The sequence below is a fragment of the Neobacillus jeddahensis genome, assembly GCF_000612625.1.
GTDB classification, from domain to species: domain Bacteria; phylum Bacillota; class Bacilli; order Bacillales; family Cytobacillaceae; genus Neobacillus; species Neobacillus jeddahensis.
This window is the reverse complement of the sequence record NZ_CCAS010000037.1, coordinates 1-40,927: the sequence shown is the minus strand read 5'-3', so window position 1 is coordinate 40,927 and position 40,927 is coordinate 1. Positions and strand designations below refer to the sequence as shown.

The window sequence follows — 40,927 nt, the reverse complement described above, 5'->3', positions numbered from 1 at the left end:
CCACCGCCATATCCGCAGCCACCATATCCATATCCGCCAAATCCGCCAAATCCATACATACTATTTCCTCCTCGTTTATATTAATAGAAACCGTAACCCCAAGAAGCTCCGATGATGATTAATAAAATGAATAAAACGACTAGTAGGGCAAATCCGCCGCCATAGCCACCTGCTGCACCAGACATTTACATTACCTCCTTTTTCGATTTCCATATATCCTATTCACCTAGATAAAAATGTGCGATAGACACTTATCCATAAAAATGGGGTTTAAAAAAAAAGACTAAGCCCATTCTTTTGGACTTAGACCCTTATCCTCTACAGATGTTTGTCCTAGTACATTTTCACTACCCTTTTTGCCATTCAGTTGACAAGTTTGATTGTTTTTCTTAACATGTTGTCAATAATAGTGGATTGGAGCCATCACATTGAGAACTATAGCAACCATATTGTTTTTTATATTTCTGTTGTCTTTTCGAATGATAAAAGTACTAACTCGGAATACCGATTGCCATTCAGCCATTAAAGTGGGGCACAGGGGTGCTGCAGGTTACTGCCCTGAAAATACATTTGCCTCATTTAACAAGGCACTATCCTTAGGGGTGGATTACCTTGAAACCGATATTCAAATGACGAAGGACGGTAAATTAGTGGTGATCCACGATACCACTGTAAACCGGACAACGAATGGAAAAGGGAAAGTAAGGGACTTCACCTTAAATGAACTCCAAAACCTTGATGCTGGCAGCTGGTTTCATCCCCAATTTGCTAATGAAAAAATCCTATCTTTTTATGAGTTTTTAGATGAATTTGCCGGAAAAATTGGTTTACTTATAGAGCTAAAAAAACCTTCGTTATATCCCGGTATAGAAGAAAAAGTTGCAAATGAACTATTAAAAAGGGGACTTACTTCCGGTAGTGCGGAAATCATTGTTCAATCATTTGATCAAAATTCATTGAGACAATTCCATACAATCCTACCAGCTATTCCATTAGGGGTTCTAGTTAAAAAGACAACGATGAAAGGACTTTCGCATAGTGAATTGCTTACTTTTTCAAGCTATGCCACCTATGTAAATCCAAAAATGACTATGGTAACCAAACCACTAATTCGACGAATACACCAACATGGCTTTAAGACACTTATTTGGACGGTTAAGAAAAAACAGGACGTCCATCTCTTAAAGCATTATCGGGTTGAAGGAATGATCAGTGACTTTCCAGACATATTATGAGGAACTTATATTGGTGCATACATTTGAATTACCATCAAAAATGAGGCAGCTCACTCACATGTGAACTGCCCCCTTTAAATTATAAAAAAACAAAATAAATCACGATTGCTAATACTATTCGATAGATTGCAAATGGTAAAAGCTTGATTTTATTAATCAATTTTAAGAAAAAGCGAATCGATAACAAGGCAAAAACAAAGGCACTAATAAACCCTGCAATGAAGATTGGCAATGCATCCATCGTCATATATTCCCAGTTTTTCAGCAATGAAAGTAAACTAGCTCCTGCCATAATTGGTACAGCCATGATAAAAGTAAAGTCAGCTGCTGCACGATGACTCATACCCATTAGTACCCCTCCTGAAATAGTTGAACCAGAGCGGGAGAAACCTGGCCAAAGGGAGAAACATTGAATCAGACCAATTGTTAATGCTTGTCCATATGAGATTTGATCAACGGTTTGAGTTTTTGGATTCTTCGATCCAAAAAGATCTGCAAGAATCATGAATACAGCACCAATCACTAATCCAATCAAAACGGTTGATGTGGAAAATAAATGATCATCAATATAATCATTAAACAGTACACCTAGGACACCTGCTGGAATTAATCCAACCAAAACTTGAGTTAATTTTAGACGTGTCTCTTTTTGTACTGCATGCATGTTTAATCTTCCTAACCCTAACAATTCGATGAATCGATCTTTAAACGTGACGACAACTGCTAGGATTGAACCAAGCTGTATAACCACTTTAAAGGTGTTGGCACCATGAGCTGTTAAAAACTTCTCGGATTTCAACCACATATCATCGACGATAATCATATGGCCAGTTGAAGAAACGGGGGCAAACTCTGTTAGACCTTCGACTAATCCTAAAATAATTGCTTTTATGATCATAAGTAAATCCATGTTGTACGTTCTCCTAACTTTACTGCAGCAGAATCCTTAGTTATGGTAAATAACGTTCTTATTTTACTCATTACTAGTCCGACTGGCAATACTAAATTTTTTATTTAATCGATTTTGCAGACACCTCTATCAACGCTAAATGTTCACAGAAGGTTTCATATGCAAAATAAAAATTACTAACCCTTTAATAATGCCACAGTCACGATTAAAAATAAATCATTTCTCTATTTAATCAATCGATTATTCCCATTCTAATTGCCTTAACAGCAACCTCTGTCCTGTTTTGTGCATTTAACCTTTTCATGATATGTGATATGTAATCTCTTACCGTAAATTCACTTAAATAAAGCTTTAATGCTGCCTCTGATGTCGAAGCCCCATCCGCCAATAATTTGATGATTTCCGTTTCTCTGGGTGATAAGGAAATATGCTTGCCTACTGGTAAATCTTGTTTTTTAATATCCGCTTCAATAAACTTAGATATCAATTCTCCTGAGCTTTGCCCAAATTTCATCAATGCAGGAAACAGACTGGTATCTACAGTAAATTGCCTGCCCGGTCCTTGATCTAATACAACTCCACCAATTATTTTCCCTTCTTCAGGAACATATATGGGAACAATAATCAAAGAGGAAAGTTCAAATTTTTCGACATACTTTTTAGGTAATTCATCCTTTGCCGTGGGAATGAAAATGGGCTGGAAATTTTTCATTTCATGCCCCTGGGATTTTAATTTTACAAGGCTATCATTTAGTACAGGGATATTGGTAATTTTTTCAGCAATAGCTTGAATATCTTCAGTATTCAAATGATGGCCGAACAGACCAACCCCTATGCTCTCTTTATTCGTAAACTTAAATAGTGCACACCGTTCAAAGGGAAGGAAATAACCAAAGCCAAAACAAATATTTTCAATGGACTCTTGCAAATTTTGCGAGCGAATAATCCATTCATTAAATAAGATAACAGCATCCTTCCAAATACTATAATTCTCATTTTCAACTTGGAATAGCATCACTTCGCTTATTTTTGAAAATAAATAATGAACAGAGGGATGTAATTTTGAAGAGTATACAATCCTCGATTTAAGCACTTTATGGGAAGCGTTTTCAAGGAGGTTCAAGTGAAAAATAAGTGCTTCTGGTTCTGGACGGCGATGAAACTGGGCAAACCATTCTTCCTGTAATTCAGTTAACATCCGATAAATATCAACCTTCTCATCTTCAACAGAACGAAGAAACCTTACTAGGAAGTCGCTGATAAATTCAAACACAGCAATTGATTTTTTATTTGTATTTTTAAGTGATTGAAGCATTAAACTCCACTCATGTAAAAGATCGTCCTGATAATTACATAACATGTTTACAGCATCATGTAAAAGATTATCTAAATGTTGGTTCAAGGACCTCGACATTGATTGTTCACACCCTCTCCATAAAAACAAACACTATAATCATTGTGTTATAACAGGTTGTTATCTATAACATAATTCAGCTAAACTATCCAAAATTCCTGCTGAATTTTAGGTGTTCGGAATTTTTTGTCACCTCTTGTCCTCCTTTTTAAGAGTAGTGTCAACTACCTACAAATGTAGGGATTTTTTAAATTGCCCATTTATCATAAAATTGTGACAAATAGTGTAAGCATTTACATTTATGAAATGCTTTCGCTTTTATTAATATCAAAGGGAGGAAAGAGAATGAATTTAGCTGCAGAAACGGCCATTATTGGAGGTCAAACAGTTAAGAAAAAACTCATCATTGCGTTAGTAGGTGGATTTTTATTTTTAGGAGCACTTTTAGGTACTTTTGGATTAACAGGCATGGCTGCCGCAGTACCGCTAGTAGGTGGATTTACCGTCAGCTTTGACGAAATGACAGGCACAGGATTTAAGCTTTATGGCAGTCTTGCTGATAGTGCCATGAAAAAAAATAACCCTGTTGCTGTTAACGAAATTGACAATGCCACGATTACAAATTTGACCATTAAAAAAGCTATCCCTTTTCTAGGGATTTATGCTGTCATCTCTGCTGAAAAACCAGTTACAATTACTGGACTTCAACAAAAAGCAACGATGATAAAGGGAGATGCTTCATTTAATGAACTGACCATGGCCGAAAAATATGTTGGGGATCAAGATCTTAGTGACCCTAAAGTACTTGCGGGGGCAGCTGCAGAACATTTTACACAAACCGCCAATTCTATTACCATCAAAAATGGAGTACTCGATACAGTGTATCTTTTTCAAAAAACAGTAACTCTTAATGGGATGAAGGTTTCATTTGAACCAATGCAACCAACTAAATAATCATTACTTCAGGGAATTAACAGGTAAGGGATGATATGTATGAACTCTAGGTATTCAAACCTTAAAAAGTTTAAGAATTGGAGAGCAAGGCGCCCTTTTTGGGGGGCGACCTTGTCTATATTATCAGGAATAATTATTTTAATTGTGCCTGCTCAGCTATACGAAATTGCCGCTGCACCAGGGAGTATGATTGTTGTTGGCCTTTTATTAGGAGGTCTAACCTTTCTAATGGGAGTCCTGGCCTATTTCATACCTAGACTGTCTACCCTGCTTGGCATAGTAGGAATTTTCACTTCTGTATTATCCATTATGGGGGCATTAGGTGGATTTTTAATCGGGACAATTTTAGGTATTGTTGGCGGGGCAATGATGATTGCTTGGAAGCCAACAATGGCAGCAACAGTTACCCAAGAAGAGCTAAATAAAAATTTTATAGTAGAAAAAGAGGTTGCATCAAGCACAGAAACATTACCCGAATAATAGTGCGAAGCAGTTTATATGTTGCGGAAAAACGGTGATAGATTTGAAGCAGAGAAGAAAACTTTTCAGAATTATACTCATATTTATTATTGTAATGAGTGGATTATTAATCCCTACGAATCATAGTTCTGCAGTTGAATCTACAATAATCGGATTTATTATTGAAGCTGATCAATTAGAGGGTACCTTTAAAGGTGCTAATCTAATAAATGGAGAAACTGGTGATCAACCAAGTCGGCCCATGCTAGAACTTAAATTTGAACAAACAACTGTAAAAGGATTTAAGATTAAAAAGTTAATAAAGACTCCAAATGGTATTGTCACAAGCATTTTTAGTTCTGGTGATACTGTTCTACTTAATAACTTGTCCTTATCTGTTACAAATCCGGGAGAAATCATGACTTACACACCTGTTAACGGTAATATTGGTCTAAAAAATGTTAAACTCCTTGCACACCTTGTTACAAGCGACTATTCGATTCTTCCAAAATTAAATGTAAGTTTTGTAGAAGGCGGAGAGGTTGAGCTAGATTCAATGAATGTAACAGAGCTAATAGAAGAAAAAGCCAAACTTGAAGATATACTTAAATCACAAACTACTCAAACTGAATAAATAGCATCACTTCAGCCTGTAGACAAACTCGAAGAATTTCGAGTTTGTCTACAGGCTTTTTATTTTTAAATATAATATAAAATAACAGTCCGTTTAGATTTGCGTTGCTTGAAAACGCTTTACGTTGGTGTGGAGGGCACTGAAAAAGTTCTTAAATTTAGGCAGTGCTAAATTTGAGTGTTAATTTCCGCTCCAGGCACTTCGCGTCCGCGAGCGGAACGGGCGGAACGGGAAGCCTCCTCGGCGCAAGCGCCTGTGGGGTCTCCCCAGCCCCGTCCTCCCGCAGGAGTCTTCGTGCCTTCCGCTCCAATCAATCAAGTTTTGCTACACAGCCTAAATTTGAATAAGTATCATTCCTTATTAAAGGATTAATAAGATTCTCGGAAAAAATAAGATAATTTTACTTACTCGTGTCTGTGTTTCAGTTCGATATTTTTCGTTTTGAGGATTTAAAAAGAAGCCATTTATTCGTTTGGAGAGGCGTCCGCTCGACTCCTACGGGATTAGCGAGACAGGCGAGACCCTGCAGGAGCGTAGCGACGAAGCGGCTCGGCGCTCGCCCCGTGGAAAGCGAGCGGTAAGCCTCGGAAAACATATTCACTCTATATTTTATTACCTGCCTTTTCTATAATAAAAATGCAAAATAAAAAAACCACAATCTCTTCTTTTATAAAAAGGTTGTGGTTTTAGCTTTTGTTAAGGATTCTATTGTTAATCAATGCTGTTAATTCTCCTTATTCACTACAATGGTTACGGGGTTTTGACCAGTTCTTTTAAACTGTTCTTGCCTCTTTCTAATAGATTCAAATGAGTGTTTCTTGCTTTTTTAACATATTCCTTTCGAACTTGAAGCCACGCATTCCGACGGTCGCGAGCATAGGCCACACTTGATTCTGCATTTTTCTCGAAATTATCCTCTAATTGATCAACGATATGGATAATTGATCGAATGGGTGTAAGTGCTAATTTTTCAAATTGGCCTGTTACATCTTTCAATTGATTCTTCAGTTCTTCACGGTCACTCGTTGGTCCTTCTTTTTCTTCTTTTCCCGTATTTAGCTGATGGATCAGTTCATTTACCATTTCTTTATTCGTCTTTTTGCTTTGATCATATAATTTAGCAATGGTATTTCGATATTGCTTATTGAACTTGATAACCTCTCTTAACGAATTAATATAGGCATCTTCACGACTTTCCCGTAGTTGCTCTGCCCGCTCACGTGATTGTTCATATTGATCCCAAAATGTGGTGACAAACGAACCTACGGCAATTGATTCATCTGCTGTTGGTATTATTTTTTCATCAGCAGCTAGAACCGTTTCATTCTTCTTCTGTGCCATCATTCTTCCTCCTCCTACTATTATTTACTTTCTCTATTGGATCCTTCTTCTGAAATGAAGGAATATAGAGCTCAAGGAAACTGGAATACATCTTGAAAAATTGATCCAAGATTGATTGATAGGATTCTAATTGATGGGCATAGCCTTTTAAGTATGTAACCCCCGCTTTTGTAATGGAGTATCTTCGTTTTGCCGGCCCGCTTCCTGTTGTGTCCCATTCTGATGAAACAAGTTCATCCTTTTCCAATTGTCTTAGCATCCGGTATAAATTCCCTTGGTCAAGGGTCTTAAATCCAAATGCTTCTAGCTTATGGCTTAGTTCATAACCATGAAGAGAAACTTTACTAAGAAGCAATAAAATAAATGGCAGCACAAAATTTTTCGAAGGGTTGACTGATTGGTTATCTTGGTTTACCATATCTTTATCACCTCACCTATATGTATTTTACATCTATTAGTAATAAATAGTCAATATGTAAAATAAATATATAGAAAATTTGCATTTAATAGTTTACAACTTACAGAACTTGGTTATAAACTTAATAAAAATGAAGAGGTGGTGTAAAATGGAAATAGCTAAAATCAGCAAATCAGGCGTGCCCTATTTACATTTTGGCAATGGGGAACCACTGATGCTAATCCATGGCTTAGGGGAAGGTAAAGAAGGTTGGAAAAACCAATTTGAATTAGCCGATCAATATGAATTGATTATACCTGATTTACGGGGACATGGAGAATGTTCTAAACTGGATGGAATTTCAATCCCAAACTTTGCATCTGACCTAATTGAATTATTAAAAGAGTTACAAATTGAAAACGCTCACATTCTTGGTTTGTCAATGGGTGGAGCAGTTGCCCAAGAAATCTTCCGTCAGGCTCCCTACCTCTGTCGCTCACTGTTGTTGGTTAGTACCTTTCACTTTTTTCCAAAAAAGCTTAAGACCCTTTTATTTAATAATCGTAAAGCTAAGTTTGAAGAAGTTGCGGCAACTGGCAATCAATCTGAATACCTCGCACATATGGCACTTTACTCCTGGCGAAAAGACATGATGGAAACATTCTGTCACTTTTTTCATCCAAAACACCAAATTTTCCTTGAATCCTTAAAAATGTGTCTTGAAGTGAATAACCGCTCCTTGTTGCCAAAGATCAATGTGCCCACCCTGATAATAGGTGGTCAGTATGATTCAGTTTTGCCTGTCTGGATTCAGGCCTGTATGCATAAGTTAATTCCAAATTCTGAATTTATTATAATGAGGAATACCGGTCATCTTGCCAAATTAGAGGTAAAAGACCGGTTTAACCGTTTAGTAAGAAGGTTCCTCAATCAGCATAAAACAGCTGTGTAACCATCTAAAACGGGGAGAAAAAGGCGGCCACCTTTCTTCCCGTTTCTATATTATTCATGATTCTTTTAATTATACAAGTTCTTTTTGAAGTTTACTTGAACGATTAGACAGCCAATTGTCAGCGAATTCAGCAAACTTTCCTGTCAAAGCTAATGAAACATGACCACCCTCAAATACTTGATAGGTTTTATCTTCGCTTCCGATCATGTCCATAACAGGAAGACTTTGTTGTTCTAATACAAGAGTGTCTCTTGAGGTGGAGAAAACAAACACTGAGCATTTAATATTATTTAAATCTACTTTCCTCCCACCAATGGTTAATTCACCTTTTAAAAGCTTGTTATCCTTATAAAAATCATTAAACAACTGCTTAAAGGATGCTCCTGCAAATGAAGCACTATCTTTAGTCCATTTGTCCATTCTTCTCCATTTTTCAACATATTCTATATCATGGGCACGGGTAATCAAGTTTATCCATGGGCTAATATAGACTGGTGAAAGCCCTCTAAACATAAGATACATAATTTCAGAAGGTATGACACCATAGACATCAGCAAAGCGATCAAAGTTAATACTCCCTTTTTGGAGTCCTTTTAACCACTTATTAGGCACAATACCAACACTAAAATCAATTGGCACAGTAGCTAGGACCAAGTTTTTAATTGGTAATGTAGTAATTGACGTAAAGATTGCAGAAATTGTACCTCCCAAACAATACCCGATCATCGAGATTTCCGGTGCACTGGAATGTCGTAATGCCCGTTTCACCGCATTTTCCAAATAATCGATAATATAATTTTCCAAGCTAATTTCCCTATCTTCATATCCAGGGGAGCCCCAATCTAGAAAATAAACGTCATAGCCACGATCGGTAAGGCCTCCTACGACACTATTTCCTTCACCAATATCTAGAATATATGGTTTATTCAGGAGTGAGTAGACTAAGAATATTGGAATTTTATATTTTTTCTCTTTTGCAGGGTGATAATATAAGGTTGATTTATTTTTCCTCCAAATTACCTCTCCTGGTGTTGACACGATCTCTGGTTTTTGTTCGGTTAAGACTCTATTAATGTTCTTCCATCTTGCTGTTTCCATTTCAAGATCTAGCAATGGAATAAAATTAGCTAGCGATGTCCTTGAACTCATCTTTCATGCTCCTTCCATTTATGATTTTGAAGTATCCACCCCAACAAGCACTAACTCTTTGTCCTTCGCCTTATCATTTTCTTTAGCCTTCCCTTTTTGCATCAGCTTTTTCATAGTAGCAAGTTCCGCTTTTATGTCTGTTAATTGAGTGATTTCTTGCTTTAATTCTTGAAGGTCTGTTTGCATTTTTTTCGTTTCATCAAGATCTTGAGACACTTTTTGTAATTCATCTTTCATTTGCCCAACTACATTCACCAATTCTTGGAACATTTCTAAATTTTGTTTATTTACAAGTTTAATACTATCTTGTAAAGCCCATATTTGTTCTTCTACTATATCGATTTTCCCCTCTGCCTGGACTGAAAGTTTTGCTACATTCGCTACATCTTTCTTCGTTGGGATATTCATAATCCCTGCCATTAGCTCTTGATTTTTTCTTAAGAATTCCATGTACCGGGAATGACTTTCTGTACCTCTATTTAACAGCCGAACAAACTCATTGTTGTCCGTCATCATGTATAATAGACCATTCATTTGTTTCTCCCACATTTCACTAATTGCTTTAAGTCCCTCAAATGGTTCATATGTTTTATCTTTAGCCATTTTGGATCGCCCCTCTGTTTACGATTTTGTAAATTCTCCCCTTGTTTCTAGGTATTTATTTAATGGAAAAAATAATGTTTTAATTTGTCGGGCAACTACATTAACAAACCCCTTTTGATTTTCATAAAGTAAGTTCCCTGCTTGTTTAATTGTTTTTACGTACTGCACTCTAGCTTTTTTTCGTAAGACAATATATTGATCAATCATGTCTACATATTTATCGACTGACAAACTACTGGCAATCTTTTGACATGGGGTTGCCAGAACCGTTAACGTTTTTTCTTGAATTTGATCTATCTGTGCATTTATTTCTTCATAAGATCGGAGTGGAAAGAAATGCTGCAGACTGGTGGTTGACATAAGAAATTCATCTCGCGCCATTTTTTCCCATGCTGAAAATTCTTGGTAAAATTGCGCTGCTACCTCGATCATATTACCCTGATTACGTTGTACACTTTCAGCAAACAATTTCGCCTCTTTTAAGAACATTTCATCCCGAAAATCAGCACGTTTTACCCATTCATCTAACTCATCAAAAAAGTTGCGCCAAAGTACATCTAAACCTGATAACTGTTGATGATCTTCTTGTTCTATCTCTGCTTCTATAGTTCCTTTATCCTCAATCCCTGTCCCTTCATCCTTTTTTACAGTGGCTTTAGCCTCTAGTTCGGCATTAGTCTCTGTATGTTCTACCACTTCCAGTTCTGTTTCATTCAAAACTTCGTTTTCAGTTTCATTATGATCAGCCATTTTCGTCACATCCTTTTAAAATGTATGATTGTGTTCTATACCCCTGAATAAGCACTGCGATAAATTTCAACTAGTTCACTAATAAATGGTTGTTTTGGATTAGCAATTGTATCCTGATCGTCAAAGGCACGCTCTGCAAGTTCTGCTATTTTGCTCGCAAATTCTTGTTCATTAACACCATTCGCTTCGATACTCATTGGTATTTCTAATTCATCGGCAAGAGCGATAATGGCCTCAATTAAGCTCTCAACTCCTTCCTCGACTGTACTTGCAGGAAGACCAAGCATTTTAGCAATTTCGGCGTATCGCTGATCCGCAATAAAATGCTCATATTTAGGATACGTCATGAATTTATTTGGTTTTTCTGCATTATAACGAATGACATGCGGTAATAGAATGGCATTAGCACGACCGTGGGAGATATTGAACTCTGCTCCCAATACATGGGCAAGACTATGGTTAATTCCTAAAAATGAATTGGCGAAGGCCATGCCCGCAATCGTCGCGGCATTATGCATTTTTTCCCGTGCAAGTTCATCGCTGCCATTCCGATATGCCTTAGGCAAATAAGTAAAGACAAGCTGGATTGCTTTTAGCGCTAAACCATCGGTATAATCATTGGCCAAGACTGAAACATAGGATTCAATTGCATGTGTCAGTACATCCATACCTGTATCGGCTGTAACATGCTTCGGAACTGTCATGACAAACTGCGGATCAATAATGGCAATATCAGGTGTCAGTTGAAAATCCGCAAGTGGGTACTTCCGATTGGCCTTTTTATCAGTTATAACCGAGAAGGCTGTCACCTCTGAGCCTGTACCAGAAGTTGTCGGGATCGCAACAAATTTCGCTTTACTTCTTAGGATTGGAAATTTAACAACTCTCTTTGTTGGATCAAAGAATTTTTGCGTTAAGGTGTGGAAATCGGTATCGGGATGTTCGTAGAATAACCACATAGCTTTTGCAGCATCCATTACTGACCCTCCACCAAGTGCAATAATGCAATCCGGCTGAAACTTTCTCATTCTATCTGCACCATTCATAATGGTTTCTATGCCAGGCTCCGGCTCAATATCTGAACATATTTCAAAATGAATGACCCCTGGATTTTTTTGTAGATAATATAGAACCTTATCCACAAAGCCATTTTTTAATGGACTTCCACTAGTAACAATAAAGGCTTTTGTAACACTTGGTATTGAGGCAAGCATTTGGATTGAATTTTTCTCAAAGAATACTTGTGATGGAACCTTAAACCACTGGGTAAACGTTCTTCTTTTTGCTACCTTTTTAATATTCATGAGATTTTGTGCTCCAACATTTTGTGACACAGAATTCCCTCCATATGTTCCACATCCAATCGTTAACGACGGTAGTGATGTGTTATAAATATCCCCAATTGCACCATGGGTCGATGGGGTATTAACCATAATTCGCCCCGCTTTCATTCGAAGAGCGAATATATCCACTAGATTTTGGTCTTCTGTATGAATCGCTGCTGAGTGGCCAAGACCACCGTATTCAAGTGTTTCCTCGGCAATTATCAAACCTTCTGCAAAACTATTAACCTTGTAGCATGCTAGTATTGGACTTAACTTTTCACAAGAAAGTGGAAAACTTGGACCTACCCCTTCAAGTTCAGCGATTAAGATTTTGGTATGAATCGGTACATTTATCCCAGCCATTTTTGCAATCATATAGGCAGGCAAGCCTACAATTAAATGATTAATCGTTTTTGTTTTTTCAAATACGGCAACCTTTTCAACCATCTTCTGTTCTTCTGCATTTAGAAAATAGCAATGATTCGCGATCATCTCATCTTTTACTTCTTCATATATCTCTTGATCAATAATAAGAGCTTGTTCAGATGCACAAATCATTCCATTATCAAATGTCTTGGAAAGAATAATATCATTTACAGCACGTTTGATGTTTGCTGTTTTCTCCACATAACATGGTACATTCCCTGCACCAACCCCAAGTGCTGGTTTGCCTGAGCTATAGGCCGCCTTTACCAAATTTGGTCCACCTGTAGCAAGGATGAGGGAAATGTTTGGATGTTTCATTAAGGTCTGAAACGCTTCATGGGAAGGGCTTTCGATCCACTGGATGCTATTTTCTGGTGCCCCTGCTTTAATCGCAGCTTCCTTGAGTAATTTTGCAGTTTCTGTACAGCATGTTTGACCAAACTGTGGGAATGCAAAAATAATTGGATTTCGGGTCTTAAGTGCAATAAGTGATTTAAAGATAACAGTTGATGTTGGATTTGTTATGGGAATGATTCCCGCAATTACTCCGACTGGTTCAGCAATCTCGACCATTCCTTCATTTTCATTTTCACTAATAACCCCAACGGTTTTCATTTCTCTAATGTTGTTGTATATGAATTCTGTGGCGAACATATTTTTAAATACTTTATCTTCATATACCCCACGTCTTGTTTCAGTTACAGCTAACTTTGCAAGATGTTTATGATTTTCGAGCGCAGCTAACGCCATTTGTTGAACAATTGAATCAACCATTTCCTGATTAAAAAAACGGAATTCACCGAGAGCCTTTACAGCATTAGTGGCTAATGAATCAATCATCGCTACAACGGCCTGATTTTCTTGTACGTCTTTTTCTTTTACAGCCATTTTATTTCCTCCCAGATTCTTAATTTCGATGTCCTCTCAAAATCGATTCAGTCACTCTTTTACGTAAAAACAGTTTATTTCCTTTTATTCAAAATAACTTCTGGCTAAAATATATCATGATAAATAAATAGAATATTGTCGAAATTTGCTCAATAATGAATGAATAACCATTCATTCCTAAAAGTTTCATAAAATGTTCAAATTTGTCCTTCACCATCATTTTTGTGATAGCCTATTTGTTCTTTCATCCAAGGATTCTTTTCAAGACTAGTGTAGATTTTTCAAACAAAAAAGCCATAAACTCTTAGCGTAAAGAGTTTATGGCTTTTGCTACGCAATCAACCAGTATTCCGTAATCCTGCAGATATTCCACTAATAGTGAGGAGAACCTCTGTTAAAAGGTCGTCATTAGGCTCATCCTGCTCCCGTAATTTTTTGATGAGCTCTACCTGTAAAAAGTTTAATGGATCGACATATGGATTTCGTCGATAGACAGATTCCTTAATGTTTGGAGTATGATCGAGCAATTCATTATCCCCAGTTATTCTAAGCAATATAGCCTTTGTCTTGTCATATTCTTCAAGGATATTGTTAAAAATTCTATCAGCAATTGTCTGATCTTCAACAAGCGTTAAATATTCTTTTGCTGTCGTGATGTCCGCCTTCATCAATGCCATGTTTAGATTATCAATCGTCGATTGAAAAAATGGCCATTTGAGATACATTTGCTGTAAAAGCTGAAGATTATGCTCACTTTTACTCACAAAGCTATCTAATCCAGTCCCGGCAGCATACCAAGCAGGAAGCAGTTGACGGCTTTGTGTCCAAGCAAATACCCATGGAATAGCACGTAAGTCTTCAAATCGTCCCTTATTTTTACGACTCATTGGTCGAGAGCCAATATTTAAATCCCCAAGTTCTCTTAATGGAGTTGCCTCATTAAAATAGGAGAGGAAATCAGGATCACCAAATACAAGCGATTGATATTTGGTTAAAGCAAAACTAGAAATTTCCTCGATGGCCTCCTCCCACGCGTGCTCTCGTAAATTTCCATGCTCAGCCCCGTTCGAAGCATGTGTCGCAGCTAGAAGCAACGTGGATGTCGCCTGTTCTAAGCTCCGGTAAGCTATATCCTCGAGCAAGTAACGTGACGATAAAACCTCACCTTGTTCAGTAATTTTGACTCCATCACCAATCGTTTCTGCCGGTTGTGACAGGATGCTTTTATTTAACGGGCCGCCCCCTCGTCCTAACGATCCCCCACGGCCATGGAAAAATTTAAGTCCAATCGCATACCTTTTTGCCATTTCATGAATTTCAATCTGGGCTTTATACAATTTCCAATTGGCCGTTAATGTCCCACCATCCTTGCTTCCATCGGAATAGCCCAGCATAATTTCCTGCTGATTCCCCAATATTTGCAAATGCTGCCGATAAACAGGCATTTGAAATAACGTTTCCATGATGGTTGGACCAGCTGTTAAGTCTTCAATAGTTTCTAGTAATGGTGCAACGTGTAAATGGCTTTCCAATGTCCCATCCGCATGAAGGCGGTAAATGCCAGCTTCCTTAGCTAACACGAGCACCTCTAACAAATCACTTGGTGACTTTGTCATACTAACAAGATAAACAGAGATTGACCGTTTACCAAATTCTTCATGTGCCGCTTTAATCATTTGGAACACTTTAATCATTTCCTGTGTCTCTGCTGAATAATCCTCATTTAATAAAAGAAGTGGACGTGGATCCAAAAGGATATTCTGCAGAAGTTCTATTTTTTCTGCTTCAGACAGACCCGCATAATTGTCTGAAATTTGGACTTTCCGCAGTATTTCCGTCATGGCCGCCTCATGTTCCCCACTATGATTGCGAATATCCAGTGTCGCGAGATGAAAGCCAAACAATTGCACTTGACGGATTAACTTTTGAATAATCTTTAATTCATGTGCCGTAGGATGATGTTGTTTTAGACTATTGTTAATCATGTTTAAATCATTTAATAGTTCTGCTGCGCTTCGATAGCCTAAATCTGCCTTCCCAACTTGTCTTACCCTTTCAATAATAACGGCAAAGACACGACGATATACTTCTGTTTTAATTGGCCACTTCTTTTCGTCCGGTAAATATTGATCCTCGTTTTCTTCTAGGAATGTAAGAAGCTCCTCACTAACATCCACTCGAGTAGTCGAATGACTATAGCGTTTCATCAATTCAATTAAGACCGATTTATATTTTTTAATAACCAGTCTTCTTTGTCTCTCTAATGTCTCCCACGTCACATCACTCGTTACATGGGGATTTCCATCACGATCTCCGCCAATCCAAGAACCAAAGCTTAAAAAATTGGGAACGTCCCATGAACTATTAGGATAATTTCTTTCCAGACATTCTGCTACTTCTTGGTGAATTTCCGGAAGGACCTCAAAAAGTGTTTGATCAAAATAATAAAGACCGTTCCGCACCTCGTCCAGCACTGTTGGCTTATGTTCGCGAAGTTCATCGGTTTGCCATAAGATCGCCACTTCATTAAACAAGCTTTCTTCTAGCTTTTTTTGCTCCCGCTCCGTTAATAACGGATGATCAAGATTTTTCAGTATTACTGCAATTCGTTGTTGGATTTCAAGAATTGACCTTTTGGTCGCCTCGGTAGGGTGTGCCGTAATGACTAATTCTAGCGATAAAGTATGTAGTACATTTTGGATAATATCTTCATGAATATTGTTTTCCTTCAGCTTAAGAATCGCACTCTCTATTGAAGCAGGTTGAACAACCGTTTCGTCCTGAAGCTGATATTGTCTCCGCCTCCTGATCCGGTGGTTTTGCTCTGCCGCATTTATCAAATGGAAATACATCGAAAAGGCCCGGATTACTTGTTTTCGCATTGGCAGGTCTAGGCCAACTATTTCCTCTTTTAAAGCAGAATAAATTTCTTGATCAAAGTGATTTCGAAGTGTTATACACATAATCCTAATTTTTTCTACTTTATCATATAATTCTGTACCAGCATGATTGACTAGGATCTCACCTAGCATTTTCCCTAGTAACTTTACATCTCGTCGCAATGGAAGACTGCTGTCATTCAATTTAATTTCTGTTGTCATACTTTCACCTTCCCTTATTCAAAAGATTCACTAAATTTTTATATAAATATACCATATCTTTTGAAAGCATGTTCAATATAAACACTCTTTTTATAAAAAAAATAAAACCTGTAAAGTAAAATACAGGTTTACACTGCTCATTATCTTTTTTTTTAAGGGAATGAAGTGAAAATCATCCCCTTCATTCCTTCAAAAATGCCTTATTTATCTGCTTGATCAAAGACAAGAACATATGTTTTTCTATCATCATCACCATTTTTTACAACAATAGAAATAATCGTTTTATGGTCTTCTTCTAACTGAATCGTGTTACTGCTGCTTCCTTTAATCGAAATTGTAGAATCACTGTAACTTGCAGTAGGCTGAATTGTAATCGACTTACTTTCACTAGAAACGGCTATATGATAGGTAAACTCATTCTTCACAAAAGAACTATCCCATGTCCCTTCAGAAACAGTTAAGGCAGAAAGGGTTGCTTTGCTTTCCTTTTGTACGTCCTGATTCTCTTGTTGAAAGGATGTAGCTTGGAGAGAATTATTCCGGTTATTCTGAAATGAAGTGCCCAGATTGTTTTCTGATGGATTAGCTGGATTATTCTTTGATGAATTAGCTAGATTATTTTTTGATGGATTGCTCGCTTGTGTTCCCGTCTCTTCAGCCTTCGTAACATGCAAGGTATACGTCTTTTTCTCACCATTTTCTGCTGTTACGACGATTGTGATATCAGACTTACCAGTTGGAATATTGACGGAAACACCCTCAGTCTTAACAGATAAACCATTGACCTCTACCGTCGCCATTTTTTCAGCAGCTATAGGAGTAACTGTCAATGCTTTGGTTTCGCTTGTTAATTGAACTGTATAGTTTGTTACCGCAGCTGAAAAAGCGGGAGACAAGACTCCGGCAGATAGTTTAAGGGATTGAAGAAAATTATTTGCACTCTCTTTCCTTATCACCGTAAGTGTATACGTATTTTCTGAATGGCTTCCATCTTTAACGGTAATTAGAAAGATATTCTCTCCTGTTTGGAGTGGAAGGGTACCCGCTGTTTCACTTGTCACGGACTCTCCATTTATAGTAATAACGGCATCCTGGTTACTGCTCTCAACAAGGAGATTAATAGATTCCATGTTATTTTCCACCGTAGCAGAATATTCCTTTACATCGGCTGAAAAATCCTTATCGAGCTTAATCCCTTCCATTTCTAATTTTGAAAGTGTGTTTATAGATTGATCCTCTTGAATAGGAACAGAACTTTCTGCAAACGCAGGTGGTACATAAGTTATGGTCCCCATTCCTACCATTGCGGTAATTAGAATGACATTTATTCTCTTTTTAGTACCCTTTGTTAACATTTTTAATCCTCCCATCTCTAACTTTTTCGCTAGTAGATTTTGGACCAACTATACCAGTCAATACTTAAGATAAACTTAATTTTTTATTAAAAAAGCCACAAACCCATTATTGGGGTTTGCAGCAAGGAGGGGTTACCTTTTTTTAAATTCTTCTAGCTTAGAAGAGATGGCAACGGCCACTTCCTCATCTGTAAGTTGAACTGCCTTTTTAAAAAGTGAATTGGCCAATGTACCAATTGGCCCTGTGGCGTTGATCTCGATATAAGCTGTTAGTCGTGTTTTATTTCGATTAACCGCATTTGCTTCAAAATACCCTTCACCAAGGTACTTTTCATTCGATCGTCTTAATTCAAAACTTACCCTCTCTGGTTCATTCCATTCTTTAATGTCAATCAATAAACTTACCTTTTTTTTCATTATGCCTAGGTCACTTTTAAATTCCCATGTAATTTGCCGTTCATTTACTTTCTCATGTTGTATGTATCCTGGTACGAGCGGGGCCCAATTATTTTCATCCCTAATAAAATCCCAAATCACCTCAATCGGGATATCTAATTCTAAATGTTGTATTTCACTTGGCATTCGTATCCCTCTTTCATTCTCAATGTAAAAGACCTTCATGTCATCTGAAGGCCTTTTTAAAATATATGTTACATAATGGGTTTATAGAAGAAACATATTTAATTTCATTATAAATGTCAGGAACAATAAGTGGTCTAATCGTTCATGACTCCACTAGATTACTCCCACACTACTAGTTTGATATAGTGGATATTCTTTTTGAAAATAAGAAGAGAGTTTACCTTCAAACACCAATTCTAAAGAGGCTGATTCTTTAATATCATGGGGTGTTACAAGTGATAGAGGTTTTTGTTTTTTTATTGGAACTCCCGAATCTTCTAGGAGAGCCGCAACAAAGTGGGAGCAAAAAAAGGCATTCTTTCGGTCAATTTCCATATTCAACATTACAGCAATTAGCCCAATCAGATTGTACCGATATTCATCCTTGTTCTCTTCGATTTCCCTTATTTTTGCGGTGATTGTTTGGAATTGGTTTTCAGTGATGGTTACACAATAAATGGCACAATCAGCATTTCTAAAGAGGCCCTCCCGAATATCTTCCTTCACAAATCCCCCAATAAAGGGATTCCTTGGGTTTCTTCTCCCAAAACTATAAACCTTGTTAAAGTGTTCATCTACGACAATAGAAGCGTGATTTAGCGGTTTCTTCGTATATAGCTTAATCATCTTTGTAAAGATGGTTCCAGTGTCTGTTAGAAGGACATATATTTTCCTATTCATTTTAAAACCTCCTGTGGAGCTATTTTCAATGGGGAGGAGAATGTAATTGTATTTGTATCTCTTTATATCCCTTACTATTCATTTTACTGATTTCGCTAATAATGAGAACAATCTCAAGTTTGATTTTCCGCTAAGACCTAAGCCCTATTAACTTATTCAATATTATTACTAAATTTCCCAAATCTACATTTCCCTAATTTTCCATATACTGTTTATCCCATTATAGTAGAAATCCTTTCTGTTTACGAGCTTTAACATAGCAAAAAGAAAAAGGGGGAGAAGCACATGGCTTTCTCCCTTTCAAGTACGCTATTCATTATTTTTTTCGGATGGCGAGGCAAGGGCTGCAAGCGAAAACAGCACTGTTGCTCAACTTATATTGTTTCTTGACCAAAGGTGGTGACAATAGTATCGATAGTCCTGATGAAGAAGATAGACGAGCCGGCCCTTCCTCCCAGGAAATTCTCGTTCACCAAAAGATTTAATGGGTACGATTTCTTGAATGGAATTGGTAATAAAAATTTCATCAGCCTCCATCAGTTGTTCTGGAGTATACAAACCTTCATCAATCTGAAGATTATTTTTTCTACCCAATTGGATCACAAATTGCCGAGTGATGCCATTTAAAATGCCAGTTTGCAGGGATGGGGTGTATAACACATCCCCTTTTACCCAAAAAACATTGGAGACAATCCCTTCTGCCACATAACCATCCACTGTAAGGAAGATTCCTTCCACATCATCAGCATGACCAATTTCTCTCTTGGCCAACATATTATTCATAAAGTGATGGGATTTAAGTCGTTCATCCCCCTCAGGGCTGTTACGTTTTAGATTCAAGAGTACGGCCCTTTTTTCTAGCAATTCTCCACCAGGTGGTAAGGGTTTTGAAAAAATCATGACCCCTGGTTGATCGTAAGGGGCTACTGACAAGCCCACTTCACCGACTCCTGCTGATACATTTAAACGGATATAAGCATTTTTCAACTGATTGATTTGTAGTAAATCCTGCAAAATTAAATTTATTTCGTTCCGATCGAAGGTGTGCATAATCATAAGGGTATCTAAACTATGGTTGATCCGCTCTAAATGATCATCTAATAAAAATGGATGCCCCTCATAGACGCGAAATGTTTCAAACACGCCCATGCCATATAAAAACCCATGGTCAAATGGTGAAATCCGGGCAGCATCCTTGTTGATAAATTCACCGTTTTGGTAAACAAACATAATTAATGCTCCTTCCAAACAAGGGCATTTTTATAATAGTCCACGAAGTTACGTAACAATTCTTTTCCTGAAGTAGTCAAAATGGACTCAGGATGGAATTGGACCCCCTCAATGGGAAAATGCTTATGTCGAAGCGCCATAATTTCCCCTTCCTCGGTCCAAGCAGAAATTTCAAAGCACTCAGGCAGTGTCTCTCTTTTTACAATTAGCGAATGATATCTTGTTGCTGGAAAAGAATTAGGCAAGCCTTGAAAAATGGTTTTACCGTCATGAAAAATATTTGAAGTTTTCCCATGCATGAGTCTTCCTGCTCGGACGACCTCCCCGTGAAAGGCTTGGGCGATTGCTTGTTGTCCTAGACAGACGCCAAAAATGGGAATTTCCCCTGCAAATGCTTTAATTGCAGCAAGACTGATCCCTGCCTCATTCGGACTGCATGGTCCAGGAGACACCATTAAATAGTTAGGGTGTAAACCGGCAATTTCTTCAATGGTTGTTTGATCATTTCGCTTAACTACCAATTCCTCCCCAAATTCACCTAAGTACTGCACTAGGTTAAAGGTAAAGGAATCATAATTATCAATCATAAATATCATTGCTGTTTACTCCTCTGCCAGTTCTTTTGCTTTCCATAATGCCGCTGCTTTTTTCATGGATTCATTATATTCGTGCTTTGGATTGGAGTCGATCACGATCCCCGCACCTGCTTGAACATGAGCCAGCCCATCTTTTATCAACATTGTCCGTATGATAATGTTTAATTCTAAATCACCATTAAAGCCGATCCAGCCAAGGGAACCTGTGTAAATATTTCGTTGGACAGGCTCTAGCTCCTCAATTATTTCCATTGTCCGAACCTTAGGTGCTCCAGTGATGGTACCTCCCGGGAAGATCGCGTTGATCATATCTATACTAGTCTTTTCCTGCGCAAGTACTCCTTTAACATTAGAAACAATATGCATCACATGAGAATATTTTTCAATCACCATAAATTCATTCACTTCAACCGACCCATACTGACAGACACGTCCCAGGTCATTCCGCTCTAAATCAACGAGCATCACATGTTCAGCGCGTTCCTTTTCATTTGAAATTAGTTCATTTGCCAGGATAAGATCCTCCTCGTGATCCCTTCCTCTAGAACGGGTCCCAGCAATTGGCCGGGTACTCACTTCCAATTCTTTCCTCTTTACGAGGAGTTCAGGCGACCCACTAACGAGTTGAAAATCAGGTGTATGAAAGTATGCCATATACGGAGACGGGTTTAGCTCTCTTAATTGCTTGTATACATCAAGTGCATCTACAGCAATTGGCTTTGACTGTCGCACTGCCAAATTCACTTGAAATACGTCCCCCTGGGCAATATATTGTTGTGCTTTCCTCACCGCTAATTTAAACTCATTCTCTGTCATCGAGACTTGAAGATGATCGGCATCAAGGGCACTGGGCTTTTGAGGTTTCGGTTCAGGATAATCCTGAAGCCACCGTAATTCCCAATCGGATAATCGTTCCTTGCCAGCCTGAGCTTGTTCGTGTTCTGTTAAGGCCATTAGCCATAATACTTCTTGCTCATGATCAAAAATAAACCATTCCTTCACGATAAAAAAATAGATATCTGGCATTTCTAGGTCGTCTGTTGCAAGTTCCGGAAGCTTTTCGATGTTTCGGGCATAATCATAACTTATATATCCAATCGCTCCACCTAGAAAATCAGGATAACCTTCTCTCTTCTCAACATGAAAATGACTCATCCACTCTTCCAATATATGAAGGGGATTTCCTTCATGCCTTTCGGTACCGTTTTCAGTTTGGATTTCAATAACATGTTTCTTCCCTTTGATAATCGTCTCCGGTTGAAACGCAGCAATACTGTAGCGTCCTCCCCGCCCACTTTCCAATAGTACATGGTGCGTACTAGTTGCTGCAATCGCCCTAAATCGACGAAAAAAAACAGAATTTGAAAAAGGAATCTTTTTACTAATTAATTGCAGTTGCTTCAAAAAATTCACTCCTATGTATTTCTTGTTTTTATCATACTTGAAAAGGTCGAAAGTCACCATAGAATGATTCTCTTTTGGTAGTAAAACAGAAAGAAGCCCTATCCAATAAATGAATAGGGCCTATTTTTATGATTTTTTGGCTTTGGATTTAGGAAATCTTCTTAAGCTCCTCCGTTAACTGAAGGAATAACTCCTTGTTACCGTCTTGTAATGTTTGGTCGATTTCCTTACGGACTTTCTCTCGCTTACAATCAAGCAGGACCTTATTTAGAAACATCTCTGCAACAACAGAATCCTCGTTCTCATCCGAATGGTGTGGTGAATTAAGTAACTTCTTTTCCATGGAAATCAACTCCTTGAGCTTTTTTTCATTATACTTGTAGTTTTCTAAAAATTCAAACATTTTATTTTAAAAAATAAAAATTTTCATCCGTTCAGGGTAAGCCTAGAAAATTGGGGAACATTAATGTTGACCATTTCCATTGCTGAACAGGAGGAATCTGCGTATGGAACAGACTGTCTTAACCGGATATCAGTCCGTCAACAATATTAATGTATATTATGAATTCTATCCCCATTCTACATCTGAAAAAACATTTGTTTTATTACACGGGTTTCTTTCTTCCACTTTTACATTTCGCCATTTAATATCACTTTTAAAAAAGGAATATCAAGTATTATCTCTTGACCTTCCCCCATTTGGAAAAAGTTCCAAGTCCCATCAATATGTATATTCCTATAAAAATCTTGCTGAAACGGTGATCCGTCTTATTGAATCTTTAAAATTAAACAATCTAACCTTTATAGGACATTCAATGGGTGGTCAAATTGTTCTTAATATTCTCCATATGATGCCTAAGCTCGCCGACAAGGCTGTCCTGCTTTGTAGCTCCGCCTATCTTAAACGTTCCAAAAAAGCTTTAATCCTTACCAGCTATTTACCGTACTTTCATCTGTTTGTGAAATATTGGTTCGCTCGAACTGGCGTAAAGAAAAATCTTCAGGCAGCCCTCTACAACCATTCTATTATTAATGAAGAAATGATAGATGGCTACCTACAGCCCTTTTTACAAGATGAAATCTTCGGTGCCCTTACACGAATGATTCGCGACCGCGAGGGTGATCTCCCTGGTGAGATTCTTAAGCAAATTAAGACTCCTTGCCTATTAATTTGGGGTGAGGAGGATAAATCCATTCCTTTAAAAGTTGGAGAACAGCTTCAAAAGGACCTAACCCATTCTGAACTGATTGTTTTAAAAGAAACAGGACATGCCTTACCAGAAGAACGGCCCTTCGAAGTGTTCCAATTCATCAAACAATTTTTAGAAAATTCTCATGCGGCAGCTGACCAGTAATGGTCGGCTGCCTTTTTTCATTTTCATATGTGGGCCAAGAGCGAAAAGGAACAGGCAACACTAATAAAGCCCATTATTTAAGAAAAATTTAATAATTTATTTAGAAACCATTTATATCTTCTATTTAGACTGTGAATGTAAATACAAAGAATGGAGGATGTAGACATGAATAAAAAGCTTTTAGCAGGGATTGGGGTCAGTGGTGCCATCATGTTAGGTAGTGTATATTCCATCTCAGCCAACACTTCTGGTTATGACCTTTATAAGTCTGCACTGAAAGAAACGCATACGGCTGATAGTGCAACCATGCAAGTGAACGTAAATCTAAAAGATAATAACAAAATGATTTACTCTGTCGCTTCGACCTATAAGGCAGATGTGAAGAATCAGGTAAGTATGATGTCAACTCAAGTAGCAAACGAATCTGAAAAAGGAAAGATGAACCTGTATAAACAGGGAGGCAGTTGGTATGTGACAAAGGATGGGGACGACAAAGTTTATAAAATGAACATGGCCAGTAACCCTCATCAAAATACGGCAGCCCTTCAGGATGACGTGGAGAATCTTATTGATGTAATGACTAAAAATCTTCAACAGCAGATTACTGTTTCTGAACAAAAAAGTGGTCGTCACACGATTGAGCTTGGCCTAAAGGGGAAGGAAATTCCAGTTACTGTTAATGCCTTCAGTACATTAATGATAAAACATGCTGTCGTACTTCAGGATCGGACGGAACCAAAGCAAGCTAAATTTCACATTAATCCTACTATCCCAGAATTAGATCATGAGATTACCTTCAAACAAATCAAGCTAGTAGCATCAGTGAATAAAGATAACCATTTAGATCAACAAACCATTCAAGTAGTTGTCACTGGAAAAGACAAACAAGATACTGCGCATGAACTTGTTTTAAATTTGAAAATGGACGTGACTGATTACAATCAAACCAATGTTGTTCCTGTGGAAATTCCAACGGATAAAGTAACGGAAATTGACATGAACCATGGGCATCTAGGGAATTAAGGCAGCTAGAAATGAAAATCAAGTTTAAAGGGTGATGACATTGGAAAAAGCATTGGTTATGACAGGAGTCACAAAATTATTTTCAACTGGCCGAGGTATTAAGGACATAAACCTTTCAGTTAACCAGGGTGATATTATTGGGATTCTTGGACCGAATGGTGCTGGTAAGACGACATTGCTAAAGTGCATGACAGGTCTGACAAAACCAACCAAGGGCAAAATCGAGTTATTTGGTATTAATTTGGATGGTAACTTTAAGATGGCCATTCGACCAATTGGTGCCTTAATTGGTGCGATGGCAGTCGCCGAAAATATGACACCCTATCAAAATCTTAAAATGAGTGCTCGGTTTTATCCTGAAATCCCAAAAACTGCGATTGATGCGGTATTGCAGCTTACTGGATTATTCCAACATCGGAATGAAAAAATATCAACTTTTTCAATGGGGATGAAGCAACGGTTTGGAATTGCGTCGGCCTTATTAGCAAAACCACGACTCGTCATTTTAGATGAACCAACCAATGGACTCGATATCGAAGGTTTACTGCTCTTACGTCAAGCCATCCAAGAGGTGGCCAGGCAATCTGGTGTAACCTTTGTGATTTCCAGTCATCACCTCTCTGAGCTTGAACAATTGTGTAATCGCTATTGTTTTATAATAAATGGTAAAGCCCAATTGTATGAGGCGAACATCAATGGGCAATCGTTAGAAGAAGTTTATGTCAAAGCAGTGGAGGCAGCCAATTAATGAATACAATCGTAGCGAATTCCTATAATGAACTCCAAAAACTAGTGACAAGACGAGTAACTAAGTTGTTTTTTGGGGTTGCTCTTAGCATACCATTTATCGTTAAATTGGTTGTCAATAAACTTTTTATTACAGATTGGATGGCTCTTCCATCAGAAAATATTAATTTTTCGATCCTGGACCTATTTATTACTATCATTCTTCCATTATTTATTTTCATTGCTGCAACCTATCTATTTACGGGCGAAAGTGAGCGAGGAACATTATTAATAGTACGCCCCATCAGTCGGATCGAGCTTTATCTAACGAAGACGGCTGCCATCAGTATCATAATTATGTTCCAACTACTCATGACCTGGCTGTCCATTATCATTAGCAGCGTTCTTTTTGATCAATCGTTTCATTTTTCTAGTTTACTCACCAGTTTAGCTGCATCACTTTTATCATGGGTACCACTCATCGTGTTAACATCCTTGGCAATTGTCCTTGCCTTACTCGTAAATTCTAGCGTATTGGCTATCTCGAGTATGATTTTTCTTTATTTGCTAATGTTCGTACTTCCTTATCTATTTCCAAATGTCATGTACTTGCTCCCTTCGTCTTATCTAGATTGGTACATGCAATGGTTTAGAAATATGTCCATTCAATGGCTGATTCAAACCTTCACATATTTGTGCTCATCATTTGCCTTGTATTTTTGTACGGGCTACTTTATTTTTAGTAAAAAAGAAGTTTAAGTGAGTGTGATTCCATGTCTATCAAACTCAGGCTCCTCCTTTCAAATATTGCCATGATTGTTGTCCCGATTGTCTTATTTTGTATTGCATCTGGAATCTTAATGGTTGTGTTTCTTGGGGATATTCGAGAGTTAGCTTATTTACTGCCCGAAAGTCATAGCTACCACAAAACGGTCCAGAAGGATTCAATCTTATTTTTTAAGCTTAAAGAAAAAACAGTCATGAACCCTACTGAGTTGATGAGCAAGGAATACTTACATTCAATTGAAAAAGACTTACGAGAAATTAAGAGTGGATTGATCGTACGTGATAATAAGGAGATTTTTTATTCATCCCCTATTTTAAGGAAAGTGAAAGCCGTTGATTTACCTCCATTTGGTGAAACATCAAGTATGCGGAATTTAGAACAGATTGGTACACAAACGTTCGCGATTAAACAGTATGATTTTTATTTAAAAGACGGAAGTAAACTATCTCTCTTTTTGATGCGTGATGCCAGCCCCTGGAATAAGTTTGTTAAAACCTTCTTTCCAATCTTATTCGGTCTCTGCCTGCTTATTTTGATTGTTACAAACGGACTTCTCACCTATTTTATGTCAAAAAGTATGATCAAACCGATTAACCGTTTAAAGATTGCTGCACGTTCGATTAAAAATGGAAATTTAGAGCATTCCATTCAAGCCATTCGTCGAGATGAAATTGGGCAACTAACAGAAGACTTTGAAGCGATGAGACTCCAATTAAAGGAATCGTTTGAGATACAAAAGCAATATGAAGAAAATCGCAAAGAATTGATTGCTCACATTTCACATGATTTAAAAACACCGATTACATCGATTAAAGGCTATATTGAGGGTATTCGTGATGGGGTAGCAGATACTCCTGATAAACGGGCTAAATACATTCAAACAATCTATACAAAAGCAGTCGATCTCGATCATTTAATTGATGAATTATTTTTATTTTCAAAGCTAGATTTACGGAAGGCTCCCTTTCACTTTGAAGTAGTAGATTTGAAAAATTACTTAGAAGATTATATTGAAGAACTTAGCTTTGATCTTAAGAAAATGAATGTTAACATCCATTTTCAAATTCAACCTGAAGGTGATTATCTAGTCCAAACCGACCGGGAAAAAATAAAGCGAGTCCTTAGTAATATTGTCGATAATAGTTTGAAGTATATGGATAAAGATGTAAAAAAGTTAGAAATAAGCCTAACGTCTACCATTGAAAAGGTTGAGCTTATCATCTCTGATAATGGTCCCGGTATCCCTGAGGATTCCCTTCCTTTTATATTTAATCAGTTCTATCGAGCGGAACAATCGAGGAATAAACTAACTGGCGGCAGTGGACTGGGATTATCGATAGCAAGGATGATTGTCGAAGAACATCAAGGAACCATTCAAGTTGAGAATAAATTATCTGCAGGTACAAAAATAACCATTACGTTGCCACACACTATTTGTCCAGAGGTGACTTCATCATGAAGAAAGTGTTAATCATTGAAGATGAAAAGAGCATCGCAGAGCTTGAACGCGATTACTTAGAAATAAATGGCTTTGAGACAGATATTGTGCTAACTGGTGACCAAGGACTGCAGGTGGCCATAACCCAAGATTACGATTTAATACTACTCGATGTAATGCTTCCGAATATTGATGGATTCGAGATTTGCAGGAAAGTAAGAAATATTAAGGAGATCCCCATCATCATGGTTACCGCAAAAAAAGAAGAGATTGATAAAATTAGAGGCCTCGGACTTGGCGCTGATGATTATTTGGTAAAGCCATTTAGTCCAAATGAAATGGTTGCACGGGTAAAAGCCCACTTGGCAAGATTTGAGAGACTATCGACGAAGCAAAAGCCCGAAACCTTACCAATCGATATTCGCGGTTTATCCATTGATCGTACAGACAGACGTGTCTTGGTTAATAACCAAGAGGTTATCGTGACGAACAAGGAGTTTGATGTCCTTACCTTCTTAGCCATGAATCCAAACCAAGTTTTTAGTAAGGAACATTTATTCGAGAGAATTTGGGGCTACGATAGTTCCGGTGATATCTCTACAGTAACCGTACATATTCGTAAAATAAGAGAAAAAATTGAACATGACCCTTCAAATCCTGAATATATCGAAACGGTTTGGGGGGCAGGTTATCGGTTTAAATCAACTTAACAAGGAGTTTATTTCACATGACACATGCACATTTAACATCGTTAGTTTTATCTTTACTATTATTAATCTTCATCGTAATTCGCCAAAAACAAGGGAAAACTATTAAAGTGTGGCATATGGTATTACGTTCCTCCTATCTGCTCATCATTGCAACTGGATTTATGCTCTTCATGTCCGCCTATTCGATCCCGATGTCCTATTATTTAAAAGCCATTATGGGCATTGTGATGATTGGTCTATTTGAAATGGTCATCGTCAGAAAACAAAAAGGTAAAGCTACGGATGTACTGTGGATTACTTTTTCTATTGTCCTTGTTATTCTTCTTGCCATGGGCTTCACACTTCCACAAGGAATTGACTTACTTAAATAACAGCCTAAAGAAAACTCGCCGATCGGCGAGCCCCTAAGGGAGAAGACAGAGGCGTAGTTGCCCTTAGGCCTGATAGGAAAGTTATACTTTCCTATCGGCTAAAAAAAGAGTGTATAAGCGGTGCCTGACACCACTTATACACTCTTTATTTAAACCATCCCTTTTCTTTTGATTGGGTGATTGCTTCAATTCGGTTTTTCACTTCAAGTTTGTCAAGAATAATGGAGATATAGTTGCGGACAGTGCCGGTTTTAATGCTAAGCTTTTCGGCAATTTCTTTTGTATTTTTCCCATCTGCGACGAGCTCTAGTACTTCTTTTTCTCTGTCTGTCAATGGATTTTCTTCACCATATACATCATCCATTAATTCTGGTGCATAAATCCGTCTTCCTGACATCACATTTCGAATGGAATTGGCTAGCTCTTCACTTGGACTATCCTTTAACAAATAGCCGCTCACACCTGCCTTTAGAGCTCGTTGGAAGTAACCTGTCCTGGCAAAGGTGGTTAAGATGATCACCTTACAGCCAACCCCTTTAAGCTCTTCTGCTGCCTCCAACCCACTCTTTCCAGGCATTTCAATATCCATAATGCAGATATCCGGTCGGAATTTTTTTACAAGTGTTACAGCCTCTTCACCATTCGATGCCTTACCGACTACTTCCATATCATCTTCCAAATTGAGTAAGGAACCAAAGGCCCCGAGCAGCATCTGTTGGTCTTCCGCAATCACGATCTTAATCAATTTCGCTCCTCCTTTTCCACTGGCTTAACATCATTTGGTACTTTTATCATTAAAGTTGTTCCATCGTTTGTCAAGAGTTCGATACTTCCATTAATAAATTCCAACCGCTCTTTCATTCCATTAAGTCCATGACCATCGGTTAACATTTCTTTATCATTCTTGAAACTTCCATCATCACGAATGGTTAGGATGGTATCTTTCCAAGACTGTTCAATCGAAATGCAACAATTCTTGGCTTCACTGTGTTTGACCACATTGTTTACAGCCTCTTTTAAACACATACTTAAAATATTCTCCGTTAGCAGTGACACATTGGAGAGAGTAAATTCTCCCCTCCCATCAAAGCTTATTTGCGCAGCCTTAAGAATTTGCTTCACTCGACAAATTTCATCCTTTAAGCGAATCCCACGCATCGAAGAGACCATTTTTCGAACTTCACTTAAGGCAGTCCGTGCCGTTTGCTGCACATCCAGCAATTCCTCTCGAGCCTGATTTGGATCTTTAGAAACTAATTTACGAGCCAAATCTGACTTCAAGCCAATGAGCGACAGCTTTTGTCCAAGCGTATCATGAAGGTCACGAGCAATCCGATTCCGTTCTTCCATTTTGATCAGTTCGGAAATTCTTTTATTGGCGTCCTCTAGCTTTTCTTCAAGCTGCCCCCTCTCCTTACGATTGTGAATATTAAACGGGAGAAGAATTACACTGATCCAAGCAATGATAACGAACGGCAGTTGATGTAGAAATAATTTTTCGTGCATGACGATGTTATAATTTATCGAAGCAGAAGTACTAATTAAATGAATAAAGTACAGGGTGAGAAAGGCAACTCGTTCTTTAATATTACCGATAAAATAAGCAAGGAAAAAAGCAAAATAAACATAGCTGAACAGACTGCTAGCCGTAATGGAAATCCCAATTAATATCAATGTCCACAGATAGACAGGCCAACCTTTTGAAATAAAAGCAATCCGGTAGAGGATGAAAAACACCAAGGTAAGTAAGATTCCCACTACGATTTCAATTGTAGATGGAGATTGAAAAATAAAGTAAAAAGGTAATATACACAGGATGGTCCATAGATACGGGGCAATACTATTATTTTTTTCGAAGGTCATATACCTTTTTATCATGTGTGAAACCTCATTTTCTAATAAAATACATTATTCTTCTATCTTACCTTACAGTGCCTTCATTTTCTCCTATTATATCCTTATTTTTGCTATTATCTTCAAATTCTTACACCTGTTTCGCGAACAATCTTATATATGTATTTTACATATATGAATCGTACTAAAATTAGCATGGTAATTATATAATTAATTAGTCAGAATTTTATAAATGTTTACACCGTTCAAATCTTGGCAACATATGGATATAAAAACATTAGGAGGAATAAAAAGTGGGAGAATTTATTAATCTTTGCTCCAAAATTCCCTATTTGCGTTTTGGCGTTGGTGAACCTTTGGTTTTTATTCATGGGTTAGGGGAGGTCAAGGAGGGATGGTCAAACCAGTTTGAATTTGCTGATCAATATGACTTAATTATTCCTGACTTGCGTGGTCATGGTGAGTATCAATCGCCTGGAGAGATTTCCATTAAGAACTTTGCTATTGATGTGATTAGTCTTTTAAAAAGCCTCAAAATTGAAAGCGCACACATTTGTGGACTTTCAATGGGCGGGATGGTCGCTCAAGAAATTTATCGTCAGGCACCTGAAATGTGCCGATCCTTAATGCTTGTTAGTACCTTCCATTTTGCACCGAAAAAACTTGGAAAGCTTTTTTTAAAATTCCGACAGGCACGTGCAGAAAATAAATCCCCTGATGTATTGAGAGAAACCGCTGCTAAGATTTGCCTGTATTCTTGGTCAAAAGAAAATTTCGATCATTTTTATCAATTCTACAAGCCTAATAGTGAATTCTATTTCAAGGCAATGGAAGCATGCCTAAAAGTAAATAATTTAACATTGCTTCCTAGGATAAAAATTCCAACCTTAATTATCGGCGGCCAATATGACTCTGTCATCCCTGTTTGGGTTCAATTATTGATGCATAAGCAAATACCACACTCAGAGTTTGTTATCTTTAGAAATACAGGCCATATCGCAAAACTTGAGGCAAAAGATGCCTTCAATGATGTACTTCGGACCTTTTTAAATAAACACAAAAATGCAAGCTAAAGAGGAAGGATACATTCTTCCTCTTTCTAATTGCCCACACTAATTATATTTACTTGTACCGACTTTTATTACACCATAATGTTAAAGCGGGTTCGAACGTGTGGAAGCCCACTGATCCACAATTTTAGCAAATAGACCGGAGAGCGCTAATCCTACATGGCCAGCTTCAACTGAAATATAGGTCTTATCCTCACTTGAGGTTAACTCAACCATTGGCTTACTTTGGTCTTCTAAAATTAAATTGTCTCTTGACCCGGAAATGACATATAGATTAGCGGTAATATTTTTCAAGTCAACCTGCTTATTTCCAATCATTAATTCACCTTTAACAAGCTTGTTCTCTTTAAAGAGATCATTGGCTAATTGTCGATATGCTTCACCAGCAAACGGAACTTGATCTAGTGTCCATTTATTCATCCTGCGCCATTTATCAACATAACGCTGATCATGCGCTCGACTTAACAGCATTGTATAGTTTGTAAAATAAATTGGTGCTCCAATTGCTCTAAACATTCCCTCAACTAATTTTGGCGGAATAACACCATACGTATCAATTAATCGATCAATGTTTATATCGCCATTGCGCAGCCCTTCAGCCCATTGATCGGGACCAATAAATGGTTGAAAATCAATCGGAACGGTCGCTACGATTAAATTTTTGATTGGCTCATCTGCAATCGCTGTATAAATAGAAGCAATCGTGCCACCTAAGCAATAACCAATGAGAGTAATTTCTTCCACCCCGGCATGACGAATCGCACGCTTTACGGCCGTACGTAAATATTTTTCGATATACGTATCAAGCCCGATTTTTTTGTCTTCATACCCGGGAGAACCCCAATCTAATAAATACACTTCATAGCCCATGTTTGTTAGTCCTTCAATGACACTTGTCTTTGGCGCAATATCTAAAATATAAGGCTTATTAAATAATGAATAGACAAAAAATAATGGAATCTGATATTTTTTCTGTTTTGCGGGATAATGCCATAAAACAGATTTATTTTTTCTCCACACTTCATTTCTTGGAGTGTGACCGACCTTCGGCTCAGGTTCACTAAAAGCCTTAAGCAGCTGTGTCCATCGCTTTGCTTCCTTCTCATAATCCAAACTTGGGATGAATTCCTTTAAAAGTGAATCTGCCGCCACTATGTTTTCCACTCCCTTCTATTAATTTCCTGCTCCTGTACCAGCTCCAGATAGCACGGGTTCTTTTACCTTCTCATCTTTAATAAGGCCTTTTATCGTTTCAAATTCTGCTTGGAAATTTGATAACTTCATTAGTTCAAATTTCATTTCTTGAAGTTCAGCATGTACATCCTTTGTATCTGCAAGTTCTTTTTTCGTTTTGATTAACTCAGTTTTTAATTGCTTGGTAAGCTTAATGATTTCCTTAGATACTTCAACAACACTTTCAATCTCTTTATTCTGAGACTTAACAGCATCCTGTAAATCCCATATTTGCTCCTCAAGTGCTTCCATTTTTTCTTCCGCTTGAAGTGTTAGGTTAGCTACATTGGTCACATCATTTTTTGTAGGTAAATTTAGCAAGCTTACAAATGCCTCTTGATTTTTTTTAAATGACTCAACATAACGAGATTGGAAATCTGTTCTTAAATTTGCCATTTTGACAAATTCTTTATTGTTCGTCCAAAGAAAAAGTAAATCATTAATTTGTTTCTCCCAAAGTAAACTAAATTTATGAAGGGACTCATATGGATCATATGCTTTTTGATCTGCCACTACATTCACCTCGTTATGATTTTGTTACTTCCGCTACGCTTTTCATATATTTCTGAAACGGAAACATCGCTGTTTTCACTTGCTTAGCAAATAAGTTAACGAATATTTTTTGATTTTCATATAGAACATTAGTGGTTTTCTTAACACTTTCGATATATTTTTCTCTGCCACTTTTCCTATAGGCAAGATATTGTTCCACTGTCTCTAAGTACTTATCTAAGGCTTGGAATTGCCCCGTTGTGAGAGCTTGAACAGGGGTCAATAATAATTGAGCTGTTTTGTCCTGAATGTCTTCCACTACTTGATTTATTTCTTCATAAGACTTCACTGGGAAAAATTGCTGCAATGATGTGGTTGTCACCAATAATTCTTCACGGGCTGCTTTTTCCCAGTCCTTTAGTTCTGCCGTAAATTGGGCAGCGATCGTAATGACATTCTCTTGATTTTGTTTAACCATTTCGACGTAGTTCTTTACAGCTTCCAAGAAACGGGTATCCTGTTTGTTAAAACGGTCTGCCCATGTATCTAACTCATCAAATCCAAGTTTCCATAAAAGGTCTAAGCTAGAAAGATTCTTTTCCACTCCACCCTCAGATTCCTGTTTTTCACGGTCTAGGTCTTTTTCATTTTTCTCCGTCATAATCAATATCCTCCTTATCAACTTCGTCTATAAATAACAGCCTTAACTCCAGAAGTTCTTTTTCTAATGTAGTTATTTTATTGTTACGCGTTTCCCTTACTTCGCTTTTTAAAAAAGTGAACCATTCCTCATTGGATTCTCGAACCATTTTCAGCTGAGCTTTATTTCTTTTCTGCATTTGCAGGATGTGATAAATCGTTTCATCCAACAAGTCAATTTTTTCTACCAAATCCACCATTCTGTTGGAAAGGGCTGCTATTTCATCCTTATTCACAAGCTCCAAATGATTTAACCATCTTTTTGTTAATCTTCTGTGAAGCTTAACCTGCTTAAGATGTACCTCTAGGGCTTTACCAAAAGCTAGTGTAAAGCCCCGAGTATTGGTGTATTCATGGATTTTCTTATTCATTTCTGCTTCAATTTTCTTGAAGTCTAAAAATGAATCCTCGCACTTAGAATTCATTTTCTGTCCTCTTCACTAACCGGTTAGTATGTTTATATTAACTTAATAAATACTAGTCTTTAAGTCAATCCTTTTATGAAAAGAATCTATTACAATGATAAAATATTTTATTGCACTGTTGCTGTGGAACCACCATCAACTACCAATATATGCCCATATACATAGTTAGAAGCATCAGATGCTAAAAACAATGCTGGTCCTTTCATGTCATCATCTGAACCAAAACGACCTGCTGGTGTTCTTTCGAGAATCTTTTCACCTGAATAATCCAAGATTGCCTTAGCCATTTTTGTTGGGAAGAATCCTGGGGCTATTGCATTTACATGGACATTATATGGAGCTAATTTTACGGCTAAATCTTTCGTAAACGTAATCACTGCCCCCTTACTCGTAGAATAACCAATCGCATCCATTACTAGGGGATCCTGTCCACCAATCCCAGCTATTGAAGCAATATTAATGATCTTTCCAGACTTTTGCTTAACCATAATCTTTCCGACTATCTGAGAAAATAAGAATACAGATTTAAGATTAATGTCCATTACCTTATCCCATTTGTCTGCAGGCATATCTAAGGCTGGAGCTCCCCAACTCGTTCCGCTATTATTTACCAAAATATCAATTCTTCCAAATTCTTTTAGCGTTTCGTCAACCACGTGCTGGATATCATCAGGGTTGGAAACATCGCATTTTAACGCTAAAGCACTTACTCCTTTTGCTTGAAGTGCTTCTGTATATTGTTTGCAGGCATCCAGATTTCGTGAGCAAACGACTATATTTGCTCCAGCTTCAGCATAGGCAGTGGCAATTTGCTGTCCTAGCCCACGTCCTCCCCCTGTCACAATGGCAGTTTTCCCTTTTAAACTAAATAACGCTTGAATATCCATCAATACACCTTCTTTCTATTAAGCTTGAACTTTTGATTTCTCCTGATCTCTTAACACTCTTCTTAATAATTTCCCCACAGACGATTTAGGCAGTTCCGGTAAGATTTCTACTTCTTTAGGCGCTTTATATGGGGCCAAGTTTTTCTTTCCATACTGTTTGATTTCCTCGTCTGTGATGGTATATCCTGCTTTTAATTTGACATATGCTTTTACTGTTTCACCACGGTAAGAATCAGGAACTCCAACGACAAGTGCCTCTTCAACTGCCTCTAACTGATAGAGGACTTCTTCAATTTCACTAGGATACACGTTGTATCCGCTTGCAATAATCATATCTTTTTTACGATCGACGATATAAAAATAGCCATCCTCATCCATTTTAGCGATATCACCAGTAAATAACCAACCATCTTTTAATACACTTTCAGTATCCTTTGGACGGTTCCAATACCCTTTCATTATTTGAGGACCTTTGATGACTAGTTCACCTGTTTCACCGACTGGTACATCAACATATCCCTCTGCTGTTTCGATTACTATTTTGGCGGTTGTACTCTGAACCGGAATTCCAACACTTCCATATTTCCGTGGTACAAATGGAGGGCTAAATATGGCAGTTGGGGCCGACTCGGAAAGGCCGTACCCATCAAGTAATTTGGCACCAGTCCGCTTTTCAAACAATTTTGCTGTTTCGACTGGCAACGGCGCACCACCACAGCTAATATAATAAAGTTGATCAAAACCGCTCTCTTCCAACCCTTGTTGACTGTTTAATGCAAAATACATTGTGGGAACACCCGACATTTGGAATGGCTTCTCACGTTTCACCGTTTCCATTACTTCTTTTGGATCAAATCGCGGTAAGATAATTTGATTGGCCCCTTCACGAATCCCGCAAAGAGCGGTACTGGATAGTCCATATACATGGAACATCGGCAAGACGGTTATCATTTTAAAATCATTTGGTTTCTCACATGTCTTATAGGCGAACTCACACACCTGATTAAAGTTTGCTAATAGATTATTGTGTGTTAACATAACGCCTTTAGATAGGCCCGTCGTTCCACCTGTATACTGCAGTAATGCAACATCTTCATGACGGTCAATTTCCACCACTGGAAGTTGTTCATTTGCATGAAGGAATTCATCGAAGTATTGGTCTCCGTCAGCAAGGGGCACTCTCTTACCACCGAAGCTTACGACAATGATCTTCTTCACTGAAGTATTCGCTTGGACTGATTTTACTTTTGGATACAGCGTATCAAGAACAACGATATATTCTGATCCTGAATCATTTAATACATGTTCTATTTCTCTCTCCACGTACATCGGATTAACCTGAACAGCAATTCCACCTAACCTAAAAATGCCGAATAAGGCAAAAATATAGTGTGGAGAATTTGGCAGCATGATTGCTAGCCGATCTCCCTTTTGAAAATCCTCATTATGTAGTCCTGCTGCGAATTTATCTGTAACCACCTTTGTATCATTGAAACTCCACACATTTCCATAGAATGTTAATGCAGGCTTGTCATTATAACGGTTAACTGCTCCTTGCAAAAAATCATACAGGGAATCGTGTTCAATACTTACATGCTCATCAATTCTAGGATCATAAATTTTCAACCACGGCTTTTGCTGATAAACCATAAAACTCGCTGCCTCCTCAGGATTCTAAAGTTAGTTAGCAAATATTCCCTTAATAACAGCTGCCATTCTCAGGTGTGGTTTCTTTCGCTAATTAGAATATTAATATAATTATGATTATTGTAGTAAAATGCCGTTTTGTAAACCCTTCCTTATCGACAAAATTCCACAATAATCCAATTAAAATTAATATACGGATAAATATCAGCCATTAAAACGTCCATCCAATTGGGATTGTCTCCTATACTTCGTTCTCATTGTCGAACGATTAAGCAGATAATGTCGAAATATTTTTGTTTTTTATCAGTTCCAACCCCCTGTTCTTTGATAGTAGAAACTATCATATAATTTAATGTTACCAAATTATTAAGGAGTTGATTTTTTGCCTATAACAAAATCAAATGGAATTGACCTGTATTATGAAGTTCATGGTGAAGGAGAACCATTACTACTCATAATGGGGTTGTCACTTAACTCAAAGTCTTGGTTTAGAACTGTACCAGCTCTGAGTAAAGATTATCAAGTAATCATTTTTGATAATCGCGGTGTTGGACTTAGCAGCAAGCCAAATACTCCTTATTCTATTGAGCTTATGGCTGAGGATGCGCGAAGCGTTTTGGATGCTGTTGGGGTAGAATCGGCCCATGTATATGGCATTTCCATGGGTGGAATGATTGCCCAAAAGCTAGCCATTAAACATCCTCAAAGAATTAAATCCTTAATCCTAGGCTGTACGACCTCTGGCGGGGTCAATCATGTACAACCCGGTGCTGACGTATCCATGCTCATGCTTTCAAGAGGATCTTCAACTGCCACACCGGAAGAAATGGCTTGGGCGACCGCGCCTATTCTTTATAGCCAAGCTTTTATTGAAAAGCATCACGATCTGGTTGCGGAGGATATCCAAAAACGAATAGAATTGCCCATCCAGCCTTACGCCTATATGCTTCAGCTTCAAGCCTGCCTTGCGCATGACTGCTATAATGAGATTGACCAAATCCAAATACCAACCTTAGTCATCCACGGAGATAGCGACCGCCTTGTTCCCTATGAAAATGGTATAACCCTTGCAGAGAAAATTCCAAATGCTGAATTTTTGACGATTGAAGGGGCAGGTCATATCTATGTAACGGAAGCCAATGATTTTGTGAATAAGAGAGTTCTAGAATTTCTTAAGAAGCAATAATAGGTAAAAAATGCCCGACCTAGACAAGACGGGCATTTTCCTATTAACCTATTCTATTTTAAATGGAACCATTTCCTTTTTAAGATTTAACCTTGGCTAGTTCTTCATCGCGAAGTACTCTTCTAAGTAATTTCCCAACTGATGATTTTGGCAGCTCTGTTAGGATTTCTACTTCTTTTGGTGCTTTATATGGGGCAAGATTATCTTTTGCAAATTGCATTATATTTTGACTTGTTAATGTATATCCATCCATTAGTTTAATGAACGCTTTAACGGTTTCTCCACGGTAAGCATCCTGTACTCCAATGACTATAGCTTCTTCTACTCCTTCGAGCTGATAGAGGACTTCTTCTACTTCACGTGGATACACATTGTAACCACTTGCGATAATCATATCTTTTTTTCGATCAAGAATATAAAAATAGCCACCCTCATCCATTTTGGCAATATCACCTGTAAAAAGCCAACCATCCTTTAACACCTCGGCTGTATCTTTTGGACGGTTCCAATATCCTTTCATAACCTGAGGGCCCTTTACAATTAGTTCCCCGGATTCCCCTATAGGAACATCAACATAGACTCCCTCTTCGTTTTCACGTACAATTCTAATCACTGTACTCTGCACGGGAATACCAATACTACCATATTTTCTTTCTATAAATGGAGGATTAAAGGCTACCGTAGGGGCTGCTTCAGACAGTCCATACCCATCTCGTAAAACCGTCTTGGTCATTTTTTCAAAGGTTTTCGCTTGTTCAACTGGCAGTGGCGCCCCACCACTTCCAACGTACCATAATTCTTCCAATTCACATTCCTTTAATAGATCAGGTTGACTATTTAATGCAAAGTACATGGTTGGAACACCAGCAAAAATAAACGGCTTCTCACGCTTAATCGTGGCTATGACTTCTTTTACATCAAAACGCGGTAAGATTATCTGATTTGCCCCTTCTCTAATGCCGCACAGGGCGACGCTCGAGAGACCATATACATGGAACATTGGCAAAACCGTAATCATCTTAAAAGATTCAGGTATTTTCTCACAGGTATTGTAAATAAAATCACATACCTGATTAAAGTTAGCTAAAAGATTATAATGGGTAAGCATAACACCTTTTGGTACCCCAGTGGTTCCGCCTGTATATTGCAATACAGCAACATCCTCATGTGGGTCAATCGCAACTTCCGGAATCATCCCATCTGCCTGTAGGAACGCTTCTAAATAACAATCATCTTCGGCCAGATCTGTCCTATCCCCACTAAAGCTAACGACAATCACCTTCTTCAAGGAAGTATCAGATTGAACCTTTTTTACTTTTGGATAGAAGGCATTCAAGGCCACCATATATTTAGCTCCTGAATCTTCTAAAACAAAGCTTATTTCTCGTTCTACATACATCGGATTTACTTGAACAGCAATCCCGCCTAAACGAAAAATAGCAAACAAGGTGAACATATATTGCGGACAGTTTGGAAGCATAATGGCTACTCGATCACCTTTTTTGAACCCTTCTCTATGTAATGCTGCTGCCAATCGATCGACCATTATTTGGGTTTCATTGTAGCTAATCGCTTTGTCATAAAAAGTGAAGGCTGGTTTATCACCAAAACGAGTTACTGCACTTTCTAAAAAATCATAAAGAGACTCGTGCTTGACACTTACATTCTCATCAATCCTCGGATCATAAAGCTTCAACCATGGCTTTTCTTGATAGGTCATCAATATTCCTCCTCCAGAAAATAGCTTACACACTAAATTATTGTAAGGGAGGGGATTTTTGTAAACGAACGAATCTCGACAGTATTCCACAATAATCCACGGATTTCTGATTGAAAATAAGGTGATTTCCATTTTAATAGCTATCCACATTAAAATGGAAATAGAATGCAGTCGAAACATGTCTATCTCCAATCGGATGTTCACAAAATCTTAACTAAAAATTATGAAATTTATTTGACAAAGAAAAGCGAGCAACACGTACTTACCTGTTGCTCGCTTTTCTTTTAGAATAGAAATAAGTAAATAGTGTAGGTTGATTGGAACGAAGGGTGGACGCTTTCCGCGGGCGGGGCCGAGCCGCTTCCCTCGCTACGCTCAGTCCAGGGTCTCGACTTTCCCGCTTTTCCCGCTGGAGTCGCTGCTGATGCAGCTTATAAAACACCAGCGATCACGAACTTTCTATTAGAAAATCAAATGTTACCTGTCCTTCCTTATACTCGTCCAAAAACAAAAGATGGTTTCTTCCAAAAGAATGATTATGTGTATGATGAGTATTATGATTGTTATCTCTGCCCGCAAGGGCAGATCTTAAAGTACACCACCACAACGAAGGAAGGATATCGGCAATATAAATCAAATTCAGCGATTTGTGCAGTATGTCCATTTCTATCGCAATGTACGGAAAGCAAAAACCATCAAAAGCTTATACAACATCATATTTGGGAAGCTTACTTAGAAGAGACAGAACATCTACGTCATCACGATGAAATCAAACAGATATATGCGAAACGCAAAGAGACGGTTGAACGTGTCTTTGCAGATGCGAAAGAAAAGCATGGTATGCAATGGACAACCTTACGAGGTCTCAAAAAATTGTCTATGCAGGCGATGCTTACGTTTGCTGCCATGAATTTGAAGAAAATGGCAATTTGGACTTAT

The 40,927-nt window shown here is 37.9% G+C and carries 40 protein-coding genes and 1 pseudogene; 15 read left to right on the top strand and 26 right to left on the bottom strand.

All coding sequences use genetic code 11. The features are described from left to right. Positions 1 to 80 precede the first annotated feature (80 nt). Complete coding sequence (locus TY15_RS23725; protein ID WP_074432825.1) at positions 81 to 185, bottom strand: YjcZ family sporulation protein; 105 nt, start codon at positions 183 to 185, stop codon at positions 81 to 83. Positions 186 to 428: 243 nt separating this feature from the next. On the opposite strand from TY15_RS23725, the gene TY15_RS15520 reads away from it, so the two are divergent. After that, the gene (locus TY15_RS15520; RefSeq protein WP_040204660.1) at positions 429 to 1,235 is read left to right on the top strand and encodes a glycerophosphodiester phosphodiesterase; all 807 of its coding nucleotides are present in this window, start codon (positions 429 to 431) and stop codon (positions 1,233 to 1,235) included. Between the two features lie 79 nt (positions 1,236 to 1,314). On the opposite strand, the gene TY15_RS15515 is transcribed toward TY15_RS15520, so the two are convergent. Further along, the gene (locus TY15_RS15515; RefSeq protein ID WP_040204659.1) at positions 1,315 to 2,145 is read right to left on the bottom strand and encodes an undecaprenyl-diphosphate phosphatase; all 831 of its coding nucleotides are present in this window, start codon (positions 2,143 to 2,145) and stop codon (positions 1,315 to 1,317) included. 232 nt (positions 2,146 to 2,377) lie between these two features. Next, positions 2,378 to 3,559 carry a response regulator transcription factor gene (locus tag TY15_RS15510; RefSeq protein ID WP_040204658.1) on the bottom strand — a complete coding sequence of 394 codons (1,182 nt, stop codon included), beginning with the start codon at positions 3,557 to 3,559 and terminating at the stop codon, positions 2,378 to 2,380. A gap of 285 nt (positions 3,560 to 3,844) precedes the next feature. Between TY15_RS15510 and TY15_RS15505 the strand changes: the two genes are divergently transcribed. From TY15_RS15505 to TY15_RS15495, 3 genes are read left to right on the top strand one after another with little or no spacing between them, the layout of a single operon-like run. Beyond that, positions 3,845 to 4,453 carry a DUF6230 family protein gene (locus TY15_RS15505; RefSeq protein ID WP_040204657.1) on the top strand — a complete coding sequence of 203 codons (609 nt, stop codon included), beginning with the start codon at positions 3,845 to 3,847 and terminating at the stop codon, positions 4,451 to 4,453. Between the two features lie 30 nt (positions 4,454 to 4,483). Next, complete coding sequence (locus TY15_RS15500) at positions 4,484 to 4,933, top strand: DUF6114 domain-containing protein (protein WP_306454187.1); 450 nt, start codon at positions 4,484 to 4,486, stop codon at positions 4,931 to 4,933. Between the two features lie 43 nt (positions 4,934 to 4,976). Continuing rightward, a complete protein-coding gene (locus tag TY15_RS15495) occupies positions 4,977 to 5,546 on the top strand; it encodes a hypothetical protein (RefSeq protein ID WP_142305360.1) in 570 nt (189 codons plus the stop codon). A gap of 750 nt (positions 5,547 to 6,296) precedes the next feature. On the opposite strand, the gene TY15_RS15490 is transcribed toward TY15_RS15495, so the two are convergent. Then, positions 6,297 to 6,890, bottom strand: a complete 594-nt coding sequence (locus TY15_RS15490; protein WP_040204653.1) for a hypothetical protein — start codon at positions 6,888 to 6,890, stop codon at positions 6,297 to 6,299. Next, a complete protein-coding gene (locus TY15_RS15485) occupies positions 6,868 to 7,305 on the bottom strand; it encodes a helix-turn-helix transcriptional regulator (RefSeq protein WP_040204651.1) in 438 nt (145 codons plus the stop codon). Before TY15_RS15485 ends, TY15_RS15490 begins: the two co-directional genes overlap by 23 nt. Before the next feature lie 148 nt (positions 7,306 to 7,453). Here TY15_RS15485 and TY15_RS15480 point away from each other — a divergent pair, with 148 nt between their 5' ends. Beyond that, positions 7,454 to 8,236, top strand: a complete 783-nt coding sequence (locus TY15_RS15480) for an alpha/beta fold hydrolase (protein ID WP_040204649.1) — start codon at positions 7,454 to 7,456, stop codon at positions 8,234 to 8,236. Between the two features lie 69 nt (positions 8,237 to 8,305). Here the strand turns inward: TY15_RS15480 and TY15_RS15475 are convergent, their stop codons facing one another. From TY15_RS15475 to TY15_RS15420, 12 genes are all read right to left on the bottom strand, one after another. Continuing rightward, positions 8,306 to 9,385 (bottom strand): alpha/beta fold hydrolase, encoded by a 1,080-nt coding sequence (locus tag TY15_RS15475; RefSeq protein WP_052353807.1) that lies wholly within the window; start codon positions 9,383 to 9,385, stop codon positions 8,306 to 8,308. 18 nt (positions 9,386 to 9,403) lie between these two features. Next, complete coding sequence (locus TY15_RS15470) at positions 9,404 to 9,988, bottom strand: hypothetical protein (RefSeq protein ID WP_042374960.1); 585 nt, start codon at positions 9,986 to 9,988, stop codon at positions 9,404 to 9,406. A gap of 18 nt (positions 9,989 to 10,006) precedes the next feature. Further along, entirely contained in the window at positions 10,007 to 10,738 is a 732-nt protein-coding gene (locus TY15_RS15465; RefSeq protein WP_052353806.1) for a hypothetical protein, read from the bottom strand. Positions 10,739 to 10,773: 35 nt separating this feature from the next. Then, positions 10,774 to 13,377 (bottom strand): bifunctional acetaldehyde-CoA/alcohol dehydrogenase, encoded by a 2,604-nt coding sequence (gene adhE / locus TY15_RS15460; RefSeq protein ID WP_040204647.1) that lies wholly within the window; start codon positions 13,375 to 13,377, stop codon positions 10,774 to 10,776. A 338-nt stretch (positions 13,378 to 13,715) separates the two neighbouring features. After that, positions 13,716 to 16,478, bottom strand: coding sequence for a phosphoenolpyruvate carboxylase (gene ppc, locus TY15_RS15455; RefSeq protein ID WP_040204646.1), 2,763 nt, complete (start codon positions 16,476 to 16,478; stop codon positions 13,716 to 13,718). A gap of 200 nt (positions 16,479 to 16,678) precedes the next feature. After that, positions 16,679 to 17,833 carry a cadherin-like beta sandwich domain-containing protein gene (locus TY15_RS15450; RefSeq protein WP_040204644.1) on the bottom strand — a complete coding sequence of 385 codons (1,155 nt, stop codon included), beginning with the start codon at positions 17,831 to 17,833 and terminating at the stop codon, positions 16,679 to 16,681. Between the two features lie 132 nt (positions 17,834 to 17,965). Continuing rightward, positions 17,966 to 18,415, bottom strand: coding sequence for an SRPBCC family protein (locus TY15_RS15445; protein WP_040204643.1), 450 nt, complete (start codon positions 18,413 to 18,415; stop codon positions 17,966 to 17,968). 153 nt (positions 18,416 to 18,568) lie between these two features. Continuing rightward, positions 18,569 to 19,135 carry a hypothetical protein gene (locus TY15_RS15440; RefSeq protein ID WP_040204642.1) on the bottom strand — a complete coding sequence of 189 codons (567 nt, stop codon included), beginning with the start codon at positions 19,133 to 19,135 and terminating at the stop codon, positions 18,569 to 18,571. 369 nt (positions 19,136 to 19,504) lie between these two features. Continuing rightward, positions 19,505 to 20,365, bottom strand: a complete 861-nt coding sequence (pabC, locus tag TY15_RS15435) for an aminodeoxychorismate lyase (protein ID WP_040204641.1) — start codon at positions 20,363 to 20,365, stop codon at positions 19,505 to 19,507. 2 nt (positions 20,366 to 20,367) lie between these two features. Continuing rightward, a complete protein-coding gene (gene pabA, locus TY15_RS15430; RefSeq protein WP_040204640.1) occupies positions 20,368 to 20,961 on the bottom strand; it encodes an aminodeoxychorismate/anthranilate synthase component II in 594 nt (197 codons plus the stop codon). A 6-nt stretch (positions 20,962 to 20,967) separates the two neighbouring features. Continuing rightward, positions 20,968 to 22,365, bottom strand: a complete 1,398-nt coding sequence (locus TY15_RS15425) for an anthranilate synthase component I family protein (protein ID WP_040204638.1) — start codon at positions 22,363 to 22,365, stop codon at positions 20,968 to 20,970. Between the two features lie 148 nt (positions 22,366 to 22,513). Beyond that, entirely contained in the window at positions 22,514 to 22,708 is a 195-nt protein-coding gene (locus TY15_RS15420; RefSeq protein WP_040204637.1) for an IDEAL domain-containing protein, read from the bottom strand. A gap of 163 nt (positions 22,709 to 22,871) precedes the next feature. On the opposite strand from TY15_RS15420, the gene TY15_RS15415 reads away from it, so the two are divergent. The 7 genes from TY15_RS15415 to TY15_RS15385 all read left to right on the top strand — a co-directional run bounded on the left by TY15_RS15415 (position 22,872) and on the right by TY15_RS15385 (position 28,775). Beyond that, positions 22,872 to 23,720: an alpha/beta fold hydrolase gene (locus tag TY15_RS15415; RefSeq protein WP_040204636.1), complete on the top strand. Its 849-nt coding sequence runs from the start codon at positions 22,872 to 22,874 to the stop codon at positions 23,718 to 23,720. A gap of 165 nt (positions 23,721 to 23,885) precedes the next feature. Beyond that, on the top strand, positions 23,886 to 24,743 hold the full coding sequence (locus TY15_RS15410; protein WP_040204635.1) for a hypothetical protein: 858 nt from the start codon (positions 23,886 to 23,888) through the stop codon (positions 24,741 to 24,743). 34 nt (positions 24,744 to 24,777) lie between these two features. Next, positions 24,778 to 25,491: an ABC transporter ATP-binding protein gene (locus TY15_RS15405; RefSeq protein WP_392391427.1), complete on the top strand. Its 714-nt coding sequence runs from the start codon at positions 24,778 to 24,780 to the stop codon at positions 25,489 to 25,491. Continuing rightward, positions 25,491 to 26,228: an ABC transporter permease subunit gene (locus TY15_RS15400; RefSeq protein ID WP_040204633.1), complete on the top strand. Its 738-nt coding sequence runs from the start codon at positions 25,491 to 25,493 to the stop codon at positions 26,226 to 26,228. The genes TY15_RS15405 and TY15_RS15400 overlap by 1 nt, the downstream gene beginning before the upstream one ends. A gap of 14 nt (positions 26,229 to 26,242) precedes the next feature. Continuing rightward, a complete protein-coding gene (locus TY15_RS15395) occupies positions 26,243 to 27,715 on the top strand; it encodes a sensor histidine kinase (RefSeq protein ID WP_040204632.1) in 1,473 nt (490 codons plus the stop codon). Then, positions 27,712 to 28,404 (top strand): response regulator transcription factor, encoded by a 693-nt coding sequence (locus tag TY15_RS15390; RefSeq protein WP_040204630.1) that lies wholly within the window; start codon positions 27,712 to 27,714, stop codon positions 28,402 to 28,404. The genes TY15_RS15395 and TY15_RS15390 overlap by 4 nt, the downstream gene beginning before the upstream one ends. A gap of 17 nt (positions 28,405 to 28,421) precedes the next feature. Further along, a complete protein-coding gene (locus TY15_RS15385; RefSeq protein ID WP_040204628.1) occupies positions 28,422 to 28,775 on the top strand; it encodes a DUF1516 family protein in 354 nt (117 codons plus the stop codon). 145 nt (positions 28,776 to 28,920) lie between these two features. On the opposite strand, the gene TY15_RS15380 is transcribed toward TY15_RS15385, so the two are convergent. Together TY15_RS15380 and TY15_RS15375 are read right to left on the bottom strand one after the other, a co-directional pair. Further along, entirely contained in the window at positions 28,921 to 29,520 is a 600-nt protein-coding gene (locus TY15_RS15380) for a response regulator transcription factor (RefSeq protein WP_040204627.1), read from the bottom strand. Next, complete coding sequence (locus TY15_RS15375) at positions 29,517 to 30,653, bottom strand: sensor histidine kinase (RefSeq protein WP_040204626.1); 1,137 nt, start codon at positions 30,651 to 30,653, stop codon at positions 29,517 to 29,519. Before TY15_RS15375 ends, TY15_RS15380 begins: the two co-directional genes overlap by 4 nt. A gap of 269 nt (positions 30,654 to 30,922) precedes the next feature. Here TY15_RS15375 and TY15_RS15370 point away from each other — a divergent pair, with 269 nt between their 5' ends. After that, positions 30,923 to 31,702, top strand: coding sequence for an alpha/beta fold hydrolase (locus TY15_RS15370; protein ID WP_040204624.1), 780 nt, complete (start codon positions 30,923 to 30,925; stop codon positions 31,700 to 31,702). Between the two features lie 81 nt (positions 31,703 to 31,783). On the opposite strand, the gene TY15_RS15365 is transcribed toward TY15_RS15370, so the two are convergent. From TY15_RS15365 to TY15_RS15340, 6 genes are all read right to left on the bottom strand, one after another. Then, a complete protein-coding gene (locus TY15_RS15365; RefSeq protein ID WP_040204623.1) occupies positions 31,784 to 32,851 on the bottom strand; it encodes an alpha/beta fold hydrolase in 1,068 nt (355 codons plus the stop codon). A 21-nt stretch (positions 32,852 to 32,872) separates the two neighbouring features. Then, the gene (locus TY15_RS15360; RefSeq protein WP_040204622.1) at positions 32,873 to 33,445 is read right to left on the bottom strand and encodes a poly(R)-hydroxyalkanoic acid synthase subunit PhaR; all 573 of its coding nucleotides are present in this window, start codon (positions 33,443 to 33,445) and stop codon (positions 32,873 to 32,875) included. Between the two features lie 13 nt (positions 33,446 to 33,458). After that, positions 33,459 to 34,085 (bottom strand): hypothetical protein, encoded by a 627-nt coding sequence (locus tag TY15_RS15355; protein WP_040204621.1) that lies wholly within the window; start codon positions 34,083 to 34,085, stop codon positions 33,459 to 33,461. Further along, a complete protein-coding gene (locus TY15_RS15350) occupies positions 34,069 to 34,548 on the bottom strand; it encodes a hypothetical protein (RefSeq protein WP_040204620.1) in 480 nt (159 codons plus the stop codon). Before TY15_RS15350 ends, TY15_RS15355 begins: the two co-directional genes overlap by 17 nt. A gap of 107 nt (positions 34,549 to 34,655) precedes the next feature. Further along, positions 34,656 to 35,435, bottom strand: coding sequence for an SDR family oxidoreductase (locus tag TY15_RS15345; RefSeq protein WP_040204618.1), 780 nt, complete (start codon positions 35,433 to 35,435; stop codon positions 34,656 to 34,658). 18 nt (positions 35,436 to 35,453) lie between these two features. After that, on the bottom strand, positions 35,454 to 37,085 hold the full coding sequence (locus TY15_RS15340; RefSeq protein ID WP_040204617.1) for a long-chain-fatty-acid--CoA ligase: 1,632 nt from the start codon (positions 37,083 to 37,085) through the stop codon (positions 35,454 to 35,456). Between the two features lie 379 nt (positions 37,086 to 37,464). On the opposite strand from TY15_RS15340, the gene TY15_RS15335 reads away from it, so the two are divergent. Then, positions 37,465 to 38,268, top strand: coding sequence for an alpha/beta fold hydrolase (locus TY15_RS15335; RefSeq protein ID WP_040204616.1), 804 nt, complete (start codon positions 37,465 to 37,467; stop codon positions 38,266 to 38,268). A 79-nt stretch (positions 38,269 to 38,347) separates the two neighbouring features. Here TY15_RS15335 and TY15_RS15330 read toward each other — a convergent pair whose 3' ends face one another. Next, a complete protein-coding gene (locus TY15_RS15330; RefSeq protein ID WP_040204615.1) occupies positions 38,348 to 39,988 on the bottom strand; it encodes a long-chain-fatty-acid--CoA ligase in 1,641 nt (546 codons plus the stop codon). Between the two features lie 405 nt (positions 39,989 to 40,393). Here TY15_RS15330 and TY15_RS15325 point away from each other — a divergent pair. Beyond that, positions 40,394 to 40,927 (top strand): annotated as a pseudogene (locus tag TY15_RS15325) (transposase); the annotation flags it as partial.

Bases quoted from the DNA above. Each gene is read 5' to 3' on its own strand.
- TY15_RS23725 (WP_074432825.1), bottom strand. From the start codon at position 185: ATGTCTGGTGCAGCAGGTGGCTATGGCGGCGGATTTGCCCTACTAGTC.
- TY15_RS15515 (WP_040204659.1), bottom strand. From the start codon at position 2,145: ATGGATTTACTTATGATCATAAAAGCAATTATTTTAGGATTAGTCGAA.
- TY15_RS15510 (WP_040204658.1), bottom strand. From the start codon at position 3,559: ATGTCGAGGTCCTTGAACCAACATTTAGATAATCTTTTACATGATGCT.
- TY15_RS15505 (WP_040204657.1), top strand. From the start codon at position 3,845: ATGAATTTAGCTGCAGAAACGGCCATTATTGGAGGTCAAACAGTTAAG.
- TY15_RS15500 (WP_306454187.1), top strand. From the start codon at position 4,484: ATGATATGTATGAACTCTAGGTATTCAAACCTTAAAAAGTTTAAGAAT.
- TY15_RS15490 (WP_040204653.1), bottom strand. From the start codon at position 6,890: ATGATGGCACAGAAGAAGAATGAAACGGTTCTAGCTGCTGATGAAAAA.
- TY15_RS15485 (WP_040204651.1), bottom strand. From the start codon at position 7,305: ATGGTAAACCAAGATAACCAATCAGTCAACCCTTCGAAAAATTTTGTG.
- TY15_RS15480 (WP_040204649.1), top strand. From the start codon at position 7,454: ATGGAAATAGCTAAAATCAGCAAATCAGGCGTGCCCTATTTACATTTT.
- TY15_RS15475 (WP_052353807.1), bottom strand. From the start codon at position 9,385: ATGAGTTCAAGGACATCGCTAGCTAATTTTATTCCATTGCTAGATCTT.
- TY15_RS15470 (WP_042374960.1), bottom strand. From the start codon at position 9,988: ATGGCTAAAGATAAAACATATGAACCATTTGAGGGACTTAAAGCAATT.
- TY15_RS15465 (WP_052353806.1), bottom strand. From the start codon at position 10,738: ATGGCTGATCATAATGAAACTGAAAACGAAGTTTTGAATGAAACAGAA.
- adhE (WP_040204647.1), bottom strand. From the start codon at position 13,377: ATGGCTGTAAAAGAAAAAGACGTACAAGAAAATCAGGCCGTTGTAGCG.
- ppc (WP_040204646.1), bottom strand. From the start codon at position 16,478: ATGACAACAGAAATTAAATTGAATGACAGCAGTCTTCCATTGCGACGA.
- TY15_RS15450 (WP_040204644.1), bottom strand. From the start codon at position 17,833: ATGTTAACAAAGGGTACTAAAAAGAGAATAAATGTCATTCTAATTACC.
- TY15_RS15445 (WP_040204643.1), bottom strand. From the start codon at position 18,415: ATGCCAAGTGAAATACAACATTTAGAATTAGATATCCCGATTGAGGTG.
- TY15_RS15440 (WP_040204642.1), bottom strand. From the start codon at position 19,135: ATGAATAGGAAAATATATGTCCTTCTAACAGACACTGGAACCATCTTT.
- pabC (WP_040204641.1), bottom strand. From the start codon at position 20,365: ATGTTTGTTTACCAAAACGGTGAATTTATCAACAAGGATGCTGCCCGG.
- pabA (WP_040204640.1), bottom strand. From the start codon at position 20,961: ATGATATTTATGATTGATAATTATGATTCCTTTACCTTTAACCTAGTG.
- TY15_RS15420 (WP_040204637.1), bottom strand. From the start codon at position 22,708: ATGGAAAAGAAGTTACTTAATTCACCACACCATTCGGATGAGAACGAG.
- TY15_RS15415 (WP_040204636.1), top strand. From the start codon at position 22,872: ATGGAACAGACTGTCTTAACCGGATATCAGTCCGTCAACAATATTAAT.
- TY15_RS15410 (WP_040204635.1), top strand. From the start codon at position 23,886: ATGAATAAAAAGCTTTTAGCAGGGATTGGGGTCAGTGGTGCCATCATG.
- TY15_RS15405 (WP_392391427.1), top strand. From the start codon at position 24,778: ATGACATTGGAAAAAGCATTGGTTATGACAGGAGTCACAAAATTATTT.
- TY15_RS15400 (WP_040204633.1), top strand. From the start codon at position 25,491: ATGAATACAATCGTAGCGAATTCCTATAATGAACTCCAAAAACTAGTG.
- TY15_RS15395 (WP_040204632.1), top strand. From the start codon at position 26,243: ATGTCTATCAAACTCAGGCTCCTCCTTTCAAATATTGCCATGATTGTT.
- TY15_RS15390 (WP_040204630.1), top strand. From the start codon at position 27,712: ATGAAGAAAGTGTTAATCATTGAAGATGAAAAGAGCATCGCAGAGCTT.
- TY15_RS15385 (WP_040204628.1), top strand. From the start codon at position 28,422: ATGACACATGCACATTTAACATCGTTAGTTTTATCTTTACTATTATTA.
- TY15_RS15375 (WP_040204626.1), bottom strand. From the start codon at position 30,653: ATGATAAAAAGGTATATGACCTTCGAAAAAAATAATAGTATTGCCCCG.
- TY15_RS15355 (WP_040204621.1), bottom strand. From the start codon at position 34,085: ATGACGGAGAAAAATGAAAAAGACCTAGACCGTGAAAAACAGGAATCT.
- TY15_RS15350 (WP_040204620.1), bottom strand. From the start codon at position 34,548: ATGAATTCTAAGTGCGAGGATTCATTTTTAGACTTCAAGAAAATTGAA.
- TY15_RS15345 (WP_040204618.1), bottom strand. From the start codon at position 35,435: ATGGATATTCAAGCGTTATTTAGTTTAAAAGGGAAAACTGCCATTGTG.
- TY15_RS15340 (WP_040204617.1), bottom strand. From the start codon at position 37,085: ATGGTTTATCAGCAAAAGCCGTGGTTGAAAATTTATGATCCTAGAATT.
- TY15_RS15330 (WP_040204615.1), bottom strand. From the start codon at position 39,988: ATGACCTATCAAGAAAAGCCATGGTTGAAGCTTTATGATCCGAGGATT.